The following is a 55205-nucleotide window of genomic DNA, read 5'->3' on the forward strand; positions in this document are numbered from 1 at the left end:
ATAACCCTGTGGGAGCTAGCCTGCTAGCGAAGGCGCCAACCCGGTCACCGCAAATCCCGAACCCACCACAAATCCCCTGTGGGAGCGAGCCTGCTCGCGAAGACGCCCACCCAGTCACCCCATCAACCACTGACCGGAATAAACAGTAAAAACCACCACTGTTTAAACCAAGCCTCAAGTAATCACCGAAACCCTACAACGCCTTGCGCCGTTACCTACGACTAAGCCAGAATCCGCCGGCTTGTGCGTCTAGGTCGCGGGTTCTATCGTCTGTCGGTCGCTGAAAAACAGCGATCGGGTTTGGTAGCCCTGAGTTTTCGTAGATTGCATAAGCATCATGATTCGCAGTGTCTGTTCGACACGGCTTTATGGTGGTCATGCACAGGGCGTCTTCGGGCGCGCCGGTTTTCTACGTCCCGGTCTACCAACCTGCGCATGGCCGCCACCCTCGTTTGGTAGCGAGAGTGATGGCTCCTTTTTTTGACGTAGGAGTTTCATCAATGATCAAACCAACACCCAACCCACCCGAAACCGACCCAACATCCCCCTACGAATCCCCCGACTCCAAGCGATTCCACGAAGCCGCCGAACGTGCCCTCGACCACTACCTCAAACCCGCCAGCCAAATCATGGCCAGCGCCCACCAACCCGAACGCATGTACCTCGCCAACCCGAAGTACAACAGCGAATCCCTGCTCGCCAACGCCAGCGAAACCCTCGGCTCCGCCAGCGAAATGCTCCTCAACTTCGCCGCCATGCTCGACACCCCCCACCGCAAAACCGCACTGGGCATCGCCCAGGTCGTGATGCTCGGCGAAATCGCCGTCAATCAAGCGCTGGATAACGTCGAGTTGAAAGGATAGGTCGTAAGCCCGCTGTGGCGAATTTGTAACCGTCGCCACAGCGGGTTTTGCCGTTAGCAATAAGAAGTATCGCTTCCTAGTCTTTAGTTACGCTGTGGTTGTTGCTTCGTCAGTTCTTCTATTTCTATATCAGGAGGCGGTTGTTTTTTTACCGGGTGTGTCTTCAGTCTTATCTCTCCTGTAACTTTTGCTAGTCTCAAGGCGATTGCTGCTCCGAGAAAAATAGATGCTGCGTATTTTATTAGATCGAAAACTTCCTCGAAGTGTCTATAGGTGGATTTTACTTTTTCGATTGAGTCAGCTTGTATTATGTGTTTGGCGTATTCTTGATTCAGTTCGTCAAATCTTTCTTTGATCAAAGGGTTTTTGTATCTAACTATTCCGTCATTTTGCTCGGAAAAGTAACGTATTATCTTTAAATCAATTTGCGTTTTTGTCGGCTCATCAGGTCTGATTTTTTTAAACTCATCGCACGCTACAGACAGTTCGTTGGAAATAGTATTCATGACTTTATCTGCATTGATCGTTGAAGGCTGTTGGCAAATTGGCGGGTCACTGAGTCTCGCAGCAGCCATGTTGAGATTTTGGCTGGTGAGTCGGCCGAGGCTTTCTTCCATATTTATAGTGGATTGATTAATAGCGGTTCCAGCCTGAATTATCTGGATGACGAATCCAAATGCTCCAATTGTAATCCACCAATAATCAGCTTTTTTCCAGCCAATATCATCCAGGCGCATAGAAAGGTACTTTGTTCCCTTTACAAGTAGCCAATAGAAAATTATATACAGAAAGGCGATACTACTTACGATGATCCATGCAATTGATCCCATTTGCATGATCGGGTCATACTCCATGACACTGCTCCCGTGTTTTTCAGATATTCGACATTTCTCCTTATCGGCAGAGAATTAATTTGCTAGAGGTTGATGTTTGTAAAGTGGGTACTATCACTAAATTTTGCGCTTAATGCCTATATTTAAAAACCTGAAGTACGACAATCAGTCCATCCTGGTTAACGCCAAGTGAAATCCCTGCCACAGCAATTTTCTCAACGAGGCTGGCAAACGGCCACGGCTTGCGCCCCCCAGCCTCGGCTGTCACCCTTCGGGCCGTTCTCAAGGATCAGAACCAGGAATCACGGATGAGTGGCTACGTACCCAACCCCCCGAAAAACTACCGCTACGAAGAAGCCAAACCCGTCGATATTCATGCCCAGCGTTGGGCGGAATATGAGAAACACGGGAAAGAACCTGCGCGCGAACCTGAGAAAATCGGGATTGCGTTGAGGATTGGGGTTTTCTTTGATGGCACTGGGAATAATGCGAATAACACGGCGGCTGGATTGCTGTGTGGGGCGCAGCATCCGATTGCGCCGGAGGATATTCCTGCCAGTTGTCAGCCCTATATGAAGGATCCGGACAGCAGCTACGCCAATAGCACCTCCAATGTTCAGAAACTGAGCGAACTGTACTTCGCACCTCAAAGGGCTGAAGGGGATAGTTCGCAGAAGCAAGCGTTCCGGATGATTTACATCGAGGGAATAGGAACTGAGTCAGGCAAAAAGGACAGTACGTTAGGTGGAGGTACTGGCCGAGGCGAAACAGGCGTGGCAGGCCGTGTTCAGCTGTCGTTTGCGGAGATCAAAACCCGTATCAAGGACGTGCTGGATAACAATCCCAATAGTGAAATTACGTCCCTGACTTTTGATACATTCGGCTTCAGCCGTGGTGCTGCTGCCGCAAGACACTTTGCTAACGAGGTCGTACGTGGAAAGCAGGGGCCACTCGGGGAAGTGTTGCGCAGCAATGCCAACGCCCTCAGCCGCACCTTCATCGAAGAGTACAAAAGCAGCATCAACATGGGTTTTATTGGCCTTTTTGATACGGTGCCCTCCATTGCTGGCTGGTCGAATCTGGGGGACATCAAAAGTCCCATCGCAACAGGAATCAAACTTTACCTCGACCGCCGCTTCTTCACTGATGTGGTGCAGTTATCCGCGCGTGACGAATATCGGGTTAACTTCGCTCTGAGCCGCGTTAAAGCGGATCACTTGGAAATAACTCTGCCCGGGGTTCATTCCGACATCGGCGGTGGCTACCGCGATGAAGTCCAAGAGTGCGTGCTCGTCAGTCCGATGCAAACGCTTGAAGTGTCGCAATTTACTGATGTCTCCACTACGTCTATCTACCGTGATGCCGTGACGGTGAAGGGGCAGTGGCTCGCAAAAGGATGGCCAGCAGAGATGCTGGAGATCGTTACGCCTGAAGCGCTTCTACTGCCAGTTGATCCGCGGGATCGGCTCAGCCCGCGCATGAAGCGCGTATATGCCGCAGTGCAACTGAAACGTCCTGTGAGTGGCTTGCTCTCCAGGGTATATCTACGAGTGATGTACCGATTGGCAAAAGAGAAGGGTGTTCGGTTTCAAGACATTCCTGATACGCCTGAGTTGGCAGTGCCCGCGGAGCTTCAAGCGCTGTGTGATCGATTTCTAGCGGGTAGTTACGACACCTCAATCCAAGAAGACCAATTGCTGAAGCTGAAGTACATTCACATGTCTGCAAATTGGAACCATCCTCTCGGGCGCAGAGATGGCAGTGGCGTCCGTGCCGTTTACATCAATGCCCCGACGCCGGACTCGATACGCGTACAACACCCTCATGTAGCTGACTGGAAACTTTGGTGATGAAAGTACTTTTTACCCTGCTATGCGCGCTGTTCATTACTGGGTGCCAGTCTGCGGATCCACTTTCAGCAAAAAATGACCCGAAATCCGAGTGGTGGGAGTTGGCGTTTACCGAGCCCGACTATATGAAAGTCTGGGTAGAGAACAGTTCTGTTCAAGACATTAACGGCAGGATTTTCTACAAAACCGGCGGCGGCACCGCTGCGGGGGGAGAGCCTGAAGATGGAACAGAGTCCGCCCGAGGTTGGACAGGTGGGGTAGGCGGCAGCGGAAGGAGAGTGGTGGGAGCAGATTTGCCTGTTCGCATCTGGGTCCGTTGGCAATCGATTGTCGAACAGAAAACGTGGCAGGCATGGGTAGAAATCCCAGAGAAAGCCAGGCAGTTGATGGTGGCGTCCGTCAATCAGCGTTGCCCGCAGACGCCTGATCAGGAAGCGAGATTTATGGCGTCGGTTTATTTAGGGTTGGCCCCCGGTGGTGTTGTGCAGGTTTGGGTAAGAGACTCTTGCCACCACCCGGTCAAAGTCGCTAGAGCGCAGGCTGAAATTGAGCCGCTGGGGCCGAGCCAAGGTAAGAACGAAGGGCGTTACGCTTATCCTGTGAGTGAAAAGGCAAAGCGGTATATCGATAAATATGGCATTCCATATGGAAGTTGGTAGTCGTGACACTTAACTGAATGGATCTTTTGTAATGAACGCAAGGATTGCGCTGCTGGGCGCTTTATTGTTGTCTGGCTGCCAAATCGGAGGCCCAGAAACCGGCGAAAATGACCCTAAATATCCATGGTGGGAATTAGTGTTCGTTCAGCCGAATTACATGAAGGTCTGGGTAGAGGACAGCTCCGTCCAAGACATCAATGACAGAATTTTCTTTCGCGCTGGCAAGAGCACTGCTGCTAGCGGTGAACCCGATTTCAGCACAGAGTCTGCTCGTGGTTGGGGGGCAGTATCGGGGACCGGGAGACCTGTGACGGGCGCTGATCTTCCAAAACAGATCTTTGTCCGCTGGCAATCCATAACAGAGCAAAAAACCTATCAAGGTTTCATCGAAATTCCGGAAGAGGGCAGGCAATTGATGGTGAAGTCAACACACCAGCGTTGCCCGGAAACACCGGAGAAAACCGCTCGGTTTATGGCGTCGCTCTACGTGGGTCTCGCTCCGGGCGGCGTACTCCAAGCATGGGTTAGAGATTCATGTCGAAATCCGGTTGAGGTCGCCCGAGGTCAAGGAGGGATAGAAGTTTTGGGGCCGGAACAAGGGAAGCACGGTGGTCGTTATGCCTATCCGGTAAGTGAGAAGGCTAAGCGATATGTGGAAAAGTACGGCATTCCGTATGGAAGCTGGTAGGAGGCGGGCAGAAGATACTGCCGGCCAGCCGTATACGAAGGATCGCCTCCGAAACAAAACTTACGGTAGGCGCAGATTCAGATCAAACAAGCCGAAATCTCACCCGGCCGCGAAAAATTAGCCCATTAGTACTCGCTATGGTTCGGGAACAATCGTCTCGATTTTTAGAGGCGGTGGGATGAGTGCCGGGCAAGAATTACTTTCAACTATGACTGCGTAAGTAGTCCTGATAACCCACCGATGATTTCAGCATGTAAATTTTCCCTTCGACCACGAAACCGTCCAGTTCATGTTGCAATGTGTAAACCGAAAGATCAGACATCGAGTTAATGAAACCCTTGTGCTTGAAGTTCAAGGATGTGTTGCAGAGTACACCGTAACCTGTAATTGCCTTGAAAGCAGTAAGTAATTCGAATAAAGAAGGATTACTCACAGCGGACACAGTTTGAATACGCGCAGTCCCGTTCACATGGGTAACCGCTGCCAGCTCATCAGTGGAGGCCCTATAGGTGTAAAGCATGAATGGACTAGGTTGACTGCATCCAAACCATTTTTCAGCATCCGTCTCCAAGCAGACTGGAGCGATGGGACGAAACTGTTCCCGTTGCTTGATGATGTTCAGCCGCTCTCTGGTACCGGCTCTGAAAGGGGCTGCCAAGATGGAGCGATTACCTAAGGCGCGCGGCCCGATTTCGTAGCGGCCGCTTACCCATCCCAAGATCAAGTCGCCGGCCAACATTGCGGCAACTGTGGCAATGCTCGGTTCCAATTCGTCGAACAGGGCGATATCGACAGCTTTGTCGGAAAGGAAGTGCAAGCCTGAATAGACATCCCACTCTATCTTTGGATCGCCGGTAAAATAAAACTGTGCGTCGATGGCCGTACCAATCGCAGAACCCGAATCGTTAGCGACTGGGGGGACGAACACATCGCTGAACAATCCAGATTCCTTCCATTTAGTGTTCCAATCGCAGTTGAGCCCACACCCCCCCGCTATTAACAACGGCATGCCCCGTTTCAAATTCGCCTCAGCAAACTGATGAAACCGGTCAAACAGACGGTTGCTGAAGATGCCTGCAAAGTTGCGGAATTCTGGATCTTCCAATCCCACGTTGTAGTGCTGAAACCCTTTCAAGGCTTCACAATCGCGGGGCTTAAGGTGCTCGCAATCTTGCAACAGGAAAGACATGATTGCCTCCTCCTCGCTCGATGGCTGGCTTCTTTTCGAGAACGAAGCGAGCGCCATCAGCTTCCCTGCATCAGATAACCGGGAAAATTCAGCAGTACTTTTGTCGAAAGTAGGATCTGCTAATGCGTAGAGCATGGCGTAGCGATGGCCAGGCTCTGGCATCACATCAGCCACCTTCGTAATATTCAGTTCCGGATCGATCTCGTAGAAAGCCCCAATAATGCCCTCCCAAAGCAACACATAGCACGGGGTACCCTTCCGTAGGTTAGACATTCCAAACGCACAGAGAAGGTGCGAGCGCTCGTGGGATGATGAGAAGAAGTCGATGGTCTTTCCCAACAAGTGCTTTTTGCTGACAATCACTTGGTCGTGATTGCTGCCGCGGTATTCCGCTGCCGTATCCCCTCCGTGCGCAAGATCGCCAGGCCACCATCCCCCTTTGCAGAGTACGTCTGGAACGGCATGAAGTTCGGCTAGTGCATCGAATGCATCGGGGACAGATAGTGTTGAATGTCGGTACTTCGAACTCTTTTCGGCCTCAATGGAGAATACCAAGCGGCCGTCCTCAACGTAGGCAAATGCGCCATCATGGCCCGGGTTGTAAGAGAGTATCTTCATCTTGAAACTCCATTGATATTGTCACGTCCAAATCGTGGAGAACCCTAGCCTGATGCTCCTGTGCAGATGGTCCGTGCGCAAGCGCGCGAATTGACTGAACATTTGCCATTGTCGGAAGCCGACGGTTGTTGAGGCGCCCCGCGAGCTGAGATGATCGAGTAGGCCACGCGTTGAAGTGCAGTTTCATAGGCAAATGAGGAATCGGGGTGGGATCCCAAAGCACGCGGCGATGGACCAGTAGGTCGTCCACTAACCATCGGATCTCCCATGGGGTCCATTCGATAGCATACCGATGCATCCCCTTAGAAGCGTCGAAGCCCAGTTCGATGTAGTTAGGAGCGCCTCGATAGCCGTAGTCGAACTGCGCACCTTCGTCGCCCGGGTTATAGAAGACATTGACGAGAAGGCGATTCGGCATGTTTCCAGCAATCTCGATGTCAATCTCCTGATGTGGTGAGTTGCGGTGAAGAAAGAACCCAGTGATCACCCCCGGTACGCTGGACGCTTGAAAGGTTGACTCAAACCTCCCATACAAGTACGCGGCGTGGCTGGTTAGGGCGCCTGCACTGTACTGTCGAGCGCCCAGTTCTTCTCGCCTCACATGAATCGTCGCCCCTTCACTTTCATCGAACTCGATATTCAGGGGACGGAACAACGCTAAATTTCCGGCGAATGTGTCTGACCGTGCAGACCACCGCAGTGAGTCGATCCTCCCAGAGCCATCGTAGGCATCTACCCAATCGTTCTCGCTCTCCGGTGCCTCTGGTAAGACTCGAATCCCTGACCAAGTGCGGTGATCCGTCTCAACAACCCATGGAGACCGATCCCGCTCTGCTATCGCGTTCTTTTTGGTGAGTGCAGGTTGGCCATGCGCTTCAACGACATGTCGTTGTCCCAAATCGTCCAATTTTGGGAACGTGCATAAAGGTGGCGCGCACCGAAGTTGCTCGCAGAGAATGCGCCAAGCATTGACGTCGCCGTCATCAAGGATGATGACATCCGCGCCTTCAAAGTTGGCTAGATAGTTCCGCGCCGCTTGCCTAGCGGCATCGTTTGGTTGCGTCGTCACGATGAACTTGGCTTTAGGATATCTACGTCGAAGATCCCCGATCATTGACTCGAGGCATCCCACATTGACGTACGCATTGAACACCCGATCAGCATTGCCCTCACAAAGTCTTTTTAACTCATGGTACGGCAGCGCCTTTAGATCGCTGCAGCATCGGTACCCGAGCATCGACAAGGCCATCGCAAGGGATGACTGACCCGAGTTGGCCGGGCCAAACGCAAAAACAGGAAATTGAGTGGGACGAGCATTGAACAGGGCTGCCCCCTCGCTGTTGATCGCGCCGATCGTAGAGAGAGCCGGAAGAATCGAGTACGAGTTGGATGAGGTTGTGTCTGTTCTTTGGCGGATAATGCTGCGCTTGGATGCGTATACATCCAATGCTCGAAACTGATGATTTATCCAAAGATCAACCGGGCCACGACAAGGCAGTAAGTGAAGAAGTTTCTCTGCACCCTTTTTGGAAAGGATGTATCCCGACAAGTACCATAGCCCGCGCATCGGCTGGAACACATGGCTCGACACGAACGTCTTTGGAGCACCATGCGTCACTTCCATGTATGAAACGTATAGAACGTCGAAGCTTTGGTGCTTTCCTTTGTCGGCCTCTAGATCCCTCCAAACCTTGTCAAGATGGCGAGCGAAAGTGGGATGAAACCACACGTCATCCTCTAGGATCAGAGCATATTCTTGTTCGCCCTGCGCAACTCGCCTCCAGACTTCAATATGTGATTTGGCAACAGCGACTTCAGCCCTACTCATCCGGATCGGTGCGTCAAGCTCATAATCCGTCGGTTGTGTCCGAGGCTGGGGCTCGACGAATAGTTGATCTGCCAATGTGTAGTAAGGATTTACCTCTGAATCTTTAGATGGATCCTGCAAAAAACATCTCGCGTCCACAGCGGCATGCCGTTCCGCCAGACTGAGAAGATCATTGCCTAATCTATCTTGTATACGTCCTAGCTCCTGCCGCACTCGAGACCATCGACCTGGTTCACGATCGAGATTGATCACGTAGATCTTTTCAATTGCCCGATCGGTCGAACTTCGTTGAACCCCGAATGCTTTGGACGTCTGCGTCGGTAGGATTCTGCGAATGGCGTGCCCCAGACGGAATGCCAGGCGAAGAGTGGCCAGGTACGTGCGAGCCGGATTCATCGCGCGTCCGAAGGCGAGGGCGCACGATATGCTTGCTGATTGGACAGCCTCCAATTCCTCGAGTCGTTGCGGTAGCTAAGCGGCCATTGGCTGGTGGATGTCCGCTCCCAATCGTGAGCGACCACCATTGCGTCCGGAGAGCATCCTTCGCTAATCACTTCAAACACTGACCTAGTGAGATTTCCAGGCCCCGTCGTAGCCTGGACTTCAGGCAAACCGCTCGCGCTGTCCGCTTCTAAAGACTCGGTGGCGTTCAATAACGCTCTTTCAACAATGGGATGATGGGGCGATGCGATCAGAGGGGTAGTATTGAAATAGAAAATCCACCCAGGTTGATTGGCACCCGGCTTGGTAAATATAGACGGATCTACCATTTGAGACGTTCCAATGTCATAGCAGAACGGTTGAAGTTTCAGCCTTCCATCGACAAAGAGATGGTCAATAGGCGTACTGTGGTAGACATCATCGGCATCAATGTAGAACCCCCCCTCCACGAACACGTACGAGTAACGAAAGTAGTCCGACATCATTGAAGGGTGGTAGCACCTATTAAAGGCGTCTTCATACCGAGCTCCTAATCGGCTTCGAATGAAGTCGCGCGCAGATTTTTTGTCGAAAATCTCTAACTCAAACCCACTCTGTTCCAGTTGCCTCCAAGAGTTCATGCAAGCTTCGACATCTTGAGGCAATCGCTGTAGATCATCCCAAAATTGGACAATACGTTTTGGCGCGGGAGTGGACCACGCCACAGAGGTGAGCGGAGATGGTTCACTCCGTTGCACCATGTCACGTACGAAATCAGAGCGCGCACGCTCTGCAGGCCCGAGCGGATCGGCCTCGACATCCTGATTCTCTCTCGTTTCGTTCATTTGCGACTTTCCTCATTGATGTGTTTTTTCTCATCAGTAGGATCCCGGCGCGCCACTACTAGATGGTCACGCCGAAGTAGGCTGATCGACACTAAGTTAATCTGAGACTGCAATACGAATGAATGCAAATCCAAGCGATAACTGCCAGGATGAAAAAATCTGGCTAAATGGTTATTTCTGGATCATCGAAGACACTGCCGGCACCGGGAGCGACCTTACGAGATGTGGCAAGCATTTCAGAAAATTTAGTCCTAGTGCATTCTCCCGAGTTTTCATGAGCTCCCGTAGCGTCCAATTGCCCATTGAACCGGATTGGCTCTGGCTACACACTTTAGTCCTTGCGATGGTATTAATCGCTCTCTGACTCGAATGATCTTAGGTCTGTTAATTCCGCCGGGCAAGAATTTGTAAGGATGACCCATCAACCCGCAATATCGATTTCCGCAAGCGACTCAGTGATGTCCGCTCTGGGGCGAAAGCAGCTCATCTGTATTCCCCATTTGTCCAAGCACTGCTTGATCAAAGGACTACATCCGTAGCTTCATCCAACAACAATGTCGAATGCATCGCTACCCAAAACCTCCCCATTAACCATAACCCGCACCCCATGCCGCCCCGCAAAATGCTTCCGCGTCGTAAAATCCTTAATCACCTGCCGCCTCCCCACAACCACACTCTCAAACCCCACCAAAACCACCGTCTTCAACTTAAAAACCTTCCCCGAAACCCCGCCATTCGCCTTCACATAGTCAATCGCATAATCAATCACCAACTGCTGCTCATGCGCCACCGTCGACTTCACCACAAACGACAACGTAATCGCTTCCCCCAACCTGACCACAGCCGGCTCAACCCGCACATCCAACAACTCAACCTCAGCCTTCGCCCCCGCGCCAATCACCGTCAGCGCTCGTAAATCCCCCTGCTTAATCAAACTCCTCAAAGCATGCTTGGCAATCCAAGCCGTGTGCTTGTTCTCCAGCGACCAACCTTCAATCGTGTCCAACACCCACTCCGGATGCACCTTCGTCACATCATTCAAATGATTCGCCACGGACTTGCGCACGTACAAACTCTCATCCGCCTTCAACCGATCCAGTATCCCGGCGGCCAACTGCGGATCCGCCTGCACCGCGTCCAACCGAAACGACCAAGGCAGGCGAGGGCGGCTGCCTTCGCTGGCGAGTCGTCGGACGTGGTGGTTCTCGTCTCGGGTCCAGTCGTGCATCCGTTCCAGCGAGCGCTCCAGGTCGCTGCGCAGAAAGTGGCGGATGGCGAATTCGGAGGAGCCGAAGGTGGTGAAGTATTTCAGCGCATCCATGGAGGTGTCGAAGGCGTGGTCGCCATAGCTCGCGACGTAGTGCGGCAGGCACATGCTGACGAATCCGCTATTCAGCCTTGGTGCGAGTTCGAAAAGCACTTCTAGGGAATCTTGGTAATCCAGCGGCAACACGGCGTGCAGGCTTTCGCTGACACGCGCCATGCGTTGCATCACTGATAATTCGGCGAGTCCGTCATGGGCGTGTTTGAGAAACGCCTTGGCCTTGAACGCCGGGTAGACGGCGCTCATTTCGCTGGCGATGTGCTGCAAGCGCTCGGCGTTGAAGATTTCCTTTAACGCCGGGGCGGCGGTGTCGGTGGTGCTCATGGTCAGGTCATCGGGGTGCTGACGAACGCTTCGAGGGTTTCGGCGTAGGCGGTGTATTGGGCGATGTGCGGGTAGCGGCGGGTGTCGATCTGGTCGGGGACGACGAGGTCGGTGAAGCTCCAGGCGACGGCGAGGCTGATGCCGGCCTGGGTGAGGGTGCCGTCGGTGGGCAGGCCGGTTTTTTCCAGTTCTTGCTCGAGGGCGGTGAACGCGGCGGCGAGTTGGCCTTCGACGCGTTCGACCCACGGCTGGTATTGAATGTCGGCCGGGCGCAGGTTGCGTTCGTAATAAAGCTGCACGGCTTTTTCGCAGGCGGCGAGGCTGAGGCCGATCAGGCGCAGGGCTTGGGCTCGCTGACGCAACTCAGCAGGCAACAGGCTTTTGCCGGAGCTGGCTTCGAGGTAGTCGAGGATGAGGGTCGAGTCCATCAGGACCACGCCGTCATCGAGGATCAGCGTGGGGGCTTTGACCACCGGGTTGATCTGCTGGAATTGCTCGAAGTGGCGGAACACCGAGACTGACTCGTGTTCGAGGTCGATGCCAAGGCGTTTGGCGGAGATCGCCACGCGACGCACGTAAGGGGAGTCCAGCATGCCGATCAGTTTCATGACGCGTTCCTTCAAGTCAAACCGGTGGGAAGGCATAACCTAGCCGACGTTGAGGCAATTGTCAGTCGTCGAAGCCGGGTTGTTCGTGAATCTCATCGACATTCAGTTCCAGCCGATACGCCACCGCCACAAACAACGCCTGGCACAAACACAACGTCGCACTCAGCGAACGAAAGGCGAGAGCGCTGCCTTCGTTGACCAGCAATACGCTGTGGGCGAGTTTGGCCAGCGGCGAGAGGTGGCTGTCGGTGAGGATCAGGGTGTTGGCCTGTTGCTGGCGGGCGAAGCGCAGGCAGTGTTGGGTTTCTTTGGCGTAGGGCACGAAGCTGATGGCGATAACCAGGTCGTTGGCGCGCACGCTGCGCATTTGCTCGCGATAACTGCCGCCGAGCCCGGACACCAGATGAATTTTTTTCTGAGTGTGTTGCAAGTTGTAAACGAGGTAGTCGGCGACGGCGAAGGAGCGGCGCACGCCGACGACATAAATGTTGTCGGCGTTGACGATCAGGTCGACAGCTTTTTCGAACGCGGCGTCGTCGAGTTCACGGCCCAGGCGTTCGATGCCGGAGCGCGTAGCGTCGATGCATTCGCGGGCGAGGTCGCCGGCGCTGGCTGGCTGCGACTGGTTGGCGATCATGCTGCGGATGCGTTGCTGGTAGTTTTGGACGGGCGAGGCTTTGTGCGTGTAGGCGCTGCGGAACAGCGCCTGCATTTCGCTGAAGCCGCTGAAACCGAAGCGTTGCGAGAAGCGCACGATGGCGGACGGGTGGACTTCGCACTCACGGGCGATGTCGCTGATGCGGTCGACCATGATCCGGTCGCTCTGCTGGCTGATGTAGCTGGCGATGCGTTTGAGCTGGCGCGGCAGGGCGTCGTATTCGTCGGTGATCAGTTGCAGCAGGCGCTCGGCATTGATCGGGGGGCTGGCGAGTGAAACCTCGTCGGTGGCCGGCAGATCGGGGCGGGGCATAGGTCATCCTTCAGGCTGGTTGATCACTCGGTGGGCCTGATAGTAGGGGGGCTTTTGCGGTTCTGCTTTGCTGAAACGATGCAGTGCGTGGTAAAAAAATTGCGTCTGGGCGCTGCGTGGTTAGCCGTTTGTCTTCTATATACAGCCGCTCGACTGAATTTCTTGCTATAAACGCACTCCGATTGCCCGTGTGAACCCTGTGTCAGAGCAGTTTCCGGACGTTGTCGGACAAATTCCCTGTATTTACAGTTGCTGAGGCCTCGATCGGGCCTTAGACTGCCGCCCCTCGTAAATTGAGTGCCGGGTGGCATTTGCAATAAACGATGCCTTTTCGCCGACCGCACGCGGTTCGCCGAAACGCTCCCTAATTCGCCTTAATGCACGTTTTTTTATAGAGATATCAATGACAAAGGACAAGTTGCTGGCCATGCCGGCAGATGACTACATGAATGCCGAGCAGCACGCTTTCTTCACTGAGCTGTTGCAGAACATGAAAGTCGAAACCCACGAGCGCATTGAGCAAAATCGTATCGCCATCGAAAGCCTGGACACCCCGGCTGACCCGGCGGACGCGGCTTCGGTTGAAGAAGAGCGCACCTGGCTGGTGAACGCGATCGATCGCGACCAGCGCATGCTGCCGCAACTGGAACAAGCCCTTGAGCGCATCAAGGAAGACAGCTTTGGCTGGTGCGATGACAGCGGCGAGGCCATTGGCCTGAAACGCCTGCTGATCAGCCCGACCACCAAGTACTGCATCGAAGCTCAAGAGCGTCACGAGCAGATCGATAAGCACCAGCGTCAGGCCTGATTCTGTGAGGTGACCCTTTCGATAGGGGCGCCTTGAAAAGATCGCAGCCTTCGGCAGCTCCCACACGGGCGTTGCCGAAGGCTGCGATCTTTGTTTTTGCTCGTCTTTAATAATCCCGAGCCGTTCCATTGACCTGCCACAGACCCCACGACTAACGGACCATGGATAATGGCGTTGTAGTGGCGTTTAATGCAGTCACAACAATGAGAACAAGCGTGGGGTGTTGATATGACGAGAGATGGATCTCTGGTTGGGGCTTTGCCTGCACCAGTGCTTTTGCCGAAAAACCGCTGGATCGCTCCGACCCTGCAAAGCATCGCCCTGATGCTGTTGTTGGCCGGCATGAGCCTGGCCGAATGGTCGCTGTACATTGGCATGCCGCTGGCGGTGCTGATTGTCTGGCTGCCGCGCCTGCGCACCCGAGCCGTCCCCGCTGTACAGCCTGCCGACACTGGCAGCGCCATTTCCGAATTGACCCGAGACCTTTCCTACACCACCAGCCACAACGCGTTGTCGGCGGCCGGCGTGGCGTTTTCGGTCAAGGAACTGGCAAGCAAACTTGAATCACAGCTCGATGCGGCGGCACGGATTGTCAGCAATGCCGAGGTGATGATCGCCACCGAACACGCGACATCGCAGCTAAGCCGAGAAGCGCTCGCCGCTGCCAGCGAGGCGCATCACAGCAGCGCGGCGGGGCGCACTGAGTTGGTCGATTCGATCGCACGCATGCATCAACTCAGTCAGCGCGCCAATGCCAGTCGCGAGCTGATCGAGGCCTTGAGCCTGCGCAGTGATGACATTCAGCGCGTGACCCTGGTCATTCAGTCGATCGCCAGCCAGACCAATTTACTCGCCCTCAACGCAGCGATTGAAGCCGCGCGCGCCGGTGAGCATGGTCGCGGTTTTGCCGTGGTGGCGGATGAGGTGCGCGGATTGGCGGCGCGCACGGCGTCGGCGACCGGCGAGGTCGGTGAGATGGTCGCCGATATTCAGCAACGTACTGCGCAGGTGGTGGAGCAGATTCGTGAGCTGTCCAGCGATTTGCACACCGGCGTCGAGCAGGTCGAGCACACCGGTCAGCATCTGGAGAACATCGCGCGACTGGCCGCCGGGGTGGAAACCCAGGTCGGTGAAATTGCCCGAGGTGCGGAAACCAATCGCGAACAACTCGACAGCCTGTTCAAGGCGATCGAGCAGATGCGTAGCGACTTGGCGATCAGTGATCAACAGACCCGCCGCCTCGCTGAAGCCGCCGTGCAAATGGAAGGGCAGGCGGAAACGATCAGCGAGCGGCTGGCCGAAGTCGGGCTGGATGACTATCACCAGCGTATCTACGATCTGGCCCGCGAAGGCGCGAGCCAGATTGCCGCGCGGTTCGAGGCGGATGTCGAGCAAGGCCGGATCAGCCTCGAAGACCTGTTCGACCGTCAGTACCAGCCGATACCGAATACGCAACCGGCGAAATTTCAAACCCGTTTCGACCGTTACACCGATCAGGTGCTGCCGGCGATTCAGGAGCCGTTGTTGCCGCGTCACGAGGGGTTGGTGTTCGCCATTGCCTGCACGCAGCAGGGTTATGTGCCGACGCACAATCAGCTGTTCAGCCAGCCGTTGACGGGCGATGCGCAGGTCGACGCGGTGAACAATCGCACCAAACGCAAGTTTGCCGACCGCACGGGTATTCGCTGCGGCAGCCATCAGCAACCGGTGTTGTTGCAAACCTACACCCGCGACACCGGTGAACTGATGCATGACCTGTCGGTGCCGATCATGATCAAGGGTCGGCACTGGGGTGGCTTGCGCCTGGGCTATAAGCCGGAAAGTCCGCGCTGAGGGATTGTTACTGCTGGTGCAATGAATCTGTGCAGGGAGCTTGCTGTTTCCGCTCGCAAGAAACCATTAACCTGACCACTTAGTTAGGTTGCTAATGATTTCGGGAGGGCTGCATGCAGTGCAGAGTTGATGTCGCCGTGATGATCGGCAGTGGCGTGCCTGCCGGTTTGCGCGCAATGGGCCGCAGCGTCTGCTGGGTGGTGTTGCTCAATGGCGAGCGTCGCGGCACGGCGTTTGCCAGTCGCGACGAGGCCGAGGAATGCAAGGCAGCGTGGCTCGCACAATTGCACGCCGAGCCATGTGACAGCCTGCACTGAGCTGTGTTCACTTACCGCGATGTAGGCGCACATTCAGTTCATCAACCATTACCGCCTCTTCACCGTCGGCCCGCAACCATTCCTTGAGTAACTGCGCCTGTTGCGGCGACCAGAAGTCGGCGTCGATCAGTTTGGTTTCGGCAGCCAATGGATGCGCTTCGATGAAATCGTCGATTGCTGTGCCTTCTGAATCCAGTCCCAGTTGATCGAACAGGGTTTTTAGATCGTATGCTGGCAGTTCCATCGTGTACTCCTTCGGTGGGCGCCGGTCTGGCGCGGTGGGTCTCTCTTTATCTGAGGGAGCCGCTCGCCAGGAGTTCGATCTTCGATTCAAGTGAGCGGGCGAGAGCGCAGGCTTCGTTGTGATCTTCGCGGAAACCTCTTACGCGCCCGGTCGATGTTTCCTTTATGTGGAAGAAGGCGTTGCCGGCCGGTACGACTCGAAAACGTGGGCAATGCTCGTTTATATCAGCGGCACGCAGGATCAGAGGCGATTCGATCCGGGCGTCAGCGGTCATGGCAAAATGAGTCAGAGTGCACATATGAAGTCCTTTTCATCAGTTGGCCGATATTTACAGGCCGTTTCGGGTAGTCGGAATGAGCATCGCTGCTCTAGAATCGCCAGTACCTGTTGACGACAGGGCTTATCTAAAGCAATTTTTCGCCAGCGATATGTCGGAAAAGTGCTTTTTTTCGTGAGAATTTTCCCTAAAGTTCGTAGTCAGACAGCTCTTGCCAGCGGTGAGGATTTTTCCTTCAAGCTTTGGCGAAATCTGGATGAGTTTCGCGAGTGACATTCCAGTAGTCTTGGGGGCCTCGCGCTGAATCAGCACTCTGCTCGATTCGGGTTTTTATTTGAGTCATTTGGTAGTTACATCGGCCTGGCCGTTTTTTTGCCGTGCGCGTTTTCCGTGTGCGGTTTTTTCAGATGTGGGGATGTTTCTTTGGCAGTCAGTAATCTCGATATGCATGCTTTGTTTGTGTTGGGTGATTTGCGTGCAAAGCTGGTCAAGCTGTTCCAGTCGCGTTTTGTTTACATCACCGAGCAGAACGCCGAAGGTATTTATGTGGCCGAGATCGACACCGAAAGTGCCTTGGTGGTCGATGACAAACCAGGGCTCAAGCTCAAGGTCGGCGATCATTTCAGTGCATCGGTCTTGCCCAGCCGTGAAGGTGGCAAGATGGATATCCGTTTTCGCGAAATCAAACTGACGGTCTATGGACTGGGCGATTACGCCTTTGTCGACACCGCCGATGGGCACGCGGTCCTGTTCAAGGAAGGCCATAGCGTGGTGACCGTGTTCGCCGCCAACCAGCAATTGCAGGAAGGCCTGACCAAGATCCTCAAAGCCGTTACCGCCAAAGCCGCCAAGTGGCGCAAGGGCGAACTGGTGACGTTCAAGGCCAGCGAGTGAGCCGCGCGGATTTCCATTCGCAAAACCTCGACACTGCACGCGAGGAGGCCCGGCGCTTGTTAACCGCCAAGGCCGAATTGCAGGGCGCCTGGCTGAACTGGGTGGCTGCGCAAATCTATCAGTTGCGTCCCGCGGAATACGCCAGCATGGTCAGACGTGAGCTGCAAGGGCTGCAGGAAAAGTCTGATTCATAACCTCGTCCGGAGCGCGGCCCGGAAAAAGCAGGAACCTCGGCTACAGTCAGTTGACTGAGTATTCAGAGGCTTGCGGTCTTCTGTCAGGCCAACCTGCCATTGCTGTGAACAGCACGAGGTGCAATGCATGAACGGATTTCGACGGTTACTGGCCGCCAGCGTGGCCACGTTCGGTTTGCTGACATCAGCGCAATCGGTGACCGCTGCCCAGGCGCCGATCCATTTTGCCGACCTGAACTGGGAAAGCGGCAGCCTGATTACCGATGTACTGCGGATCATCGTCGAGAAGGGTTACGGACTGCCGACCGATACGTTGCCTGGCACCACCATTACTCTGGAAACTGCACTGGCGAACAACGACATTCAGGTCATTGGCGAAGAGTGGGCGGGGCGCAGTCCGGTGTGGGTCAAGGCCGAGGCCGAAGGCAAAGTCGTCAGCCTGGGCGATACGGTCAAGGGCGCTACCGAGGGCTGGTGGGTGCCGGAGTATGTGATCAAGGGCGACCCGGCCAAGGGCATCAAGCCGCTGGCGCCGGACCTGCGCAGTGTCAGTGATCTCAAGAAGTACAAGGACGTGTTCAAGGATGCGGAAAACCCGAGCAAGGGACGATTCCTCAACAGCCCGATCGGCTGGACCTCTGAAGTGGTCAACAAGCAGAAGTTGACGGCTTATGGGTTGCAGGACGATTACACTAATTTCCGCAGTGGCTCAGGTGCAGCGCTGGATGCTGAGATCAGTTCTTCGATTCGTCGCGGCAAGCCGGTGTTGTTTTACTACTGGTCACCGACGCCTTTGCTCGGCAAGTTCAAACTGGTGCAACTGGAAGAGCCGCCGTTTGATGCCGAGGCGTGGAAGACGCTGACCGATGCCGATAATCCCAACCCGAAACCGACCCGGTCGCTGGCGTCGAAGCTGTCGATTGGCGTCTCTACGCCGTTTCAAAAGCAGTATCCGCAGATTGCCGAGTTCTTCAGCAAAGTGGATTTCCCGATCGAGCCGTTGAACAAGGCGCTGGCGGACATGAGCGAGAAGCACACGGCGCCGCGGGATGCGGCGGTGGCGTTCATGAAGGCGCACCCGGATGTGTGGCAGGCCTGGTTGCCGAAGGATGTGGCGGAGAAGGTTTCGGCTGATCTGAAATAGCGGCTGTAGCGGCCGGCCTCTTCGCGAGCATGCTCGCTCCCACAATGAATATGTGTCGTTCACAACACTGTGGGAGCGAGCTTGCTCGCGAAGCTCTTAAAATTTCGTCATCACCGCCAATTCGAAAGTGCGCGGTGATCCGAGGTAATACGCCGGCGAAACATGCGCAAACTCGGCGTACACCTCGTTGGTCAGGTTACGCACACGCCCGGTCACGGTAGTGTGCGAATCAACCTTGTAACTGAGGAAGCTGCCAAACAAGGTGTACGACGGCACGGTCATGGTGTTCGCCGTGTCCGCATACACCGACGCGACATACCGCGCATCAACCCCACCTTGCCATTGCGGCGAAAAATCATAGGTCAGCCAAAGATTGCCGACCCGATCCGGCACGTTGGTTGGCGTGTTGCCCTTGCGTGACACCACCACGCCGGCAGCATTCTTTTCGGTGAAATCATCGTACTGCGCGTCGACCCAGGCGAAGTTGCCTTCGGCCAGTAACTTGTCGGTGATCCGCAAGGAGCTGGCGATCTCTAAGCCTTTCGATGTCTGCTGGCCGACCGGAATGCTGCTGGTCGGGTCTAGCGGGTCAGTCACGGCGAAGTCCTTTCGCTCAATCGTGTAGGCGGCAATCGTCGCCGAGCCACGCCCATCCAGATAATCAAATTTGCTGCCGATCTCCCACTGCTTGCCGGTCGAGACATCAAAGTCTTGCGTGCCGTTCGGTTGCTCGGCGGCGGTGCTGTATTGCACGTAGACGTTGGCCGACGGAATGAACTGGTACGTCAGGCCGGCGCGGCCGGTGACTGGCTCCCAACTGCGCTTGAGGTGTTTCGGGTTAGTAGCGGTCACAGTGCGATGGTTGGTCACGTCGAGGTCAATGTCGTCATAGCGCAGGCCGGTGAGTAGCGACAGTTTGTTGGTCAACGCTAAACGGTTTTCCACGAACAATGCCTTGGTGGTGACCTCGTTGGTCTTGTCGCTGATCAGCTTGGGGTTGGTGCCGGGGATGTCGTAGAAATGCCCTGGCCGATAGTTGTTCGGGTCCACCGTGCTTGCACCTTTGATGTTCAGCGGCGAGTTGGTGGTCTGGTTGACCTTGTATTCGAAGCCCCCCGACCACGTCGTGTCGAGACCGAAAAGGGCGTTGTCGTGGCGGAGTTCGAACTGGTTGCCGTTCTGTTCGCCCTGATGGCGTACTTGATAAGCCGTAGAGCGGTTCACCGCGCTGTTGTCGGCGTTGTACTGGTAGGTTTCGAGGTTGCGGTAATCGCGCTGGCTGTCGAGGTGATACAGAGTGTTGCGCAGGGTGGTGCTGTCGTTGATGCGGTAGTCGATGATCGAGCGTACCCAGATCGTTCGCTGCTCGTACCGACCGTCCTCGACGTTGTAGTTGTTGAAGCGGTTGTGTTTATCGATCTTCAACTCGCCGGCCTTGGGGTTAAGCACGGGCGTGCCCCAGTACGGACTGTCTTCGTGTTCATCCTGATATTCCAGCGCCAACGTGTGTGACAGGTCGGGCGTGAGGTCGCTGAGCAGCGAGAACGCCACGCTCCAGGCATCGCGCTCCTGGCGGTCGATGTAGCCGTTGCTGGTGTTGTGGCTGACGTCGAGTCGCGCGTAGTGCTGGATATCGGCGCTCGGGTCGGTCAGCGCGTGGTTGAGTCCGAAGGCGGTTTCGGTGGTGTCATAAGTGCCGTAGCTGACCCGGCCTTCAACAGCTTGTTCATCGCGGGTGGCCAGTTTGGTCACGTAGTTCAGCGAGCCGCCGACCGAGCCTGCGCCATTGATCAGCGATGACGGGCCACCGACCAATTCCACACGGTCGTAAATCCACGAATCGACCGGCCGCGCGAGGCCGCCGGACACGTTGATGCCGTTGAACATCTGGGTGATCTGGCTGCTGGTGAAACCACGGTAGGAAACGAATCCGCCGAACCCCGGCGGGGCGCTGGCGTTAACCCCAGGGAGGGTGTTGGCGGCGTCCTGAAAATTCTGTGAACCATGACGCTCGATGTCGTTGCGATTGGCGATGGCCACTGAAGCTGGCGTGTCACGCACGCTCAAACCCAGGCGCGAGGCCATGCCGCTGGATTGGTCGAGGCTCAGGCCCGGTTCTGCGCCGGACTCGCCATCGATGGTGATCGGCGCCAGGTCCACGGTGGATTGCGCCCAGACGTTAACGGACAGGCAGCCGCACAGGCTCGCCAGTAGAGTGAGTTGTTTCATCATTGAATCCTGAATGCTTGTCTAGGAGTCAGCGCACAGGCGAACGCCGCGCGTTTGCGCAGTGGGCTGACAAATCAAAAAGGCAGAGACACTCAGGCGAGCGGAGGGGCGCGGGGGTTGGCCGAAGGCCAGGTGAAGCGAGCAGGGAGGTCAGCGCTGACAATCGGCGCCAGCGGCGGGCTGTGCTGTTCCGGCAGGATTGCCAGTGTCAGGCTGGAATTGAACGCGGGGCCCATGCCGCCGCCGACCGAGCACAGCGGGCAGCCGAAGGCTTTGGACAGGGTTGGCAGTTGTTCTTCGGTGGGATTGCTGGCGAGCGGCGCTTGGGTGGCCGGGTCGACTGTACAGAACTGGCCGCCGATGCCGTTGAGCTGCATGCCGATCATTTGTCCGTGACCGATGCTGCAGGCGAACACGTTGAACAGGACGCAGCAATAAAGCATCCAGGCCAGCAGTGAGCGATCGGAACGGGAGAATTTCATGGGGCGGCACTTTACCGTACCGCTGATCGGTCGTGCACTTGAAAAAAATCCGACTAGGATGATTTGTTCAAATCCCTTTCCAAGGATTTCAACCATGACCTTTGTGTTGGCTCAATGGCTGGTGACAACGTTTGCGGTAATCGCCTTGATGCACGTGTATTGGGCGTTGGGTGGACAGTGGGCGGCAGCGGTGGTGGTGCCGCAGGTGCCGGTGCGCGGATTTGTCGCATCGGTGCGGCCGGCCTTCAAGCCTTCGGGCTGGCTCACGTTGATCGTGGCGGCGGCGTTGCTGGTGATTGCGGCGTTGGTGTGTATGCGGGTTGGCTGGGGAGTGCCGGCGGTGACGCACAAGGCGCTGCAATGGGTGATCAGCGCAATTGCACTGTTGATGTTTGCCCGGGCGATTGGTGATTCGAATCTGGTCGGGTTTTTCAAGGAAGTGAAGGGTTCACGGTTTGCGCGGCTGGACACCTGGGTGTATTCGCCGTTGTGTGCGGTGTTGGGGGTGGGGTTGTTGGCGGTTGCTTGGGTCTGAGAGCAGATCGGATTTTGTGGTTGCTGAACTGGCCTCATCGCTGGCAAGCCAGCTCCCACAGTGATTGTGGGTGTAGACAAATACCGGGTTTCACCTAAAACCCTGTGGGAGCTGGCTTGCCAGCGATGAGGCCAGCACCAACACCACAAGGGTTCGGAATCAGCTACCGCTCTCGGTCCGCCGACTACTGACCTCTGCCGGCACATCATCCCCAGCCATGCGCTTGCGGAACAGCGCCGCCCGCGCCAGCAGCAATGTAGTCACCGGTACGGTAATCGCCAGCAGAATCGGAATCAGCCAGGCATGCACCACCGGCCCGGACTTCAGCGCCGAAAAACAAATGATCGACGCCAGCGCTACACACCACGCGCCCAGCGTTGAAGCCAGTGCCGGCGGGTGCATGCGCTGGAAATAGTCCTTCATGCGCAATAACCCGATCGCACCGATCAACGCGAACAGACCGCTGAGCACCAGCAGGATCGCCACCGGGATTTCGACCCACAGAGACAATTCAGCATTCATTCGATCACCTCGCCACGCAGCAGGAATTTCGCCAGGGCAAACGAGCCGACGAAGCCGAACAGCGCAATCAGCAGCGCCGCTTCGAAGTAAGTGTCACTTGAATAACGAATGCCCAGGGTCAGCATCATCAGCATCGCGACGATGTACAGGTAATCCAGCGCCAGGACTCGATCCTGCGCCGACGGGCCTTTGAACAGGCGCACCAGCGTCAGCACCATGGCCAGCGAGAACAGGAACAGCGTCAACAGGATGGCGTTCGACAGTAATGGGCTCATTCGAAAATCTCCATCAACGGCCGCTCGTAGGTGGTCTTGAAGTGCTCGATGAACTGCGCTTCATCATCCAGATCCCAGACGTGCAGCAACAGAATGCTGCGGTCCAGCGACAGTTCCGACCACACCGTGCCGGGCACTACTGTGCAGATCATTGCTAGCGTCGCCAGGCCGTGAGCATCGCGCAAGTCCAGTGGCACTTTGACAAAGCCTGAACGCGGCGTGCGACGACTCGCGTTGAGCACGCCCCACGCGACGATCAGGTTGGACGTCACCACGTCACGGCCCACGAGCAGGAACAGGCGCAGGATCGTTCCAGGGCGGCGAATGCGTACCTGCTTCGGACGCAATTTGCGCATCATCAACGGTGCAGCGAAACCCAGTATTGCGCCGAGCAGCAGATTGCCGGGGCTGATCGACAGGTTCAGGGTCAGCCACAAGGCGCACAGCGCCAGCGACAACAACGGTGCAGGAAATACACGCTTCATGGCTGCACCTCCAGCATCGCCGATTTGGCTTCCGGGCTCGGTACGGCACGGGTGCCGAGCACCGCCATCACGTATTGCTGCGGATTATTCAGCGCCTCGGCGGTGGCTTGGGTGTAACGCAGCAGCGGTTCAGCCTTGAAGGTCAGGACGATGCTCAGCCCCAGCAACAGGAAGATCGGCGCGCATTCGAGTTTGCGCAACAGCGGTGAAGGGCGCTCCTCTGGCGTCCAGAAGCGCTGAATGCCGAGGCGCGAGAACGCCATCAACGACGCGAGGCCGGTGAGGATCAGCAGCGCCAGCAACGCCCAGGCCGCGCTGGATATCGGCGCGCCAGTGCCCAGACCCAGCGGATTGAGCAATGCCCCGATCAGGCTGAGCTTGCCGATAAAACCGGACAGTGGCGGCATGCCGATGATCAGCAGGGCGCAGGCGATGAAGCTCAAGCCGAGAAACGCCATGGTCCACGGAATAACCTGACCGACCACGGCTTTCTGTTCATCGTCGAGGTTGATGCCTTTGGGTGGCTGCAGGGATTCCTGCGGACGCGGCAGCAGTTCGCTTTCGTCTTCCAGCGGGATCTCGTTGGCCGAGCGCGAACGTTCGATCAGCTCGGCCAGCAGGAACAGCGCGCTCAATGCCAGCGTTGAGCTGACCAGATAAAACAGCGCCGCACCGATCAGGTTCGGCTGGGCGAAGCCTACAGCGGACAACAGGATACCGGCCGACACCAGAATGCTCAGGCTGGCCATACGCTCCAGACGTTGCGCCGCAAGAATCGCCAGCGCCGCGCAGGCCATCGTCGCCATGCCGCCGTAGATCAGCCAGTCGCCACCAAAGAACGCCGAGGCCCCGGCCTGCCCGGAAAACAATAGCGTCCACAGGCGCAGCAATGTGTACACGCCGACCTTGGTCATGATCGCGAACATCGCCGCCACCGGTGCACTGGCCGAAGAGTAAGCGGGCACTAGCCAAAAGTTCAGCGGCCACATACCGGCCTTGGCCAGGAACGCGACGGCGAGAATCCCCGCACCGGCGTGCAGCAAGCCACGGTCGGCTTCAGGTACCAGCGGAATCTTCAGCGCCAGATCGGCCATGTTCAAGGTGCCGGTAACACCGTAAATCAGTGCCGCGCCGATCAGAAACAGTGACGAGGCCAGCAGATTGATCGAGATGTAATGCAGCCCCGAAGACACCCGCGCCCGACCGGAGCCGTGCAGCAACAGGCCATAAGAGGCGGCGAGCAGCACTTCGAAGAACACGAACAGGTTGAACAGATCCGCCGTCAGGAACGCGCCATAGAGGCCCATCAATTGAATCTGGAACAACGCGTGAAAGCTTGAGCCGGCGCCATCCCAGCGTGCCATTGCGAAGAGCAGGGCGCTGACGCCGATGATCCCGGTCAGCACCAGCATCAGCGCCGACAGACGATCGACCACCAGCACAATGCCGAACGGCGCCTGCCAGTTGCCCGGCAGATACACACCGATGGAACCGGGCACGCCGGTGGTCTGCGTCCATTGCAGCAACAGCACCGAAATGAACAGACCGACGAGGCTGGAGAACAGGTTGATTTTCGCCTTCAACGGTCGATGCCGCTCGCCGAGCATCAGCATGATGGCGGCGGTCAGCAGCGGCAGCAGGATCGGTGCGGCGATCAGGTGAGTCATCGCCATCATTCTTTAGGCTCCCGGCCGTCGACGTGGTCGGTGCCGGTCAGGCCGCGCGAGGCGAGCAACACGACGAGGAACAGCGCGGTCATGGCGAAGCTGATAACGATCGCGGTGAGCACCAGGGCCTGTGGCAGCGGGTCGGTGTAGTGCAGCAAGTCCTGGGTGACGCCGTCCTTGATCACCGGTTCCTTGCCGATGAACAGACTGCCCATGCTGAAAATGAACAGATTGACGCCATACGACAGCAGGCACAGGCCCATGACCACCTGGAACGTCCGTGGCCGCAGGATCAGCCAGACGCCGGACGCGGCGAGCACGCCGATGGCGATTGCGATGACTTCTTCCATCAGACGGCTCCCTTGGTGGCGACGGACTTGGGCAGCGATGCGGTCTTGTGACCCCGCACCGATTGGTGGGCGAGGGCAGTGAGGATCAGCAGCGTTGAACCGACCACCACGCCGTACACACCAATGTCGAAGAACAAAGCGCTGGCGACATGGATGTCACCGAGCAGCGGCAAGGTGAAATGCCAAGTGTGCGTGGTCAGGAACGGATAACCGACCAGCATCGCGCCCAGGCCTGTAGCAGTGGCGAACAGCAACCCGGTGCCCATCCAGCGCAGCGGCCGCAGGCTCATTTGCGCCTCGACCCACTGCGTTCCGGCGACCATGTATTGCAGGATGAAGGCCACCGACATCACCAGACCAGCGACGAAACCGCCGCCCGGCTGGTTGTGTCCGCGCATGAACAGGTAGAACGACACCACCAGCGCAATCGGCAGCAGCAGACGCACCAGCACCGCCGGCACCATCATGAAACCGAGCGCGGTGTCGCTGGCCGAGCGCGGGTTGACCAGATCGGTGACCACGTCCGGCGCCAGCAGGCGTTGCTGAGCGGGCAGTTGCAGACTTTCTTTCGGGGGGCGGAAGCGACGCAACAGCGCAAACACGGTCAGGGCCACGGCGACCAGCACGGTGATTTCACCGAGGGTATCGAAGCCACGGAAATCCACCAGCATCACGTTGACCACGTTGCTGCCACCGCCCTCGGGCATGGCGCGGCTGAGGTAGAACGAGGAAATGTCGTTCGGCGTCTGCCGCGTCAGCATTGCGTAGGACAGCAGGGCCATGCCACCGCCGACGGCAATCGACAGCAGCAAGTCGCGCAGACGGCGAATGCGCGCCTTGCGCAGGCTGCTTGGCAGTGGCGAGACTTCTTCGATACGGCGTGGCAACCAGCGCAGGCCGAGCAGGATCAGCACGGTGGTGACCACTTCGACCGCCAGCTGCGTCAAGGCCAGGTCGGGCGCGGAGAACCAGACGAAGGTGACACAGGTCATCAAGCCGCAGACGCTGACCATGGTCAGAGCGGCGAGACGGTGATACTTGGCCTGCCACGCGGCGCCGAGGGCGCAGGCAATCGCCAGCAGCCACAGGGTCACGAACACGATCGAGCCGGGAATCTTCGGCCGGTCGCCCCAGCTCAGGCTGCTGTGCAGCATCGGAATCAGGCCGGCGAGCACCGCCGCCAGCACCATCAGGAACAGCTGCATCTGCAGACGCTTGGTGCCGAGTCGCCGTTCCAGACGCCGGGCCAGGCGCATCATGACGACCAGACTGCGCTCGAACAGGCGCTTGCCATTGAAACGACCCACCAGCGGCGGGTACTTGAAGCGCCCGAGTTTGAACTGGTTGCGCAGCAGCAGGTAGACGACGATGCCGCCGGACATGGCGATCAGGCTCATGATCATCGGCGCATTCAGGCCGTGCCAGATTGCCAGGCTGTATTCCGGCAGCGTGCCGCCAACCACTGGCAACGCAGCAGCGGCAAGCAACGGGCCGACGATCTGCGCGGGGAAAATCCCCACCAGCAAGCAGGTGAATACCAACAGCTCTACCGGCGCACGCATCCAGCGCGGCGGCTCGTGCGGTGTGTGCGGCAGGTCGGTAGCCGGCGGACCGAAGAACACATCGACGGTAAACCGCAGCGAGTAGGCAACGCTGAATGTGCCGGCAATCGTCGCGACAATCGGCAGCGCCGCTTCGACCCACGCCGTGGCGTTGATGAACACGGTTTCGGCGAAGAACATCTCTTTCGACAGGAAGCCGTTAAGCAGCGGCACGCCTGCCATCGAGGCGCTGGCAACCATGGCCAGCGTCGCGGTGAATGGAATCAGTTTGATCAGACCGCTGAGTTTACGAATATCGCGGGTGCCGCTTTCGTGGTCGATGATGCCCGCAGCCATGAACAGCGAGGCTTTGAACGTCGCGTGGTTGAGGATGTGGAACACCGCCGCCACTGCCGCCAGCGGGCTGTTCAGGCCCAGCAACAGGGTGATCAGGCCAAGGTGGCTGATGGTCGAGTAAGCGAGCAGGCCTTTGAGGTCGTTCTGGAACATCGCGCAATAGGCGCCGAGCAACAGCGTACACGCGCCGGCCCCGCTGACGATGTAGAACCATTCTTCACTGCCTGACAGCGACGGCCACAGGCGCGCAAGCAGGAAAACCCCGGCCTTGACCATGGTGGCAGAGTGCAGATAGGCGGAGACGGGTGTCGGCGCCGCCATTGCATGGGGCAGCCAGAAGTGGAAAGGAAACTGCGCACTTTTGCTGAGTGCGCCGATAAGAATGAGGGGTAAAAGAATAGGGTAGAGGGCGTGTGCACGAATCATGTCGCCGGCGGCCAGGACCTTGTCGAGGTCATAGCTGCCGACGACATGGCCGAGAATCATGACCCCCGCCAGCAGGCATAGTCCGCCGGCACCGGTGACCATCAGCGCCATATAAGCACCGCGACGAGCGTCGGCGCGGTGGTGCCAATAGCCGATCAGCAGGAACGAGAAGAGGCTGGTCAGCTCCCAGAAAAACACGATCTGAATCAGGTTGCCGGAGATCACCAGACCGAGCATGGCGCCCATGAACGCCAGGAAAAACGCGAAGAAACGCGGCACCGGATCGTCCGGCGACATGTAATAACGGGCATAGAGAGAAACGAGTGTGCCGATGCCGAGCACCAGCATGGAGAACAGCCAGGCGAAGCCGTCCATGCGCAGAACGAAGTTCAGGCCGAGGCTGGGCAGCCACATGAATTCTTCGCGGATCACGCCGCCGTGGGCAATTTGCGGGTACAACATCGCGACCTGGACGGTGCCGATCAAAGCGACCAGGCCTGCCAGAAGGGATTCGGTATTACGCGCGTTGTGTGGCAGCACCGCTGCCAGACAGCTGCCAATGAATGGCAGAAGCAGTAGAACTATCAGGGACATAGGCTTCTAATCTGCGGAAGTTTGTGAAGCATCATACGTGCCAGCTCCCCGATCACCAAACGCCAGGATGTCTCAGAATCCTACAAAGTAGTCTGGAATTTTCTGTTTGGCATTGTTTCAGGGCAGTGATGTTGTGGCGGAAGGCCCTTTCGCGAGCAGGCTCGCTCCCACATTGGAATGTATTTCAGAATGTGGGAGCGAGCCTGCTCGCGAAAGCGTCGGGTCAGACGCTGAAGATGTTGCGGATTAACCCTGCACTTCCCGCTCCAACTCAGCTTCTGCTTCGGCAACCTTACCCTTGGTCTTCAACTCACTGACAATCACCGCCGCAACAATCAACCCCGCGCCCACCAGTGCAATCGCTGGCAACCGCTCCCCGGCAATCCGCCCGACGATCCCGGCCCACACCGGCTCGCCGGCATAGATCAGCGTTGCCCGAGTTGGCGAGACACTCTTCTGCGCCCAGTTCATCGCTACCTGAATCGCCGCACTCGCTGCGCCTAGCCCCAGCGCGGTTACCAGCAGGATCCAGGAAAAATCCGGAAGCATTTCGCCGGTAGGCACCACCAGCAGGAACGACAGCACGGACGTGGTTGCCAGTTGCACGACGGTGACTCGACGCACATCGACCTGCCCGGCATAGGTGCTGATCAGAATGATTTCGGCCGCAATGGCGATGGCGCTGATCAGCGTGGCAATTTCACCGGGACTGAAATTCAGTGACGCCCCGGCCGGACCGGACAGCAGCATCAAACCGGTAAACGCCAGCATGATCCCGATGCTCGGCATCAACCCCGGCCGCCGCCCCAGCACCAGCCATTGCAGCAACGGCACGAACGGCACGTACAGCGCGGTGATGAACGCAGACTGACTGCTCGGGATCGTTTGCAAACCGACCGTCTGCAGGCCGTAACCGAGCATGATCGCCACGCCGATAAAGGCGCCGGCCTTGAGTTCAAACAGGGTCAGTTCGCGCAGATGACGCAACGAGAACAACGCAACGATAAAAGCCGCTGCCGCAAAACGCAGACCCACGAAAAACATCGGTCCGCTGACCGTCATCGCATGCTGAACCAGCAGGAAGGTGCCGCCCCAGACCATGGTGATCAGCACCAGCACGCACTCGGCTTTGCTGAAACGAGAGAAACGAAGGGGAGTGGGGGAGCTGTTCTGCGACGTCATGACCTTGCGCACTATAAAAAGGAGGCCGCACAATGCGCCCAACGTTGCGCAGTATACTGCCCAACCTCACCGAGTGAGCAATATAGTGCACAAAGATTCAACTCAACGCGCGTCCGTCCTGCAACACGTTAGCCTGAATGTGCGGCGTCTACGGCATGCCGCCGACATGAGCCAGACTGCGCTGGCGGAAAAATCCGGGGTCAGCCGGCGTATGCTGGTGGCGATCGAGGCGGGCGAGAAGAATGTCAGCCTGACCACTCTCGACCGCGTTGCCGAAGCGCTGGATGTGGCGTTCAGCGATCTGATTCAGGCGCCGGATGCCCGCGACCCGAGCCGCATCAACGAGGTGGCATGGGCGGGCACCCACCCGGGCAGCAAAGCCGTGCTGCTCTCCAAAGCCACGGCGACGCGCGAAGTCGAGCAGTGGGAATGGTGCCTTCAACCGGGCGAGGTCTACCCCTCGCAAGCGGATGCCGAAGGCTGGAGCGAGCAGATTTTTGTGTTTGAGGGTTGCCTGACGCTGATGCTCGGCGACCAGCCGCAACACATCGGTACAGGCGAGTTCTTCATGTTTGCCAGTAACCAGCCGCATTCCTATCGCAATGATGGGGATGTCGCGGCGCGGTTTGTTCGCAATGTGGTGATTTGATGAGTCAGAGCGCAGACATCCTGATTATCGGTGGCGGCCTCAGCGGTACGATGCTCGCGGTGCAATTGCTGAGGCTGCCAGGCCAGCGAAAAATCCTGATCATCGAGCCACGCGCCGAACTGGGGCGGGGTGAGGCGTACAGTGCCGTCGAGTTGGGTCACACGCTCAACGGCAACGCCGCGCGCATGAGTGTTGATCCGGATAATCCTGATGATTTGACGCAATGGCTGACCGAGCACATTGCCGGCGGTGGCTGGCCTGAATCGGCCGAGCAGGATGTGCCGGTCAGCGAACTGTTTCCGCCGCGTGGATTGTTCGGTGTTTATGTGCAGCAGCGTCTGGCCGAAGCGCGCATTGCCGGAATGCAAAATAGCTCGAGCGCTGAGCACATCCGCGCGGAGGTCGTCGATCTGCAAGTCGATACCGGTTCGGTGCAGCTCACACTGAGCGATGGGCAGTCGTTGCACGTAGCCTGCGCGGTGCTGGCGACCGGTATGTTCCCCGCAGCACGAACCCCGCAGAAAGCCTCCAGCGGCCTCAACGCCGCCGCGCTCGATCCCTGGGATGTCGCGGCCATGCGCCAGCTCGATCCGCAATCCACCGTGCTGATCATTGGCTCCGGCCTGACCATGGTCGATGCCGTGGTATCGCTGGAGCAAGCCGGGCATCGCGGGCCGATTGAAGTGTTTTCGCGGCATGGTTTGTTGCCCCATGTGCGCCGACAACCGCCGGCCTGGGTGGATTTTCTTGGCGCCGATCACAGTCTTCGCACACCGCGGCAGTTGTTGCGCGAATTACGTCGGCAATGCCAGGCAGCCATCGCACAAGGCATCGATTGGCAGGCGCCGCTGGACACGGTTCGGGTACACATCGCCCGGTTGTGGAGTCAGGCGACTGACGTGCAGCGTCGACAATTCGTACGGCATGTGCGGCCTTGGTGGGAAAGTCATCACCACCGGTCGCCGCCGTTGAGCGCGAAGCTGGTTGAGCGGTTGTACAGCGAAGGGCGATTGCGGATTCAGGCGGCGTCGTTCAAAGGGCTTGAGCCAAATGTGGAAGGTGGTGTGAGTATTCGCATTCGACGGCGCGGTGAGTCGCAAACCTGCGTGGTGCAGGGTGCGGCGTTGATCAACTCCAGTGGCATCGAGTACGACTGGCGCCGGGTGGCGCGACCGTTGCCGCAGCAGGTGCTTGCACGCGGTCTGGTGCAGCCGGGGCCATTGGCGTTGGGAATCGCGGCGGCCGGAGACGGCGCGGTGCTGGATGCCGAGGGGCGTGCGGCTAGCCGATTGTTTGCGATGGGACCACCGTTGCGCGGGATGTGGTGGGAGAGTACGGCGGTGACGGATGTGGCGTTGCAGGCCAAGGCATTGGCGGCGCGATTGGTGGGTTGAGGTTGTTCTCACGGGCCTCTTCGCGAGCAGGCTCGCTCCCACATTTGATCGGAGTGAATGCAAAATGTGTGTGCACCCAAAAACCACTGTGGGAGCTAGCCTGCTAGCGATGACGGTGTGTCAGAGAACATAAGTGTTTCTGATCTGTCGCTATCGCTGGCAAGCCAGCTCCCACAGGTTTTGTGTGTGGCCCGGGATTGGTTACGCCACCACTCGATAACACGGCACATACGCCGCGCCACCCGGCAGTTTCATCCGGTGCTGGGCGACGAAAGCTTTGAGCAGTGCGTCGAGCGGTTGCATGATCGCCGCATCACCACGGATCTGATACGGCCCGTGTTCTTCGATCAGACGAATGCCCTTGTCCTTGACGTTGCCGGCAACGATCCCGGAGAACGCCCGGCGCAGGTTGGCCGCCAGTTCATGCGGTGGCTGGTCGCGGTGCAGTTTCAGGTTGGCCATGTTCTCGTGGGTCGGATCGAACGGACGCTGAAAGCCTTCGTCGATTTTCAGCAGCCAGTTGAAGTGGAACGCATCGTTGCGCTCGCGGCGGAACTGCTTCACCGCTTTCAGGCCTTGAGTCATCTGCCGCGCGACTTCGGCCGGGTCGTCGATGATGATTTCGTAGTGCTGCTTGGCTGCTTCGCCGAGGGTCGCGGTGACGAAGGCGTCGAGTTGTTCCAGATAGGGCGCGGCGTGCTTCGGCCCGGTGAGGATCACTGGGAATGGCAGTCCTTTATTGTCCGGGTGCATCAGGATGCCCAGCAGGTAGAGGAATTCTTCCGCGGTACCGGCACCGCCCGGGAAGATGATGATGCCGTGGCCAACGCGCACGAACGCTTCCAGACGTTTTTCGATGTCCGGCAGGATCACCAGCTCATTGACGATCGGGTTCGGCGCTTCGGCGGCGATGATCCCGGGTTCTGTCAAACCGAGGTAGCGACCGCCATGAATACGCTGTTTGGCGTGGGCAATGGTCGCGCCTTTCATCGGGCCTTTCATCACCCCCGGGCCGCAACCGGTGCAGATGTCGAGGCTGCGCAGGCCCAGTTCGTGGCCGACTTTCTTGGTGTATTTGTATTCTTCGGTGTTGATCGAGTGGCCGCCCCAGCACACGACGATCTTCGGCTCGACGCCCGGGCGCAGGGTGCGCGCGTTGCGCAGCAGGTGGAATACGTAATCGCTGATGCCCTGCGAAGTGGTCAGGTCGATGCGTTGGCTATCGAGTTCATTTTCGGTGTAGACAATGTCGCGCAGGGCGCTGAAGAGCATTTCACGGGTGCTGGCGATCATTTCGCCGTCGACGAAGGCATCGGCCGGAGCGTTCAGCAGCTCCAGGCGTACGCCGCGATCCTGTTGGTGAATGCGGATTTCGAAGTCCTTGTAGGCTTCGAGAATGGTCTTGGCGTTATCAACATGGGCGCCGGTATTGAGGATGGCCAGGGCGCACTGGCGGAAGAGGGTATAGGTACTGCCGGATCCGGCTTCGCTAAGTTGCTGGACTTCACGTTGAGAAAGGGTTTCCAGGCTGCCTTTCGGGCTGACCGAGGCATTGATTACGTGTCGTTGGGTCATGCAATGATCCTTAAAACGATGTCATCCCAAAACCAGGCGAATGGCATCCGAATAGTGTGTATCCATGAATGAAGATGGCACGATCTGCGCTGTACCGCCATGTCCCCGTTGGACGCTGAAAAGATGAAAAGGAGCCCCAGCATAGCTAAATCCGCGCTAGAGGCGATAATGCGCCGGCCGGTTTTTTCAGTTAGCCCTTTTGTCGCTCAAGGAAGTCATTTGTGATGTTCGAGATTCAGCCGATGGACGCCGCCACCTTTCGCCAGCAGACCCGACGCAGCACGATCATCATCGCCGTGCTGTTCCTGGTGCTGGCGATGTTGTTTTCCAGCGCGGCGGTGGCGCTGTTCGGCGAGCCTGGCGGCGATAACCTGCGCTTCAATGTCGGCGGGGTGTTTGTCGCGTTTCTGCTGACGGCTGCGTTATTGCGCGGGCGTTTCTGGAATCAGAGCTGGATGGCGCCAGCGGTGTATAGCTGGCGGCTCAAGCGCAGTCTGATGAGCATCACCAATGTGATGCATCAGGTCACTGCGGCGGTGGAGCAGAACGATCCGACGGCGATGAAGGTTTTGCGCTTCTATCATCTGGGATTGACGCAAATGCACGAGCTGGATGGCAACTCCAGCGATCATGGGCAACTGTGGCGGGAAGCTGAAGCACACAAGGAACGGATGCAGGCACTGGGGCTCGATACCGAGCAGACGCGCCTGGATCCGGCCTGGCTCGGAGCCTTGAAGCCGACGTCGCGCTGATTACAGCGCTCGACGCAGCTTCCACGAACGGATCAAGCGGCCATATACCAGCAGGTTCACCGCCAGCACCACGCTGCCGAGCGCCAGTTGAATCTGCGGGGTAAGCCCGGCCGGGTAGATGATCGGCCAGATGTAATGCTCGATAAAACCGCCGGCGTATTCAGTCTGTCCGGCGGCGTGGCGCATGAGGTTTTCCCAGTAGGTCAGCGGGCAGGTCAGGTGCAACACCTCGACCGCCACGCCCCAAGCGGCAGCCGGCAAATGCAGCCACATCAATCGTGGCCATTTGAGGACCAGCAGCCCGCCAAACAGCACGAACAAAATGAAGCACAAGTGGAACAGCACCAGCCCGTCGGCTGCGATTCGGTACAGCATGTCGTCTCCCTGACGCAATTGTGAATGGCGCTATGTTACGCCGGTCAGGGGATCAAAGGTCAGTGCGAAAATCAGCGAATTGCGCGCGCATCCGGCCGATTTCCCACAAGTGCGCAAGATTGTTCAAGCCAGAAAGGCGAAATGGCTGGCACAGTCTTCGACCGTTTTCCTGGTTGAAGAACGTTTATGTCTGATTCCCTTATGCCGCGCAGTGCGTTCCTTCGCGGCGCTGCGGCAATCATGCCGTTGTCTCTGGCCACCGCGCCATGGGGACTGCTGGCCGGCTCCATGGCGATCGAAGCCAATCTCACGCCGCTGCAAGGCCAAGGCTTGTCGAGCATCGTGTTTGCCGGTGCTGCGCAACTGGTGGCGATCGGTATGCTCAAAGGCGGGGCGGGGATTTTCTCGATTCTGCTGACCACGCTGCTGCTGACGTCGCAGCACTTGCTGTACGGCATGAGTATGCGTTCGGTCATTTCGCCGTTGCCGGGGCGCTGGCGCATAGGTCTGGGTTTTTTGCTCACCGATGAGTTGTTTGCGCTGACCAGTCAGCATGATCGTCAACAATTCAATCGCTGGTATGCGCTCGGCGTCGGCCTGACGTTCTACATCGCGTGGAATCTGTTCACCCTGGCCGGTATTGTCCTCGGCAGCAGCATTCCGGGGCTTGAACACCTGGGGCTGGACTTCTCGATTGCTGCCACCTTCATCGCCCTGATTACACCGGTGGTACGCAACGTGCCGACGGTGGTTTGCGTGGCGGTGTCACTGTTTTGTTCGGTGCTGTTCAGTTACTGGCAATGGGGCTCGGCCCTGGTGTTGTCGGGGCTGGCCGGAATGACTGCCGGGTTTATCTGCAACAAGCTGTATCGGGAGCGTACATGATGGTTTGGGCGGTGATTTTCGGCATGGGGATTCTGGTGTTTCTCAATCGCTACGTGTTTCTCGAACCGCGTTTACCGGTGCGTCTGAGCAGTAATGCGCGACAGTTTCTCGGGTTTGCGGTACCGGGGATGCTGACCGCTATCTGTGGGCCGATTGTCTTCATGCCCGACAAACAGCTGAATCTGCAGTGGGATAATCCATATTTGCTTAGTTCGCTGGTGGCGATCGTACTGGTGATATACACGCGCAGTACTTTGCTCAGCATGTTGTTGAGCATGGCGTTCTTCTTCTTGCTGCGCTGGTGGCTGTAAGGTGTCTGTTCTACGCTTCAGGGATCGAGGTTTACTGATAACGGGAGGTGCGCATGGCGACTGAGCAAAAGCATCCAGACACGGATGACGAAGATACGGACGAACCGACGCAAGAAGAAATAGAGCGTGAAAAGCACAAGGAACAGACCTGGAAGCACGATGATGGCCGAGAGCTTTCCGATCCTGACCGCAAGTTTTGAGTGACTTCTACGAAAAAGCCCCGCAAATGCAGGGCTTTTTTGTGGTTTCAGAGATCGTCCAACTGCGTGAAATCGGGGTGTGTGGCCCGATATCCCAAGGTTCGGTCAATCCACGCATTCAACTCGTTGACCATCACCGGTGGGTGGCCGGGATACGCTTCGAGGGTGGTGCGCAAGATACGGTCGATATCGGGTACGGAACGCAGGTTTCGGGTCTTGATGTAGTGGCCGATAAAACAGTCGAGTTCAAAGCGTTCTGTCATCGACAGATAAATACACTCCAGGCCGCTGACCTGTTTGATTGCAAAATCGTCGCGCAACTTATTTCTCTGCAAGGCTTGTAGACGTTAGGGGGTTCCTGGTTTGTTGACTCTTTGGTCAACTGGTATACCAAATGGAAATGCGGCGCGCATGCTAGCCGTAGTGCATATAAATGTATGTATGACGGTTGAAATGTCAGACAGGCGGTTAGTTCATTCGAACGTGTGTTTTATCTGCAGCGTCTCAAAGATGAAACAGTTGTTGTAACGGCCTTGCGTCACCTGCAGGCGCAGCTTTCGACAGCGCCTGCATTGATAAACGCGTGAAGTCGGCAAATGTTTAAGTTTGCCGAATAATCAAACTGGCACCCTGATTGCGTACGTTACCGACGGCTTTGCCGACTTTATGCCATTCGAACATTTCGCTGCGTTCACCTTCGAACAGCAGCATTTGCTCGGCGCGCTCAACGGGAGTCGCAGGATCCAGCCATTCATGCACCAGCTCTGCACGAAACACTACTGGTCGGCGATCATGGATATCGAGCATGCCGCCGACGGCATCGGCAGTGATGATCACGAAACCGTCGTCATCCCGAGCTGGCGTTTCGGCTGTCGGAAATTGTCCGATGGCTGCGCAGAAAACCGCTTCGTGATCCGCGCGACGGATCAGCCATGGTTGTCGTGTTTTGTCTGCGCTATCGACCCATTCAAACCAGTTGTCCACGGGCACAATCAAACGATGTCGCCAGATCCCTCGGAAGAACGGGCCATGGGCGACTTTCTCGACCCGGGCATTGATCGGTGGTGGGCGATCTTTGGCCCAATGCGGGCGCCAGCCCCAGCGCAGATTGTCGGCCTGCAGGTGTTGTCCTTGTTGATGCAGAACGGCCAGCGCGGTGGTCGGCGCCGCGTTGTAGCGATCAAGCGGTGCATCGCCGACGTGATTGATCAACGCGTCGGGAATGCTCAGCACCGCGACGAAGTCATGAATGCCACGGTACTGCGAGAGTCTTCCGCACATGGGCCGATCTCCGGTTGGAGATATCAGCTTAGTCGCTGGTGCCCTGGCCGGTGAATGTGTCGCGCCAGCTCAGCCAGCGGCGTTCGAGCATGGCCAGCAAGCCGTCGCTGATTTTGCCGAGCAAGGCGAGCACGATGATCGCGGCCAGTACGATGTCCGGCCGCGAGGTTTCCCGACCGTCACTGAGCAGATAGCCCAGGCCCTTGGTGGCCGCGATCAACTCCGCTGCCACGAGAAACATCCACGCCAGGCTCATGCCGCTGCGCAACCCGGTGAACAGGCCGGGCAGGGCGGCCGGAAGCAATATTCGTCGCACCAGTTGCAAGCGGCTGAAGCCATAGATGCGGCCGACTTCCACCAGTTTGCGATCAATGTTGCGAATGGCCGCGACCACGTTGACGTACACCGGAAAGAACGCGCCGATAGCGATCAAGACAATTTTCGACGTCTCGTCGATGCCCAGCCACAACAGCAGCAGCGGCACCCAGGCCAGGCTCGGAATGGAACGCAGCGCTGCAAAAGTCGGCTCCAGATAGGCTTCGGCTTCGCGGCTCAAACCGACCCAGGCAGCAAACACCAATGCCAGACTGGCGCCAATGGCAAACCCCAGCAACACCCGAATCAGGCTGGCGCCAATATGCTTCCACAACGCGCCTTCGGCAAGGTCGGTGAGGGTCAGCGCGATTTCGCTAGGCGCCGGCATCTGGTAGGACGGCAGCCAACCGATGCGTACGATAATTTCCAGTGCAACGATGATCAGCAGGGGCAGGGCCAGGCCTTTGCAGCGGCGCTGCCATGTCGGATTCAAACCCGTTGCGCGCCGACGGGACACGGTGAGTGGCGCGGGCAGGTCTTTGCTCTGAGCGGTCATGGTTTTGGCTCCGCTCACGACAAATCCGCGGCGGGCGCGGATTTGTCGTGAGACTGATCGGTTACTGGTGGGCGACGGCTTGCCGCACGCCGCTGTCGAGCAATTGATCGATGACTTGATCGACATTCACCCCACGGCGCACCAGTTCCTCGGAGACCAGAATCGGCGCCGCTGTCTTGGAGGCGCTGATGTCCTGGTGAGTGAGTTGCGGGCTGCTCAGGTCGGTGCGTGACAGTTGCAGCTTGGCCACGTCGAGCGGCAAGCCGGACTCCTTGGCGAGCAGGGCGGCGAATTCATCGGGGTTTTTCAAGGCCCAGTCGCGTGCCTGTTCGTAGGCTTTGATGACGGTGTCGATGGTTTGCGGATGTTCTTTGGCGTATTGCTCGGTGACGCTGACCACGCCATAACTGTTGAACGCCGGATTGCGATAGAGCAGGCGCGAACCGGCCTGAACCTGACTGGCGGCCATGTGCGGATCGAGTCCGGCCCAAGCGTCGACATCACCTTTTTCCAGCGCCGTGCGGCCGTCCGGATGTTGCAGGTGAACCAGTTCCACATCGTCTTTTTTCAGCCCGGCCTGTTGCAGGCTGCGCAGGGTGAACAGGTACGGGTCGGTGCCCTTGGTGGCGGCGATCTTTTTGCCCTTGAGGTCGGCGACGGTCTGGTAAGGAGAATCCTTGCGCACCACCAGCGCTGTCCATTCGGCGCGGCTGTAGACGTAGACCGATTTGATCGGGCTGCCGTTGGCGCGGCTTAGCACGGCGGCGAGGCTGGCGCTGGAAGCGAAATCCACGCCGCCGCTGTTGAGGTATTCCAGCGAGCGGTTGCTGCCCTGGCTCAGTACCCAGCTGACCTTGGTCTGTGGCAAGGCTTTTTCGAGGAAGCCGAAGTGCTTGAGCACCAGACTGACTGGCGAGTAATAGGCGTAGTCGAGATGCACTTCCGCCGGAGCGGTTTCAGTCGCGTGGGCGAGTGGTTGCAGGCTCAGTGCCACTGCGCTGGCAGCCAGCAGGGTTTTAAGTCGAGGAAAGAACGATGTCATGGGGCGCTCCGGCAAAGGCACAGGTTTCTTATGTCAAAAAAGATATTTTTATCGAATGCTTCCTGCATGAATGGAATATTGCAGGCTCTGTGCCATGTGCTTGAAAGCGCCGGTTTATAAGGGGTTTAAGGGCTGATCCGAGTATTCAGCTGTTGCGTGGACAACAGTGTGATTCGCCACTGTTGCCAAGCGAACAGCAGGTATCAACTGTGATGAGCTTATGCATTTATCGAATTTAAAATCCATGAATCAACAGCGTTATGGTCTATGCAATTACCTTTGCAGGACTCGCCATGAAGCTTTCTCGTTTCCTACGCCGTGCGTTAATCACTGCACTATTCACCTCGCCGCTTTCTTACGCAGCCGAGCCATTGGTCCTGCATGTCGGCGATCAGAACTACTACAACATCCGTGCATCGGTGGAGGCCTCCGGCGTGTTGAAAGACGCGCCTTATACCGTCGACTGGAAACACTTCCAGGCCGCAGCACCCTTGGCGGAAGCCTTGCAAACCGGATCGCTGGACCTGGGTTTTTTGGGCGATTCCGGTTTTCTGTTTCTGGCCGCCAAGCAGGCGCCGGTGAAACTGATTGGCGTATCGCGGCAGAATCCGGACACCATCGCGTTGTTGGTGCCCAAGGATTCTCCGGTGAAAACCATCGCCGACTTGAAGGGCAAGAAGGTCGCTTATTGGCCCGGAGCCTGGAGTCAGCAGTTGACTTTGCGCGCTCTGGAGCAGGGCGGTCTGCCGGAAAACTACGTCGACTTCGTCAAATTGATGCCGATCGATGCCGCCGCAGCGCTTCCGCAGGGCAGTATTGATGCCTTCCCGGTGTGGGAACCGTACATTTCCCAGCAGATCGTGTTCTCCGGCGCGCGGCCGATCCTGACTGCAAAAAACCTGATGCCGGGGCTCAGCGCAATCGCGGCGTCGACACCGTCCATCGACAGCAAACGTGCAGCGATTGCGGATTTTCTCGGTCGTTTGAAACAGGCTCGGGCCTGGGTCGACAGCCACACGGACGAATACGCCGATCTGTGGGCGAAGAAAGCCAATCTCGATCAGCAGGTGTCGCGCCACTGGTTGCGTCAGGCGCACATGACGGTCGGGCCGGTGGACACGCAAGCGGCGACGGATCTGCAAAGCACTGCCGATTTCCTGTTCAAAGTGAAAGCGCTGCCAGCTCCGTTGGCCACCGCTGGAATTATCGACACGTCTTTTCAACAGGCATTGGCTCACTGAGCGAGCGTCGGAATCAAACCCTGTGTACCTTATCCAATCTCGGCTCGAATATCCGAGCGCAGGGATGGATAGGGGCGAGGGAGTTTTGCCAATCGACCACATGACGGCAGCCGCCGTGCTCAAGGCAAAACATGACATCCGGATTCAAACTTATTTGTGCCGCGCTGATTGCGCTCGGGCTGGCCGGTTGTATCGCCGCCCCGATAGAAATGACCGCGCAAACCGAAACACGCCTGAAGACCCAGGCGCCAGTGCGTTTTCTGCTGACATTCGACGACGGCCCCAGCGCTTCGAGTTTCTGGAATCCATCAGCCACGGTGCTCGACGGTCTCAAGGACAATCCGCTGATGTCGAATATCAAAGCGGTGTTCTTCGTGCAGACGCGTGCACCGCGAGCGGGCAACAGTGAGATCGGTCGCGGCATCATGCGACGTGAGTATGAGGAGGGGCACATCCTCGCGTTTCACACAGCGACCCATTGGCACACCAATCATCGCTTGCTCGACCCGCAAGAACTCGAAGAGTCGTTGACCAACGGCACGGCTGATATTGCCGCCATTACGGGGGCGCCGCCGACCTTGCTGCGCCCGCCGTTCTGGAACTACGACAAACGCACTTTCGCCGCCTATCAGCAGCACGGTTTGCACGTGTTGCTGACGGATTTAAGCGCCAACGACGGCAAGATCTGGGGCTTCAATGCCAGCCCGCGCCGTCGGGCAAACATGCTGCGACAGTTATCCGAAGTCCGTGAACGTATCGCCCGTGGCGAATTGCCCGCCGTGGACGGGGTCATCCCGGTCGTGGTGACGTTTCATGATCTCAACCGCTATACCGCGCGGCACACCCGCGAATATTTGCAGATTCTGCTGGATAGCGCCGCTGTCACGGGCGTGAAGCTGGCGGACAAGCCTTTCTATGATGATCGCGCTGAACTTGAGAAAGCCGCGCTGGCGCGTACCGTGGAGAACAGTTCGGAGTCGGTGAATTTACCGGGGATGTGGAACTGGATCTGGGATCACGACGCGCATTGACGGCGTGCTTGAAAGTTGGGATCGGGTTGGCATTTTTGTGTCGAGCGGGACACACATTGCTCATCTATGCTCTACAAGTCGATCGACCCATCGCCTGCGAGGCGTTCACTCATGCTTGCCATTACCGATATTTGCCGGATTGTCGAATCCGGCTTTCCTGCGTTCAAGTGCGATTGCATTCCGAGCACGCAGGGGCTATTGCAAATCAAGGTGTATGAGCCGGACAGCGGGCGAGTCGAGTTGCTGTTGAATGGCGTCTCCCCGGAACACCTCGTCACGATTCGTGACATTTCCAACTTCATCGGTGAATTACGCACCGAAATGAGCGCCGGCCGCCGAGCGTTCGCCGGCTAACGCCTTATAAACGTCGTTGAAATGCTTGAACGATGCGAAACGTCGCTTCGCTGGTGTTCAGATTGCGCACTGCGTCCAGCGGATGCCAGATGCAATCGATGATCTCGTTCTGCGGCCGCGCTTGTTCAAGATCCTGCACTGACGCTTCATAGACATGGTGCCGCGTACTGCCGCTCTGCAGTTCCATCAAATACAACACGTCGTCGGCGTTCAGGCCGGTTTCTTCCTGCAATTCGCGTACGGCGGCCTGCGCGTGGGTTTCTCCGGGCTCGACCTTGCCACCGGGCAATGTCCAGCGACAGCGCGGTTTGCGCACCAGGAGAATATGGCGATCCTGCTCGCATATAACGGTTGCACGTACTTTCATCTGTTACCTGTTTACTGCCTGTCACAAAAAAGAAATAAAACTGCAATATTTGAGCCGAGGCCTGCGGCAAGGGTTCATTGGAATTTTGAGCGTTGATTACAGCGAAAAGTGCCAGATCCCTGACCGTTGCAGCTTGCGACGCCCGGTTGGCATTTCGGGCGGATCAAGGTGTAAGGTAAAAGCGTGAAGCTGGATCTGACCGTTAGCAAAAAATGGAGGTGTCCATGAGCATGCCGATGTTGAACAAGATGCACATGAACGGCTATGACGTGCTTAGCGTGAACAATGGCCCATGGCGGGTTTGCACCCAGGGCGATCGGCTGGCGTCGTTTGGCAGCCGGGAGGAGGCGCTGGCTTATGCCGCCGCACTGCCTGGCTACAAAAAACGCTCGACGCGCGCGCAAAGTCACAAAACCCACTGACAAGCAGCTGTATCGAAAGAGCCCCGGCATATGTCGGGGCTTTTGTTTTGGGGGAGGGTGGTCTCAGTGGACCTTGGTTCGGCTGATGGCGCGGGCTTTCACTTCCCTGGCATAGAGTTGCAGCCGTTCTTCATCGCTTTGCAGCACCTCGCAGGATCTCAGCACGGTTTGCGCATCCGCCTCGTTGCCGGATTTGCGCAGTTGTTCCGCGATACGCTTCAGGTCGACCGCCGACCATCTCAAGTCCGATGCAACGCTTTGCAGGTCGCGTTGAAGTTCGTGTTCGTATTCATTGAGCCGCATGATCACCTCCAGAACATTCTCGGTAGAAAAGAGTAGTCGCATTTTTCGTCGGTGGGCAAAGCCTGTTCGTCAGTAAGCCGGGCGGTTGTGAAAAGTTGTGCAGATTGCGCCGAGGGCGCGGTGCCACGATGGATGTGCACCCGGTTACGCGCTACATTTATTTTTTCAGATCAGGAAAACACTATGCGGATATGGATCGGGAGTCTGGCGCTGGCCCTGTTGACGGGTTGTTCGTTGCCGACGTCGTTGGTGCCGGGTGAGCCGAATGTCAGCAAGACCAGCGTCAAAACGCCCAAGGACTATGCCGCGTGTGTATTACCGTTGTGGCAGCGGGATGTTGCGAAAACCTCGCAGACCTCGATTTCCAACGGCTACCGCATCACCGCGCCGAGCATCATCACTGCCGATGAGATTCTCGATATCGTCAAGTACAAGGATGGCAGTCGGGTTTCGTTGTATCAGGGGCCGCCGTGGGCGAAGTCCGGGTCGTTGCGCCAGTCGGTGCGTGACTGCCTGTAACCATATTTCTGGATGCACAAAAGCAGAAACCGGCTCGACGGTTTCTGCTTTTTTTGATTGCTTTCAGGCTGAAACGTCAGTCGGAAATGTCGACTAGCGGGATGCTGCCGACGTTGCCTTTTTTCTCCCGTCGATCTTGAATCCAGTCTTCGACTTGCTGGCCGAACTCCTTCGGCGCCTTGCGTCCGACCTTTCTAGCGATATCGAGAATCGTCTGTTGGGCCAGCGCTTCTTCCATGCGCTGCTGCGCGGTCATCATGGCTGCGTGAATCGAGCACGTACCGTCGATGGCCCACTCCGGCGCATTGCCTTCAAACAGTGCGCAACGCCCACGAATGTCGCGGCATTCGAAAATATTCTTGCGGCCGTCGATGGCTTTGACGATGTCGAGCAGGGTGATTTCGTCGGCCGGCCGCGCCAGGCTGAATCCGCCGCGCACACCTTCAGACGCCACCACCAGTTTGCTCTTGGCCAGTTTGGTGAAGATTTTCGCCAGGTATTCCACCGGTACGCCTTGCAGTTCGGCGAGGTCCCGTACGCTTGCCTCGCGAGTATCGCCGCTCCCGGTGACCAGAAAGGCCAGACAATGAATGCCGTATTCGACGCCTGCGCTGTAAAGAGACATATGTAAATCCGACTTTATTTGTCGTACATGCTAGCAGTCTGAACAGAAGTCGGCAATCGGTCTCATAGGGCTGATAGACCATGAAAGCCGCTTGTTTACTCATTGAATGGAGTTTTTCTTAAGTTGATCCAGCGCAATAACTATCGATAAGTCCGATTGAATCTATCGGATAATCTGACTTGTCGGTTTTATATCCGACCAATAAAGTCGGCGGTATTGGGTTGGCGAGGGCTGGCTCGCGACGAATTCGATTTCACCTCTTTCCACCGTCGGGCGTTTCTGGAGAAACACAATGAAGCAGCAGATTCTGATAATCGGCGCAGGTTTTGGCGGCATGTGGTCGGCGTTGAGCGCTACGCGTCTGGTTGACCTGCAGGGTCGCGACGACGTCGAAATCAGCGTTCTCGCGCCGCAGGCCGAGTTGCGCGTACGTCCACGCTTCTATGAGCCGAATGCTCATCAACTGGCCGCTCCGTTGCTTGAGCTGTTCGAAGCAGTCGGCGTTCACTTCATCAAAGGCGCAGCCGAAACCATCGATGTGGCGAAAAAAACCGTCGGTTACACCGATGCATCCGGCAACAAGCAGGTTTTCCACTACGACAAACTCGTTCTGGCCAGCGGCAGTGGTTTGGCGCAATCGGCCACACCGGGTGTCGCGCAGTACGCATTTGACGTTGATCAGATCGAAGCGGCGATTCGTCTGGAAGCACATCTGAAATCCTTGAAAGACCTTCCCGAAACCAGGGCGCGCAATACCGTGGTGGTGGCGGGCGGGGGTTTCACCGGGATCGAAACAGCAACCGAAATGCCCGGCCGTCTGCGCGAGATTCTTGGCGAACAGGCCGACATCAACGTGATCATCGTTGATCGCGGGCAGAAGATCGGCGCGTCGATGGGTGAAGAAATCAGCCAATCCATCCTCGAAGCCAGCGAAGAGTTGGGCGTCGAATGGCGTCTGGGCGTGTCGGTGCAGTCAGTCGACGCCAACGGCGTAACGCTTTCGGACGGTCAGCACATTGAGGCGAAAACCGTGGTCTGGACCACCGGCGTGCGCGCCAGTTCGTTGACCGAACAGATCCCCGCAGAGCGCGACAAACAAGGTCGCCTGCACGTCGATGCCCACCTGAAAGTCATCGGTCAGGACGACATCTTCGCCACTGGCGATGTCGCCTACGCCGCCACCGACGACATCGGCAACTACGCGCTGATGACCTGCCAGCACGCGATTTCGCTGGGTCGACACGCTGGCAACAACGTCGCTGCGCAGATTCTCGGGATCGACCCGACGCCGTACAGCCAGCCGAAATACGTGACCTGTCTGGACCTCGGTGCCTGGGGCGCGGTTTACACCGAAGGCTGGGATCGTCAGGTGAAACTGGTCAAGCAGGAAGGCAAAACCCTGAAAACGCAGATCAACACTCAGTGGATCTATCCGCCTGCGGCTGATCGTGTGAGTGCGTTGGCGGCGGCGGATCCGCTGATTCCAGTGGTTGCATAATCCTCGCAGCGTCAATGAATCCCGCTCCTTGAGCGGGATTTTTTTGTCCGCACGAAGGGTGATGGCACGAAATGAACGGTGACAGTTGCGCGCGAGGATTGGCCGTTGTGTGCACTAGGCTTTTGAGGGCTGGTGGATAGTCAGGCCGGTATGACCTTTCAAGGAGTCTCGGATCATGGATGATCTGGTCAAAGAAGTTATTCCGCTGTTGCAGTACCTGATTCCCGGGTTTTTGTCGGCGTGGATTTTTTATTCGCTGACGGCTTTCAAACGACCGGATACGTTCGGGCAGATTGTGCAGGCGCTGATTTTTACGTTTGTGATTCAGGGAGCGGTTTTGGGAATTGGGGCAATGTGTTTGTGGGTAGGCTCGAAAGGTTTTTCTGTCGGACGTTGGGATGCCAAGGCGGAAACAATATGGGCATTCGTTGTGTCGGTGACGCTCGGGTTGCTTTCCTGCTATCTGGCTACGAATGACAAATTGCATGGCTGGTTACGTAGTCGAAATGTCACGAAACAAACTTCCTATCCCAGCGAATGGTTCAGCATTTTTGCCCAACACCATCGTCTCGTCACACTGCATTTGAACGACGAAAGGCGCGTGTTTGGCTGGCCCGTGGAGTGGCCACCGGAATCCAGCAGTGGCCAGTTCGTGATGCAGAATCCCTGTTGGCTGGATGCCGAAGGGGCAGAGGTGCCTTTTGGTGCTGAGTTTTTGCTGATAGATTCCGGCAAGGTCAAGTGGGTCGAATTCGGCCCGAAATCGGAGGTTTCGTTATGACAGCCAGAGCACCGCAGCCAATGCCAGAATGGGTCGCGCGTCGTTACACAAAAGATGGCAAGCCAGTGGCAAATGCTCAGCCCAGAGCGCCGAGCGCTCCACCACCGCTGAAGGGCTAGTATTTTCCTTAGCCCCACCCCTCAGCCACCGCCCGGCGAATCGCTTCCAGCAACATCGCAAACGCCGGGTTGTCGTTGTTCTCCCGCCAGATCAGATGCAGCTCGCTCTGCACACCTTCGCCCAGATCGATCTCGCGGAACACCACATTTCTGAACACCACACTGGTAGCGCAACGCGGCACCAGTGCCAGGCCCATGCCGGCGTTGACCAGAGCCAGAATCGTCAACGACGACCCCAGCCACTGCACATAATCCGGCGCGACCCGAGCCGAGCGCAGCATGCCGGTCAGCAGTTCGTTGAATGGCGGATACGCGGCGTGGGAATACATCAGGAACGGTTGTTTATCCAGATCACTGACCGCCACTTCAGTCGCTGTCGCCAATGGATGTCCGCTCGGCACCGCCAGCACGAACGGTTCGCGCACCAGACACTCTGTGGCGTAGCCCGGTTCCAATAGCGGCGCACGGGCGATGCCCAGATCAATGCGGCGCGCGCGCAGGGCTTCGTGTTGCTGGTATGTGTTCATTTCCGACAGATCGATTTTCACCTGCGGCTGCTTCAGTCGCGCCTCGGCGATCACCTTGGGCAGAAACTCATACACCGCGCTGCCGACAAAACTGATGTTCACCGACCCGATGTCGCCCTCGGCAAACCGCCGGGCGGTAACTGCCGCTTGTTGCGCGCGTTCCAGCAGGTTCTGTGCTTCGATGAAAAAGGCCCGGCCGGCGGCTGTTAACGCGACGCTGCGAGTGCTGCGGGTGAACAGCTCGACGCCGAGGTGATGTTCGAGCAATTGAATCTGCCGACTCAGCGGCGGCTGGGTCATGTTCAGTCGCTCAGCAGCGCGGCGAAAGTTGAGTTCGGTGGCGACGGTGGTGAAGCAGCGCAGTTGGGTCAGTTCGAACATTGATCTAATCCGGGTATCAATCGAATGCCAAGTTAGATTAGACGGGATCAATGACCCCGTCCATGATCGGCTCAACGCTTCACGCCATTCCTAAAAAAACAAGATCGGGAGTCGCCCTTGAAAACCCTCCAGAGTCCGCTGGACGTCACGGTTCTCGCCCGTGCCGCCGCCAAGGTCAAGCGCCACGTGCTGCCGCTGTTCGTGGTGATGTTCATCGTCAACTACATCGATCGGGTCAACATCGGTTTTGTGCGCAGTCACATGGAAACCGATCTGGGCATCGGCGCGGCGGCTTACGGCCTCGGTGCCGGTTTGTTCTTCGTGGGTTACGCGCTGTTCGAAGTGCCATCGAACATGCTCCTGCAACGTTACGGGGCGCGGGTCTGGCTGACGCGGATCATGTTCACCTGGGGCGCAGCGGCCATGGCCATGGCCTTCGTCAGAGGGGAAACCAGTTTCTACGTGTTGCGCTTTATTCTCGGTGCAGCGGAGGCGGGGTTCTTTCCGGGGATCATTTATTACTTCACCCAATGGCTACCGGCGTCCGAGCGCGGCAAGACCATGGCGGTGTTTCTCAGCGGCTCGGCCATTGCCTCGGTAATCTCCGGCCCGGTGTCCGGTGCGCTGCTGCACATCAGCGGCTTGGGCCTGCATGGCTGGCAGTGGATGTTTTTGATTGAGGGCGCGGCTTCAGTGGTGCTTTGCGCATTCGTCTGGTTCTGGCTGCAATCGCATCCGCGTCAGGCCAAGTGGCTGAGCGAAGAAGAGCGCGAAGCATTGGTGGCGGCGATTGCCCAGGAGCAGCGCGCTCGTGAGGCGTCGCAGGTGGCCAAACCGTCGATGTTCAAACTGTTGGCGGACCGGCAGATTGCGTTGTTCTGCTTCATCTACTTCTCCATTGCCCTGACCATTTACGGCGCCACATTCTGGCTGCCGAGCATGATCAAAAAGATGGGCAATCTCGGTGATTTCCAGGTTGGCCTGCTCAATTCGATTCCGTGGATCATCTCGATTGTCGCCATGTACGGCTTCGCGGCAATGGCTGGCAAGTGGAAATTCCAGCAAGCCTGGGTGGCGCTGACGCTGGTGATCGCGGCGATCGGCATGTTCATGTCGACCACTGGCGGTCCGATCTTCGCCTTCGTCGCCATCTGCTTCGCCGCTATCGGCTTCAAGGCTGCGTCGGCGTTGTTCTGGCCGATCCCGCAAAGCTATCTGGATGCGCGCATCGCCGCTGCGGTGATCGCCCTGATCAACTCCATCGGCAACCTCGGCGGCTTCGTCGCGCCGACCGCGTTTGGCTTCCTCGAAGAAACCACCGGCTCGATCGAGGGCGGACTTTATGGCCTGGCGGCGACGTCACTGGTCGCTGCGGTGGTGATCTTCTTTGCCCGCACGGCGCCTGGCGCGAAAGGCAAAAAACTCGCAAAGCCCCATGACGAGACCGCCGTTGTTGCAGCGGCCAGCCCGGCCGCGAGCCATTGAATTGATTGTTGATCTGTCAGGAGCGTTATCTTGAAAATCACCCGCGTAACTGTGACTCCGATTGCCTTCCGCGATCCGCCGCTGCTCAACGCCAGCGGCATCCACGAACCCTTTGCCCTGCGTTCGATCATCGAGATCGAAAGCGACAACGGCTACATCGGCCTCGGCGAAAGCTATGGCGATGCCCCGGCGCTGGCAATCCAGCAGCAGTTGCAGTCACAGCTGATCGGCCTTGATCCGTTCAACCTCAACCAGTTACGCGCCATCGTGCAGGCCACCGTTGCCGCGAACAAACCGGCCAGTCTTGCCGGCGCCGAACTGGCACCCGGTTCCCACGCCAGCAAAGCGGTGAGCAATGCCTACTCGGCGTTCGAAGTGGCCTTCCTCGATTTGCAGGCGCATTACCTGAACGTGCCGCTGGTGGATCTGCTCGGCGGTGCGATTCGTGATGAAGTGCCGTTCAGCGCCTACCTGTTCTTCAAGTATGCGCAGCATGTCGATTCGCCTTACAAACCGGATAATTGGGGCGAAGCACTCAGCGAGCAGCAGATCGTTGCGCAAGCCGCGCGGATGATCGAGGCGTACGGTTTCAAAAGCATCAAACTCAAGGCCGGCACGTTGCCGCCGGAGCATGAAGTGGCGTGCATCAAGGCGCTGAAAAAAGCCTTCCCCGGTTACCCGTTGCGCATTGATCCGAATGGTAACTGGTCACTGGAAACCTCAATTCGCATGGCCGAATTGCTCGGCGATGATCTGCAATATTACGAAGACCCGACCCCGGGCCTCGACGGTATGGCCGAGCTGCACAAGCGCACCGGTCTGCCGCTGGCGACCAATATGGTGGTGACCGATTTCGATGAGTTCCGCCGCAGCGTAGCGCAAAACAGCGTGCAGATTGTTCTCGCCGACCACCATTACTGGGGCGGCCTGCGTGACACGCAGACGCTGGCGAAAATGTGCGATGTGTTCGGCGTTGGTGTGTCGATGCATTCCAATTCACACCTGGGCATCAGCCTGATGGCGATGGCGCATGTCGCGGCCGCCGTGCCGAATCTGGATTACGCCTGCGATACGCATTACCCGTGGCAGGAGCCGGATGAAGAGGTGATCAAGGGCGGCAAACTGCCGATTGTCGATGGCTGCGTGAAGATCACTCGGGCGCCGGGGCTTGGGCTGGAACTGGATCATGAGCAGTTGGGAAAGCTGCATGATCAGTACCTGACCTGCGGGATTCGTCAGCGGGACGATGTGCGGCAGATGCAGCGCTATAAGCCGGACTGGAGGGCTGTCAAGCCACGGTTTTGAGGTCGTTCTCGCTGGCCCCTTCGCGAGCAAGCTCGCTCCCACATTTGATCTGTGGCGTTCACAAATCCTTTGTGGGAGCGAGCTTGCTCGCGAAAAGGGGCGACTCATTCTTCAGAGTGTATGCACCAGCCAATCGCGAAACGCTTTGAGTGACGGCAAATTCTCATTGCGCGGCGGATACACCAGGTAATAGCTGCGTCGACTGGTGATCGGCTCGCCCAGTTGCAGCAACTCGCCATTCAGCAACTCATCCTCGACCAGAATCCTCGGCACCAGCCCCACACCGATGTTCGCCCGCACCGCTTGAATCAAGTGCGAGGTCATTTCAAAACTCGGTCCGATGCGCATGCTGCGGTGTGGCAAGCCGTGATGGCTGAACCATTCCGCCCACGCCTGCGCATTGCTGCTGACATTGAGCAGCAATTGCCCGGCGATTTGCTGTTCGGCGTTATCGCGCTCGGCGGCGGACAGCTGCGCACTGGCGATCACCACCAGTTCTTCTGTGTGCAGGGGCAGGGCGGTCAGCCCCGGCCAGTCACCGCCACCGACACAGATCGCTGCATCGATTTCGCTGGTATCGAAGTCGATTGCTTCGATACGCGAATGCAAATGCACGGTCATGCCCGGGTGCGCGGTGTAGAAATCCTTGAGGCGCGGCAGTAGCCATTTCGAGCCGAAGGTCGGCAGCGTCGCCAGGCGCAAGCTGTGAATGCCCGAGCCGAACGCCATGGCCTGCAGCGTCGCACTGCGAATCTGCCCAAGCGCTTCGGCGAGTTCGCGCTGATACATGCGCCCGACATCGGTGAGCACCACTTGCCGGCCTTCGCGGCTGAACAAGCGCATGCCGAGCATCTTCTCCAGAATCTGTACCTGACGGCTGACTGCACTCTGCGTCAGCGACAGTTCGTGGGCGGCGCGGGTGTAGCTCTCATGGCGCGCGGCGGCCTCAAAGGCCAGCAATAACGACATGGAAGGGGTGAGCGTGCGCGGATTCATTCGTAAAAGTCATCAATAGCGGGTCGAATTTACGGTTGTCCCGGCGTTCGCCAGTAATGAACATGGGCACCATGAGATGGCGGAGCCTGACGCAATCATTCGTTGCGTACAACTGTTCACCGCCACGCGGCCCGATTTGACCGAGATAACCTGACCGATGATTGCCCAGCTGTCCCCCGCCAAAGCCCTGACCGGCGATTACCAGCAGTTCCTCGAAGCCCTGAAAGCCAGCGGTTTTCGCGGTGAAATCAGCGCCGATTACACCAGCCGCGTGGTGCTGGCAACCGACAACTCGATCTATCAGCGCCTGCCGCAAGCGGCGGTGTTTCCGCTGGATGCCGAGGACGTGGCGCGGGTCGCACGACTGATCGCCGAGCCGGCGTACCAGCAAGTGGTGATCACTCCACGCGGTGGCGGCACCGGCACCAACGGCCAGTCGCTGACCGATGGCATCGTCGTCGATCTGTCGCGGCACATGAACCGCATCCTCGAAATCAATGTTGAGGAACGCTGGGTGCGGGTGCAGGCCGGGGTGGTCAAGGATCAGCTCAACGCTGCGCTGAAATCCGCCGGGCTGTTTTTCGCCCCGGAACTGTCGACTTCCAACCGCGCCACCGTCGGCGGCATGATCAACACCGACGCTAGCGGTCAGGGCAGTTGCAGCTACGGCAAGACCCGCGACCATGTGCTCGAACTCGCCATGGTGTTGCGCGGCGGTGAGCGTCTGCACGGGTTGCCCCTTGAGGAAAAACAACTTGAAGCGCTGTGTGCCCGCGAAGATCGCGTCGGCGAAGTCTATCGTTGCGCCCGGCAGATCATTGATGAGCAGGGCGAGCTGATCAAAGCGCGTTTTCCCGATCTCAACCGCTGCCTGACCGGTTATGACCTCGCGCACCTGCGTGAGGCGGACAATCGCTTCAACCTCAACAGCGTGCTGTGCGGTGCTGAAGGCTCGTTGGGTTTTGTCGTCGAAGCGCGGCTGAATGTATTGCCGATTCCCAAGCATACGATGCTGGTGAACATCCGCTATGCCGGCTTCATGGACGCACTGCGCGACGCCCGCGCCTTGATGGCGCTCAAGCCGTTGTCGATCGAAACCGTCGACTCGAAAGTCTTGCTGCTGGCGATGCAGGACATCGTCTGGCACGGCGTCGCCGAGTATTTCCCGGAGAGCGCCGAGTACCCAACCTTGGGCATCAATCTGGTGGAGTTCTGCGGCGACGACCCGGAGGATTTGCAGCGCCGGGTCGAGGCGTTCGTCGACCACTTGAGCAGCGACCGCACGGTCGAGCGTCTGGGCCACACGCTGGCGGTCGGCCACGCAGCGGTAAACAAGGTCTACGGCATGCGCAAACGTGCAGTGGGCCTGCTCGGCAACGTTGCCGGTGAAGCGCGGCCGCAGCCGTTCGTTGAGGACACTGCGGTGCCGCCGCAGCACTTGGCCGAATACATCGCCGAGTTGCGCGACCTGCTCGACAGCCACGGTTTGCAGTACGGCATGTTCGGTCACGTCGATGCAGGCGTGCTGCACGTGCGACCGATTCTCGACATGAAAGACCCGCAGCAAGCAGCGCTGGTGCGTCCGGTGTCCGATGGTGTCGCCGCGTTGACCCAGCGTTATGGCGGCCTGTTGTGGGGCGAGCACGGCAAAGGCCTGCGTTCGGAATATGCCCCGGCATTCTTCGGCGAGTTGTATCCGGCCCTGCAAGCCTTGAAAGCCGCGTTCGACCCGTTCAACCAGTTCAACCCGGGCAAGATCGCCACCCCGGCCAACACTGGCGCAACGCTGCTGAAGATCGACGAAGTCACATTGCGCGGAGAACTGGATCGGCAGATCGATGAAAAAGTCTGGCAGGACTACGGCGCGGCCATGCATTGCAACGGCAACGGCGCCTGCTACAACTTCGACCCTGATGACGCCATGTGCCCGTCATGGAAAGCCACCCGTGAACGCGCTCAGTCGCCCAAGGGCCGCGCGTCGTTGATTCGTGAGTGGTTGCGTTTGCAGGGAGAGGCGGGTGTCGACGTGTTGTCCGATGCCATACGCAAGCCGGCGTTTTTCAGCACCTTGTGGCAGCGCTGGCGCAACAGCCGTGCGCAGTCCGAGGATTTCTCGCACGAAGTTTATGACGCCATGGCCGGTTGCCTGGCGTGCAAATCCTGTGCAGGGCAGTGCCCGGTGAAGGTCAATGTGCCGGAGTTTCGTTCGCGCTTTCTTGAGCTGTATCACAGCCGTTATCTGCGTCCGGCGCGGGATTATCTGATCGCCTCGCTGGAGTACAGCATCCCGCACCTGGCGCGGATTCCGGCGCTGTACAACGGTTTGATGGGCGCTTCATTCGTTCGCAGACTGCTGGAACGCGTCGGCGGCATGATCGACGTGCCGTTGCTCAGTCGTTTTGATTTCCATGCGGCGATGCGCCGTTGGCAGGTGCAGCCAGCAACGGCTTCGACCTTGGCGGCGCTGACCCCAGCGCAACGCGAGCGCAGCGTGGTCATCGTGCAGGACGCCTTCACCCGCTACTTCGAAGCGCCATTGTTGGCCGATCTGGTCGAGTTGATTTCGCGTCTGGGTTATCAGGTCTATCTGGCACCGTTCAGCGCCAACGGCAAGCCGTTACATGTGCAAGGCTTCCTCTCGGCGTTCAACCGCGCAGCATTGCGCAACGCCCGGCAACTGCGTGAGTTGGCGGATGTGGGCGTGCCGTTGCTGGGCCTCGATCCGGCGATGACGCTGGTGTATCGCCAGGAATACCTGAAGGTGCCGGGCATGGCGCAATGCCCGGAAGTGGCGCTGGTGCAGGAGTGGTTGCTTAAGGTCATGCCGGAGCAGTTGCCTCAGGACAAAACCGCGTCGTTCCGCTTGCTTGCCCATTGCACCGAGAAAACCAACGCCCCGGCCGCCACTCGCCAGTGGGAACAGGTGTTCGAACGTGCAGGATTGAAGCTGGCCACGCAAGCCACCGGTTGCTGCGGCATGTCCGGCACGTATGGCCACGAGGCGCGTAATCGTGAAACTTCAGCGGTGATCTACGAGCAGTCGTGGGCCCGGCAGGTAGACGCGCCGACGCAGAAGGGCGAAGCACTGGCGACCGGTTATTCCTGCCGCAGTCAGGTCAAGCGCCAGTCGGATCAGGCACTGCGTCATCCGTTGCAGGTCTTGCTTGAGGTTCTGCGTCGCTGAGGTCGCCGTCGCTGTCCTTGTCCCAGATCAGGCGCGGATCGAAACTCATCGCCGCGAGCATGGTAAACACCACGACCAGGCCGAAAAACAGAATGCCCGGTCGTGGCTCGATATCGCCCAGCGCCTGAAACTTCACCAATGCTGCGACCAGCGCCACCACCAGCACGTCGAGCATTGACCAATAGCCGATCAGCTCGACGAAGCGGTACAGCTTCGAGCGCTCCTTGCGCGCCCAGGTGCTGTCGCGCTTTACCGTAATCAGCAGCAACGTCAGGGCGACAAACTTGACCCCCGGCACCGCGATGCTGGCGATGAAAATGATCAGCGCGATGTCCCACGCGCCAGCCTCCCAGAACTCCAGCACGCCGCTCATGATTGTGCTGTCGGCGCCATTGCCGAGCATCACCGTATTCATCACCGGCAGCAGATTGGCCGGCACGTAAAATGCCAGGGCGGCGAACATGTAAGCCCAGGTGCGCGTCAGCGAATTGGTCTTGCGCCGATGCAGCGGGGCATCGCAGCGCGGGCACTCATGCGGCTCGTCGCTCATGTCGCAGGCCAGCCCGCAGCTGTGGCACAGGCACAGATTGAGCTCGCTGGCGGTCGGTGGTCGCTTCATAGAATGTCCCAGAGGTCGCGGATGTCGCGGCCGGCGATCCTGATCATCATCAAACTCAGTGCCGCCAGCGCAAACAGGCCGATGCCGGGCAACACATCGAGCAGCCCGGCGAGTTTGAACACCGCCACCATAGCGCCAAGCAAACATACTTCGAGCATGCTCCACGGGCGCAGGGTTTCCAGCCAGCGCATGCACACCTTGAAACCCGGTGCGCGTTGCGATGACAGGGCGAAACTCAGTACCCAGACCAGCAGCACCAGTTGAAATGCCGGGGCAATGATGATTGCAATGGCTGCGACCATGGCGATAAAGGTAATCGGTCCCTGACTCAGCGCCAGCACCGAATCCCACAGCGTCGCGCTGTTTTTCAGGCCCTTCATGCTGATGCTCATCACCGGGTAGAAATTGGCGAACAGCCACAGCACCGCCGCCGTGAACGTCAGGGCCAGACGCTGTTCCACGGTCAAACCGTTGAAGCGCTGCAGTACGCCGCCGCAACGCACGCACGAGGTTTTCTGGTGTTTGACCAGCACGACTTTTTCGTACACGCAGTCGCAGTGCTCGCAAATGATCAGGTGTTCGGTGTTGACCATGGACAACGCTCGACAGCAGGCCGCAAGGGCGCGGCAGACCTGATCACTATAGAAGCCTGAGCCTATTGGGCAACTTGCCGGGTCGAAGTTTTTTTGAGAATCACTGTCGTTTGAGCGGGGTTATTTGCTTTTTAGTGTTATAAGG

58 protein-coding genes are annotated in these 55205 nt (G+C 57.8%); 27 read left to right on the forward strand and 31 right to left on the reverse strand.

Annotated features, from left to right (window positions below; translation table 11 throughout):
• Window positions 1-500: 500 nt before the first annotated feature.
• A complete protein-coding gene (locus ACZ0A4_RS06260) occupies window positions 501-863 on the forward strand; it encodes a DUF6124 family protein (protein WP_463573619.1) in 363 nt (120 codons plus the stop codon).
• 83 nt (window positions 864-946) lie between these two features.
• Here the strand turns inward: ACZ0A4_RS06260 and ACZ0A4_RS06265 are convergent, their stop codons facing one another.
• On the reverse strand, window positions 947-1717 hold the full coding sequence (locus ACZ0A4_RS06265) for a hypothetical protein (protein WP_463573621.1): 771 nt from the start codon (window positions 1715-1717) through the stop codon (window positions 947-949).
• Between the two features lie 287 nt (window positions 1718-2004).
• Here ACZ0A4_RS06265 and ACZ0A4_RS06270 point away from each other — a divergent pair, with 287 nt between their 5' ends.
• Genes ACZ0A4_RS06270 through ACZ0A4_RS06280 form a run of 3 tightly spaced genes read left to right on the forward strand, consistent with a single transcriptional unit; the run spans window position 2005 to window position 4893 of the window.
• Complete coding sequence (locus tag ACZ0A4_RS06270; protein WP_463573623.1) at window positions 2005-3546, forward strand: DUF2235 domain-containing protein; 1542 nt, start codon at window positions 2005-2007, stop codon at window positions 3544-3546.
• Window positions 3546-4205 carry a DUF2931 family protein gene (locus ACZ0A4_RS06275; protein ID WP_463573625.1) on the forward strand — a complete coding sequence of 220 codons (660 nt, stop codon included), beginning with the start codon at window positions 3546-3548 and terminating at the stop codon, window positions 4203-4205. The genes ACZ0A4_RS06270 and ACZ0A4_RS06275 overlap by 1 nt, the downstream gene beginning before the upstream one ends.
• Before the next feature lie 31 nt (window positions 4206-4236).
• Complete coding sequence (locus ACZ0A4_RS06280; protein ID WP_463573627.1) at window positions 4237-4893, forward strand: DUF2931 family protein; 657 nt, start codon at window positions 4237-4239, stop codon at window positions 4891-4893.
• Window positions 4894-5095: 202 nt separating this feature from the next.
• On the opposite strand, the gene ACZ0A4_RS06285 is transcribed toward ACZ0A4_RS06280, so the two are convergent.
• The 6 genes from ACZ0A4_RS06285 to ACZ0A4_RS06310 all read right to left on the reverse strand — a co-directional run bounded on the left by ACZ0A4_RS06285 (window position 5096) and on the right by ACZ0A4_RS06310 (window position 13019).
• A complete protein-coding gene (locus tag ACZ0A4_RS06285) occupies window positions 5096-6700 on the reverse strand; it encodes a carbamoyltransferase C-terminal domain-containing protein (protein WP_463573629.1) in 1605 nt (534 codons plus the stop codon).
• Complete coding sequence (locus ACZ0A4_RS06290) at window positions 6669-8924, reverse strand: family 16 glycosylhydrolase (RefSeq protein ID WP_463573631.1); 2256 nt, start codon at window positions 8922-8924, stop codon at window positions 6669-6671. Before ACZ0A4_RS06290 ends, ACZ0A4_RS06285 begins: the two co-directional genes overlap by 32 nt.
• The gene (locus ACZ0A4_RS06295; RefSeq protein WP_463573633.1) at window positions 8921-9793 is read right to left on the reverse strand and encodes a glycosyltransferase family 32 protein; all 873 of its coding nucleotides are present in this window, start codon (window positions 9791-9793) and stop codon (window positions 8921-8923) included. The genes ACZ0A4_RS06290 and ACZ0A4_RS06295 overlap by 4 nt, the downstream gene beginning before the upstream one ends.
• A 541-nt stretch (window positions 9794-10334) precedes the next feature.
• Window positions 10335-11441: a DNA alkylation repair protein gene (locus tag ACZ0A4_RS06300; protein WP_463573635.1), complete on the reverse strand. Its 1107-nt coding sequence runs from the start codon at window positions 11439-11441 to the stop codon at window positions 10335-10337.
• 2 nt (window positions 11442-11443) lie between these two features.
• Entirely contained in the window at window positions 11444-12049 is a 606-nt protein-coding gene (locus ACZ0A4_RS06305) for a glutathione S-transferase (RefSeq protein WP_463573637.1), read from the reverse strand.
• A 61-nt stretch (window positions 12050-12110) separates the two neighbouring features.
• Entirely contained in the window at window positions 12111-13019 is a 909-nt protein-coding gene (locus ACZ0A4_RS06310) for a MurR/RpiR family transcriptional regulator (protein ID WP_463573639.1), read from the reverse strand.
• 403 nt (window positions 13020-13422) lie between these two features.
• Between ACZ0A4_RS06310 and ACZ0A4_RS06315 the strand changes: the two genes are divergently transcribed.
• From ACZ0A4_RS06315 to ACZ0A4_RS06325, 3 genes are all read left to right on the forward strand, one after another.
• A complete protein-coding gene (locus ACZ0A4_RS06315) occupies window positions 13423-13827 on the forward strand; it encodes a TraR/DksA family transcriptional regulator (RefSeq protein WP_003225981.1) in 405 nt (134 codons plus the stop codon).
• A 609-nt stretch (window positions 13828-14436) separates the two neighbouring features.
• On the forward strand, window positions 14437-15660 hold the full coding sequence (locus ACZ0A4_RS06320; RefSeq protein ID WP_463577496.1) for a methyl-accepting chemotaxis protein: 1224 nt from the start codon (window positions 14437-14439) through the stop codon (window positions 15658-15660).
• A 113-nt stretch (window positions 15661-15773) separates the two neighbouring features.
• The gene (locus ACZ0A4_RS06325) at window positions 15774-15977 is read left to right on the forward strand and encodes a hypothetical protein (protein ID WP_223026144.1); all 204 of its coding nucleotides are present in this window, start codon (window positions 15774-15776) and stop codon (window positions 15975-15977) included.
• Between the two features lie 7 nt (window positions 15978-15984).
• On the opposite strand, the gene ACZ0A4_RS06330 is transcribed toward ACZ0A4_RS06325, so the two are convergent.
• On the reverse strand, window positions 15985-16221 hold the full coding sequence (locus ACZ0A4_RS06330) for a DUF2789 family protein (protein WP_463573642.1): 237 nt from the start codon (window positions 16219-16221) through the stop codon (window positions 15985-15987).
• 46 nt (window positions 16222-16267) lie between these two features.
• Window positions 16268-16519, reverse strand: coding sequence for a hypothetical protein (locus tag ACZ0A4_RS06335; RefSeq protein WP_463573644.1), 252 nt, complete (start codon window positions 16517-16519; stop codon window positions 16268-16270).
• 402 nt (window positions 16520-16921) lie between these two features.
• Between ACZ0A4_RS06335 and ACZ0A4_RS06340 the strand changes: the two genes are divergently transcribed.
• From ACZ0A4_RS06340 to ACZ0A4_RS06350, 3 genes are all read left to right on the forward strand, one after another.
• Window positions 16922-17392, forward strand: a complete 471-nt coding sequence (locus ACZ0A4_RS06340; RefSeq protein ID WP_463573646.1) for a hypothetical protein — start codon at window positions 16922-16924, stop codon at window positions 17390-17392.
• On the forward strand, window positions 17389-17586 hold the full coding sequence (locus ACZ0A4_RS06345) for a hypothetical protein (RefSeq protein ID WP_463573647.1): 198 nt from the start codon (window positions 17389-17391) through the stop codon (window positions 17584-17586). The genes ACZ0A4_RS06340 and ACZ0A4_RS06345 overlap by 4 nt, the downstream gene beginning before the upstream one ends.
• Before the next feature lie 127 nt (window positions 17587-17713).
• A complete protein-coding gene (locus tag ACZ0A4_RS06350; RefSeq protein ID WP_463573648.1) occupies window positions 17714-18730 on the forward strand; it encodes an ABC transporter substrate-binding protein in 1017 nt (338 codons plus the stop codon).
• Window positions 18731-18826: 96 nt separating this feature from the next.
• Here the strand turns inward: ACZ0A4_RS06350 and ACZ0A4_RS06355 are convergent, their stop codons facing one another.
• Both ACZ0A4_RS06355 and ACZ0A4_RS06360 read right to left on the reverse strand, forming a co-directional pair.
• Window positions 18827-20959 (reverse strand): TonB-dependent receptor, encoded by a 2133-nt coding sequence (locus ACZ0A4_RS06355; protein WP_463573650.1) that lies wholly within the window; start codon window positions 20957-20959, stop codon window positions 18827-18829.
• A 92-nt stretch (window positions 20960-21051) separates the two neighbouring features.
• Complete coding sequence (locus ACZ0A4_RS06360) at window positions 21052-21441, reverse strand: DUF2946 domain-containing protein (RefSeq protein WP_141127658.1); 390 nt, start codon at window positions 21439-21441, stop codon at window positions 21052-21054.
• A gap of 94 nt (window positions 21442-21535) precedes the next feature.
• On the opposite strand from ACZ0A4_RS06360, the gene ACZ0A4_RS06365 reads away from it, so the two are divergent.
• On the forward strand, window positions 21536-21976 hold the full coding sequence (locus ACZ0A4_RS06365; protein ID WP_463573652.1) for a DUF3995 domain-containing protein: 441 nt from the start codon (window positions 21536-21538) through the stop codon (window positions 21974-21976).
• A 159-nt stretch (window positions 21977-22135) separates the two neighbouring features.
• Here ACZ0A4_RS06365 and ACZ0A4_RS06370 read toward each other — a convergent pair whose 3' ends face one another.
• From ACZ0A4_RS06370 to ACZ0A4_RS06400, 7 genes are all read right to left on the reverse strand, one after another.
• Window positions 22136-22498: a Na+/H+ antiporter subunit G gene (locus ACZ0A4_RS06370; RefSeq protein WP_122600082.1), complete on the reverse strand. Its 363-nt coding sequence runs from the start codon at window positions 22496-22498 to the stop codon at window positions 22136-22138.
• Window positions 22495-22773, reverse strand: coding sequence for a K+/H+ antiporter subunit F (locus tag ACZ0A4_RS06375; RefSeq protein ID WP_007910754.1), 279 nt, complete (start codon window positions 22771-22773; stop codon window positions 22495-22497). The genes ACZ0A4_RS06370 and ACZ0A4_RS06375 overlap by 4 nt, the downstream gene beginning before the upstream one ends.
• Entirely contained in the window at window positions 22770-23258 is a 489-nt protein-coding gene (locus ACZ0A4_RS06380; RefSeq protein WP_463573653.1) for a Na+/H+ antiporter subunit E, read from the reverse strand. The genes ACZ0A4_RS06375 and ACZ0A4_RS06380 overlap by 4 nt, the downstream gene beginning before the upstream one ends.
• On the reverse strand, window positions 23255-24934 hold the full coding sequence (locus ACZ0A4_RS06385) for a monovalent cation/H+ antiporter subunit D (RefSeq protein WP_463573655.1): 1680 nt from the start codon (window positions 24932-24934) through the stop codon (window positions 23255-23257). The genes ACZ0A4_RS06380 and ACZ0A4_RS06385 overlap by 4 nt, the downstream gene beginning before the upstream one ends.
• Window positions 24931-25275 (reverse strand): Na+/H+ antiporter subunit C, encoded by a 345-nt coding sequence (locus tag ACZ0A4_RS06390; protein ID WP_007910763.1) that lies wholly within the window; start codon window positions 25273-25275, stop codon window positions 24931-24933. Before ACZ0A4_RS06390 ends, ACZ0A4_RS06385 begins: the two co-directional genes overlap by 4 nt.
• A complete protein-coding gene (locus tag ACZ0A4_RS06395) occupies window positions 25275-28193 on the reverse strand; it encodes a monovalent cation/H+ antiporter subunit A (RefSeq protein WP_463573656.1) in 2919 nt (972 codons plus the stop codon). The genes ACZ0A4_RS06390 and ACZ0A4_RS06395 overlap by 1 nt, the downstream gene beginning before the upstream one ends.
• 246 nt (window positions 28194-28439) lie before the next feature.
• Window positions 28440-29375, reverse strand: a complete 936-nt coding sequence (locus tag ACZ0A4_RS06400; protein ID WP_463573657.1) for a DMT family transporter — start codon at window positions 29373-29375, stop codon at window positions 28440-28442.
• 85 nt (window positions 29376-29460) lie between these two features.
• On the opposite strand from ACZ0A4_RS06400, the gene ACZ0A4_RS06405 reads away from it, so the two are divergent.
• Both ACZ0A4_RS06405 and ACZ0A4_RS06410 read left to right on the forward strand, forming a co-directional pair.
• A complete protein-coding gene (locus tag ACZ0A4_RS06405; RefSeq protein ID WP_095120325.1) occupies window positions 29461-30024 on the forward strand; it encodes a helix-turn-helix domain-containing protein in 564 nt (187 codons plus the stop codon).
• Window positions 30024-31418 carry an FAD/NAD(P)-binding protein gene (locus tag ACZ0A4_RS06410; RefSeq protein ID WP_463573659.1) on the forward strand — a complete coding sequence of 465 codons (1395 nt, stop codon included), beginning with the start codon at window positions 30024-30026 and terminating at the stop codon, window positions 31416-31418. Before ACZ0A4_RS06405 ends, ACZ0A4_RS06410 begins: the two co-directional genes overlap by 1 nt.
• Before the next feature lie 201 nt (window positions 31419-31619).
• Here the strand turns inward: ACZ0A4_RS06410 and ppnN are convergent, their stop codons facing one another.
• Complete coding sequence (gene ppnN, locus ACZ0A4_RS06415; RefSeq protein WP_008085844.1) at window positions 31620-32993, reverse strand: nucleotide 5'-monophosphate nucleosidase PpnN; 1374 nt, start codon at window positions 32991-32993, stop codon at window positions 31620-31622.
• A gap of 224 nt (window positions 32994-33217) precedes the next feature.
• On the opposite strand from ppnN, the gene ACZ0A4_RS06420 reads away from it, so the two are divergent.
• Window positions 33218-33745: a DUF3087 domain-containing protein gene (locus ACZ0A4_RS06420; RefSeq protein WP_463573660.1), complete on the forward strand. Its 528-nt coding sequence runs from the start codon at window positions 33218-33220 to the stop codon at window positions 33743-33745.
• Here ACZ0A4_RS06420 and ACZ0A4_RS06425 read toward each other — a convergent pair whose 3' ends face one another.
• Window positions 33746-34120, reverse strand: a complete 375-nt coding sequence (locus tag ACZ0A4_RS06425; protein WP_077573342.1) for a DUF2784 domain-containing protein — start codon at window positions 34118-34120, stop codon at window positions 33746-33748.
• Window positions 34121-34306: 186 nt separating this feature from the next.
• Between ACZ0A4_RS06425 and ACZ0A4_RS06430 the strand changes: the two genes are divergently transcribed.
• From ACZ0A4_RS06430 to ACZ0A4_RS06440, 3 genes are read left to right on the forward strand one after another with little or no spacing between them, the layout of a single operon-like run.
• Window positions 34307-35005 (forward strand): AzlC family ABC transporter permease, encoded by a 699-nt coding sequence (locus ACZ0A4_RS06430; protein WP_016983007.1) that lies wholly within the window; start codon window positions 34307-34309, stop codon window positions 35003-35005.
• Window positions 35005-35316 (forward strand): AzlD domain-containing protein, encoded by a 312-nt coding sequence (locus tag ACZ0A4_RS06435; RefSeq protein WP_186623640.1) that lies wholly within the window; start codon window positions 35005-35007, stop codon window positions 35314-35316. Before ACZ0A4_RS06430 ends, ACZ0A4_RS06435 begins: the two co-directional genes overlap by 1 nt.
• A 53-nt stretch (window positions 35317-35369) precedes the next feature.
• Complete coding sequence (locus ACZ0A4_RS06440) at window positions 35370-35516, forward strand: hypothetical protein (RefSeq protein WP_174244442.1); 147 nt, start codon at window positions 35370-35372, stop codon at window positions 35514-35516.
• A 47-nt stretch (window positions 35517-35563) separates the two neighbouring features.
• Here the strand turns inward: ACZ0A4_RS06440 and ACZ0A4_RS06445 are convergent, their stop codons facing one another.
• From ACZ0A4_RS06445 to ACZ0A4_RS06460, 4 genes are all read right to left on the reverse strand, one after another.
• Window positions 35564-35836: a hypothetical protein gene (locus ACZ0A4_RS06445; protein ID WP_141127646.1), complete on the reverse strand. Its 273-nt coding sequence runs from the start codon at window positions 35834-35836 to the stop codon at window positions 35564-35566.
• A 280-nt stretch (window positions 35837-36116) separates the two neighbouring features.
• Window positions 36117-36797, reverse strand: a complete 681-nt coding sequence (locus ACZ0A4_RS06450; protein WP_463573661.1) for an SOS response-associated peptidase — start codon at window positions 36795-36797, stop codon at window positions 36117-36119.
• Between the two features lie 28 nt (window positions 36798-36825).
• Complete coding sequence (locus ACZ0A4_RS06455; protein ID WP_463573663.1) at window positions 36826-37668, reverse strand: ABC transporter permease; 843 nt, start codon at window positions 37666-37668, stop codon at window positions 36826-36828.
• Window positions 37669-37729: 61 nt separating this feature from the next.
• Window positions 37730-38710, reverse strand: coding sequence for an aliphatic sulfonate ABC transporter substrate-binding protein (locus ACZ0A4_RS06460; RefSeq protein ID WP_463573665.1), 981 nt, complete (start codon window positions 38708-38710; stop codon window positions 37730-37732).
• A 293-nt stretch (window positions 38711-39003) separates the two neighbouring features.
• Between ACZ0A4_RS06460 and ACZ0A4_RS06465 the strand changes: the two genes are divergently transcribed.
• From ACZ0A4_RS06465 to ACZ0A4_RS06475, 3 genes are all read left to right on the forward strand, one after another.
• Window positions 39004-39951 carry an ABC transporter substrate-binding protein gene (locus ACZ0A4_RS06465; RefSeq protein ID WP_141127642.1) on the forward strand — a complete coding sequence of 316 codons (948 nt, stop codon included), beginning with the start codon at window positions 39004-39006 and terminating at the stop codon, window positions 39949-39951.
• 131 nt (window positions 39952-40082) lie between these two features.
• A complete protein-coding gene (locus ACZ0A4_RS06470) occupies window positions 40083-40982 on the forward strand; it encodes a polysaccharide deacetylase family protein (protein ID WP_463573666.1) in 900 nt (299 codons plus the stop codon).
• A gap of 111 nt (window positions 40983-41093) precedes the next feature.
• Entirely contained in the window at window positions 41094-41336 is a 243-nt protein-coding gene (locus ACZ0A4_RS06475) for a DUF1652 domain-containing protein (protein WP_397481720.1), read from the forward strand.
• Between the two features lie 4 nt (window positions 41337-41340).
• Here the strand turns inward: ACZ0A4_RS06475 and ACZ0A4_RS06480 are convergent, their stop codons facing one another.
• Window positions 41341-41703, reverse strand: a complete 363-nt coding sequence (locus ACZ0A4_RS06480) for an NUDIX hydrolase (RefSeq protein WP_463573667.1) — start codon at window positions 41701-41703, stop codon at window positions 41341-41343.
• 224 nt (window positions 41704-41927) lie between these two features.
• Between ACZ0A4_RS06480 and ACZ0A4_RS06485 the strand changes: the two genes are divergently transcribed.
• A complete protein-coding gene (locus tag ACZ0A4_RS06485) occupies window positions 41928-42125 on the forward strand; it encodes a hypothetical protein (RefSeq protein ID WP_034152400.1) in 198 nt (65 codons plus the stop codon).
• A gap of 63 nt (window positions 42126-42188) precedes the next feature.
• Here the strand turns inward: ACZ0A4_RS06485 and ACZ0A4_RS06490 are convergent, their stop codons facing one another.
• Complete coding sequence (locus ACZ0A4_RS06490; RefSeq protein WP_065259780.1) at window positions 42189-42428, reverse strand: hypothetical protein; 240 nt, start codon at window positions 42426-42428, stop codon at window positions 42189-42191.
• 183 nt (window positions 42429-42611) lie between these two features.
• Here ACZ0A4_RS06490 and ACZ0A4_RS06495 point away from each other — a divergent pair, with 183 nt between their 5' ends.
• A complete protein-coding gene (locus ACZ0A4_RS06495) occupies window positions 42612-42947 on the forward strand; it encodes a hypothetical protein (protein WP_141127638.1) in 336 nt (111 codons plus the stop codon).
• 76 nt (window positions 42948-43023) lie between these two features.
• On the opposite strand, the gene ACZ0A4_RS06500 is transcribed toward ACZ0A4_RS06495, so the two are convergent.
• Complete coding sequence (locus ACZ0A4_RS06500; RefSeq protein WP_463573668.1) at window positions 43024-43572, reverse strand: RrF2 family transcriptional regulator; 549 nt, start codon at window positions 43570-43572, stop codon at window positions 43024-43026.
• Between the two features lie 292 nt (window positions 43573-43864).
• On the opposite strand from ACZ0A4_RS06500, the gene ACZ0A4_RS06505 reads away from it, so the two are divergent.
• Both ACZ0A4_RS06505 and ACZ0A4_RS06510 read left to right on the forward strand, forming a co-directional pair.
• The gene (locus tag ACZ0A4_RS06505) at window positions 43865-45070 is read left to right on the forward strand and encodes an NAD(P)/FAD-dependent oxidoreductase (protein ID WP_463573669.1); all 1206 of its coding nucleotides are present in this window, start codon (window positions 43865-43867) and stop codon (window positions 45068-45070) included.
• Between the two features lie 175 nt (window positions 45071-45245).
• Window positions 45246-45851, forward strand: a complete 606-nt coding sequence (locus tag ACZ0A4_RS06510; RefSeq protein ID WP_150730975.1) for a DUF6338 family protein — start codon at window positions 45246-45248, stop codon at window positions 45849-45851.
• A 127-nt stretch (window positions 45852-45978) separates the two neighbouring features.
• On the opposite strand, the gene ACZ0A4_RS06515 is transcribed toward ACZ0A4_RS06510, so the two are convergent.
• Window positions 45979-46878, reverse strand: a complete 900-nt coding sequence (locus ACZ0A4_RS06515) for a LysR family transcriptional regulator (RefSeq protein WP_463573670.1) — start codon at window positions 46876-46878, stop codon at window positions 45979-45981.
• Between the two features lie 117 nt (window positions 46879-46995).
• Between ACZ0A4_RS06515 and ACZ0A4_RS06520 the strand changes: the two genes are divergently transcribed.
• Together ACZ0A4_RS06520 and ACZ0A4_RS06525 are read left to right on the forward strand one after the other, a co-directional pair.
• Window positions 46996-48363, forward strand: a complete 1368-nt coding sequence (locus tag ACZ0A4_RS06520; protein WP_463573672.1) for an MFS transporter — start codon at window positions 46996-46998, stop codon at window positions 48361-48363.
• A gap of 30 nt (window positions 48364-48393) precedes the next feature.
• Window positions 48394-49668, forward strand: coding sequence for a glucarate dehydratase family protein (locus ACZ0A4_RS06525; RefSeq protein WP_463573673.1), 1275 nt, complete (start codon window positions 48394-48396; stop codon window positions 49666-49668).
• Between the two features lie 111 nt (window positions 49669-49779).
• Here ACZ0A4_RS06525 and ACZ0A4_RS06530 read toward each other — a convergent pair whose 3' ends face one another.
• Window positions 49780-50664: a LysR substrate-binding domain-containing protein gene (locus tag ACZ0A4_RS06530; RefSeq protein ID WP_463573675.1), complete on the reverse strand. Its 885-nt coding sequence runs from the start codon at window positions 50662-50664 to the stop codon at window positions 49780-49782.
• Window positions 50665-50821: 157 nt separating this feature from the next.
• Between ACZ0A4_RS06530 and ydiJ the strand changes: the two genes are divergently transcribed.
• Window positions 50822-53848, forward strand: a complete 3027-nt coding sequence (ydiJ, locus tag ACZ0A4_RS06535) for a D-2-hydroxyglutarate dehydrogenase YdiJ (RefSeq protein ID WP_463573676.1) — start codon at window positions 50822-50824, stop codon at window positions 53846-53848.
• Here the strand turns inward: ydiJ and ACZ0A4_RS06540 are convergent.
• Complete coding sequence (locus tag ACZ0A4_RS06540; RefSeq protein WP_463573677.1) at window positions 53781-54467, reverse strand: paraquat-inducible protein A; 687 nt, start codon at window positions 54465-54467, stop codon at window positions 53781-53783. The two genes, ydiJ and ACZ0A4_RS06540, sit on opposite strands and share 68 nt — an antisense overlap.
• Window positions 54464-55060, reverse strand: a complete 597-nt coding sequence (locus ACZ0A4_RS06545; RefSeq protein WP_463573678.1) for a paraquat-inducible protein A — start codon at window positions 55058-55060, stop codon at window positions 54464-54466. The genes ACZ0A4_RS06540 and ACZ0A4_RS06545 overlap by 4 nt, the downstream gene beginning before the upstream one ends.
• Window positions 55061-55205: the final 145 nt, after the last annotated feature.

Source organism: Pseudomonas sp. AC172, from assembly GCF_979258595.1.

Coding starts and splice junctions, on each gene's coding strand:
- ACZ0A4_RS06320 (WP_463577496.1), top strand. CDS start 14,437: ATGATCGCCACCGAACACGCGACATCGCAGCTAAGCCGAGAAGCGCTC.
- ACZ0A4_RS06365 (WP_463573652.1), top strand. CDS start 21,536: ATGACCTTTGTGTTGGCTCAATGGCTGGTGACAACGTTTGCGGTAATC.
- ACZ0A4_RS06290 (WP_463573631.1), bottom strand. CDS start 8,924: ATGAATCCGGCTCGCACGTACCTGGCCACTCTTCGCCTGGCATTCCGT.
- ACZ0A4_RS06330 (WP_463573642.1), bottom strand. CDS start 16,221: ATGGAACTGCCAGCATACGATCTAAAAACCCTGTTCGATCAACTGGGA.
- ACZ0A4_RS06480 (WP_463573667.1), bottom strand. CDS start 41,703: ATGAAAGTACGTGCAACCGTTATATGCGAGCAGGATCGCCATATTCTC.
- ACZ0A4_RS06410 (WP_463573659.1), top strand. CDS start 30,024: ATGAGTCAGAGCGCAGACATCCTGATTATCGGTGGCGGCCTCAGCGGT.
- ACZ0A4_RS06360 (WP_141127658.1), bottom strand. CDS start 21,441: ATGAAATTCTCCCGTTCCGATCGCTCACTGCTGGCCTGGATGCTTTAT.
- ACZ0A4_RS06335 (WP_463573644.1), bottom strand. CDS start 16,519: ATGTGCACTCTGACTCATTTTGCCATGACCGCTGACGCCCGGATCGAA.
- ACZ0A4_RS06430 (WP_016983007.1), top strand. CDS start 34,307: ATGTCTGATTCCCTTATGCCGCGCAGTGCGTTCCTTCGCGGCGCTGCG.
- ACZ0A4_RS06315 (WP_003225981.1), top strand. CDS start 13,423: ATGACAAAGGACAAGTTGCTGGCCATGCCGGCAGATGACTACATGAAT.
- ACZ0A4_RS06265 (WP_463573621.1), bottom strand. CDS start 1,717: ATGGAGTATGACCCGATCATGCAAATGGGATCAATTGCATGGATCATC.
- ACZ0A4_RS06475 (WP_397481720.1), top strand. CDS start 41,094: ATGCTTGCCATTACCGATATTTGCCGGATTGTCGAATCCGGCTTTCCT.
- ACZ0A4_RS06275 (WP_463573625.1), top strand. CDS start 3,546: ATGAAAGTACTTTTTACCCTGCTATGCGCGCTGTTCATTACTGGGTGC.
- ACZ0A4_RS06295 (WP_463573633.1), bottom strand. CDS start 9,793: ATGAACGAAACGAGAGAGAATCAGGATGTCGAGGCCGATCCGCTCGGG.
- ACZ0A4_RS06425 (WP_077573342.1), bottom strand. CDS start 34,120: ATGCTGTACCGAATCGCAGCCGACGGGCTGGTGCTGTTCCACTTGTGC.
- ACZ0A4_RS06285 (WP_463573629.1), bottom strand. CDS start 6,700: ATGAAGATACTCTCTTACAACCCGGGCCATGATGGCGCATTTGCCTAC.
- ACZ0A4_RS06325 (WP_223026144.1), top strand. CDS start 15,774: ATGCAGTGCAGAGTTGATGTCGCCGTGATGATCGGCAGTGGCGTGCCT.
- ACZ0A4_RS06465 (WP_141127642.1), top strand. CDS start 39,004: ATGAAGCTTTCTCGTTTCCTACGCCGTGCGTTAATCACTGCACTATTC.
- ACZ0A4_RS06390 (WP_007910763.1), bottom strand. CDS start 25,275: ATGGAAGAAGTCATCGCAATCGCCATCGGCGTGCTCGCCGCGTCCGGC.
- ACZ0A4_RS06545 (WP_463573678.1), bottom strand. CDS start 55,060: ATGGTCAACACCGAACACCTGATCATTTGCGAGCACTGCGACTGCGTG.
- ACZ0A4_RS06280 (WP_463573627.1), top strand. CDS start 4,237: ATGAACGCAAGGATTGCGCTGCTGGGCGCTTTATTGTTGTCTGGCTGC.
- ppnN (WP_008085844.1), bottom strand. CDS start 32,993: ATGACCCAACGACACGTAATCAATGCCTCGGTCAGCCCGAAAGGCAGC.
- ACZ0A4_RS06455 (WP_463573663.1), bottom strand. CDS start 37,668: ATGACCGCTCAGAGCAAAGACCTGCCCGCGCCACTCACCGTGTCCCGT.
- ACZ0A4_RS06450 (WP_463573661.1), bottom strand. CDS start 36,797: ATGTGCGGAAGACTCTCGCAGTACCGTGGCATTCATGACTTCGTCGCG.
- ydiJ (WP_463573676.1), top strand. CDS start 50,822: ATGATTGCCCAGCTGTCCCCCGCCAAAGCCCTGACCGGCGATTACCAG.
- ACZ0A4_RS06260 (WP_463573619.1), top strand. CDS start 501: ATGATCAAACCAACACCCAACCCACCCGAAACCGACCCAACATCCCCC.
- ACZ0A4_RS06530 (WP_463573675.1), bottom strand. CDS start 50,664: ATGAATCCGCGCACGCTCACCCCTTCCATGTCGTTATTGCTGGCCTTT.
- ACZ0A4_RS06370 (WP_122600082.1), bottom strand. CDS start 22,498: ATGAATGCTGAATTGTCTCTGTGGGTCGAAATCCCGGTGGCGATCCTG.
- ACZ0A4_RS06460 (WP_463573665.1), bottom strand. CDS start 38,710: ATGACATCGTTCTTTCCTCGACTTAAAACCCTGCTGGCTGCCAGCGCA.
- ACZ0A4_RS06300 (WP_463573635.1), bottom strand. CDS start 11,441: ATGAGCACCACCGACACCGCCGCCCCGGCGTTAAAGGAAATCTTCAAC.
- ACZ0A4_RS06470 (WP_463573666.1), top strand. CDS start 40,083: ATGACATCCGGATTCAAACTTATTTGTGCCGCGCTGATTGCGCTCGGG.
- ACZ0A4_RS06305 (WP_463573637.1), bottom strand. CDS start 12,049: ATGAAACTGATCGGCATGCTGGACTCCCCTTACGTGCGTCGCGTGGCG.
- ACZ0A4_RS06420 (WP_463573660.1), top strand. CDS start 33,218: ATGTTCGAGATTCAGCCGATGGACGCCGCCACCTTTCGCCAGCAGACC.
- ACZ0A4_RS06270 (WP_463573623.1), top strand. CDS start 2,005: ATGAGTGGCTACGTACCCAACCCCCCGAAAAACTACCGCTACGAAGAA.
- ACZ0A4_RS06500 (WP_463573668.1), bottom strand. CDS start 43,572: ATGTCTCTTTACAGCGCAGGCGTCGAATACGGCATTCATTGTCTGGCC.
- ACZ0A4_RS06440 (WP_174244442.1), top strand. CDS start 35,370: ATGGCGACTGAGCAAAAGCATCCAGACACGGATGACGAAGATACGGAC.
- ACZ0A4_RS06505 (WP_463573669.1), top strand. CDS start 43,865: ATGAAGCAGCAGATTCTGATAATCGGCGCAGGTTTTGGCGGCATGTGG.
- ACZ0A4_RS06515 (WP_463573670.1), bottom strand. CDS start 46,878: ATGTTCGAACTGACCCAACTGCGCTGCTTCACCACCGTCGCCACCGAA.
- ACZ0A4_RS06350 (WP_463573648.1), top strand. CDS start 17,714: ATGAACGGATTTCGACGGTTACTGGCCGCCAGCGTGGCCACGTTCGGT.
- ACZ0A4_RS06375 (WP_007910754.1), bottom strand. CDS start 22,773: ATGAGCCCATTACTGTCGAACGCCATCCTGTTGACGCTGTTCCTGTTC.
- ACZ0A4_RS06540 (WP_463573677.1), bottom strand. CDS start 54,467: ATGAAGCGACCACCGACCGCCAGCGAGCTCAATCTGTGCCTGTGCCAC.
- ACZ0A4_RS06395 (WP_463573656.1), bottom strand. CDS start 28,193: ATGTCCCTGATAGTTCTACTGCTTCTGCCATTCATTGGCAGCTGTCTG.
- ACZ0A4_RS06400 (WP_463573657.1), bottom strand. CDS start 29,375: ATGACGTCGCAGAACAGCTCCCCCACTCCCCTTCGTTTCTCTCGTTTC.
- ACZ0A4_RS06385 (WP_463573655.1), bottom strand. CDS start 24,934: ATGATGGCGATGACTCACCTGATCGCCGCACCGATCCTGCTGCCGCTG.
- ACZ0A4_RS06510 (WP_150730975.1), top strand. CDS start 45,246: ATGGATGATCTGGTCAAAGAAGTTATTCCGCTGTTGCAGTACCTGATT.
- ACZ0A4_RS06355 (WP_463573650.1), bottom strand. CDS start 20,959: ATGAAACAACTCACTCTACTGGCGAGCCTGTGCGGCTGCCTGTCCGTT.
- ACZ0A4_RS06495 (WP_141127638.1), top strand. CDS start 42,612: ATGCGGATATGGATCGGGAGTCTGGCGCTGGCCCTGTTGACGGGTTGT.
- ACZ0A4_RS06485 (WP_034152400.1), top strand. CDS start 41,928: ATGAGCATGCCGATGTTGAACAAGATGCACATGAACGGCTATGACGTG.
- ACZ0A4_RS06490 (WP_065259780.1), bottom strand. CDS start 42,428: ATGCGGCTCAATGAATACGAACACGAACTTCAACGCGACCTGCAAAGC.
- ACZ0A4_RS06380 (WP_463573653.1), bottom strand. CDS start 23,258: ATGAAGCGTGTATTTCCTGCACCGTTGTTGTCGCTGGCGCTGTGCGCC.
- ACZ0A4_RS06435 (WP_186623640.1), top strand. CDS start 35,005: ATGGTTTGGGCGGTGATTTTCGGCATGGGGATTCTGGTGTTTCTCAAT.
- ACZ0A4_RS06310 (WP_463573639.1), bottom strand. CDS start 13,019: ATGCCCCGCCCCGATCTGCCGGCCACCGACGAGGTTTCACTCGCCAGC.